This window comes from Hahella sp. CCB-MM4, assembly GCF_002260525.1.
Taxonomy (GTDB): Bacteria; Pseudomonadota; Gammaproteobacteria; order Pseudomonadales; family Oleiphilaceae; genus Hahella.
On record NZ_MRYI01000007.1, the window covers coordinates 173,015 to 230,685 of the forward strand.

The window sequence follows — 57,671 nt, forward strand, 5'->3', positions numbered from 1 at the left end:
GTTTACCGTCTATCGCCATCTGCATCCCTCGTTTCCATGGTACAAAAACGTATTCAACCTTGATGCCTTCATTTCTAAAGGCTTCAGTGATGATGCGGGAGGCAATGCCATAATGCTCGAGGTTCTTTGAATGATATGGAGGCCATTCGCCATTGGCGAGATGTACGACATCGGCAGCATCGACAAACTGGCTGACAAGCATGGAAAGAAATAGTGCGATCAGATATCTATGTTTGGGCACATAAAATAGTGATGTAAAGGCTGTTGCTCTCAGTATAGATCAAAGGTCGGAGTTTATTTCTTTCGGATGCTTTACTCATGGTTAACCGTAGTGCTTTATCATCCGAATACGGTAGCGACTGTCATCAATGTTGTGCGGCCTAGCCCTAATGGCTGTATGGAACGAAAAATAGTTCTGATAAGATTTTTCCTTTTAAATCAACAAGGAACGGAAAAATGTTCAAGGAAATAGTCTGCACCCTGGGCGTAAGCCTATTGGCCTCACCCTTTCTAACCAACGCAGAGCCATTTCAAATCAGCAGTTCAAGAGCTGAGCCTACCTTTGCAGCAGGAGTGCTTTCCGAAGAAGGTAAATATGCGGTTGCCTGGCAGGGTGACGGTGCTGAGGGATGGATCGTCGATAATGTTGGCAAGCAGTATAAGAAGATTCAAACCAATACCTTGTCCGAAAAATTAAAGCCGAGTCAGATTTTACCGTTGGCAGATGAGCAGTTTCTCGTCGTCTATAACCGTATCGGCTATGACGGATATGGTGGTTACGGACAGATTTATGATGGCAATGGGATCATGCTCGGCGAGACCGTAAAGCTGACGGAGGATATTGAGGAACGGGTAGAATCAACTGAAGATATCTGGAGTGCCGTTTTGGCCAACGGTAACGTGGTTATCACCTGGGCGGAGCATCACAATAATATATATGGTGATATTCAGGGTGCCACTGTTTACGCTCAGATTTTTAGCCCGAATCTACAAAAAATAGGCCCCCCAATTAAGGTAAGTACGGATTATTCTGGTTCAGCAATATCTTACAGGAGCGATACACGGGTAACCGCTTTTGAGAATGGAGACTTCGTCGTCACCTTTGAAGCGAATAAATTCTACGGTAGGCGCTATACTCAATCGGGCTACCCAAAGAAAAACAGGGAATTCATCATTGGTGAAAAAGCAGACGTCGACCATGAGCCTCAGTTGCTAACGCTTTCGGACAGCCGCTATGTCGTGGCATGGACTGTATGGACAAATCGCGTCTTTGGCGAGCGGAAAACTTATATTCAGGTTTTGAGTGAAAACGATGTTCGTTTGGGAGAGCCGTACATATTGACCCATAACGGCAATTACAGAATCGAAATGGAAGGACTGACGAAGCGCTCTACCAGAAATTTTTGGGTTTCCTATATGTTTTACCAGAAAGGAAATTATCACCTGGCAACCGTTCCTTTCAGGCTGGAGAAAGATAACACCCTTGCTCCGGCAGGGGAGACATTATTGCTGGAGGATGATGCAAATTCGCATGATGACGAATGGTATAACTTTATCCCGGAACGGTCAGGCATCCTGCTAAATTATCGTGCGAATCGTTACTTAAATCTAAGTCTGGACTCTGATGGACGCCTCAGCGGAGAACAGCTCTGGACAAAGGATTGCGAAGGCGGAACCGGGGAGTGGACGCAGCTATGTTCTTCTCCGGCACCCCAAAACGATGATGATCTGTAAATGATATTTCCCTACTAAAGCAAGAGTAAAGCAAGAGCTTCAGTCGACACCTTTTTAGTGATGTCGACTGAAGTGACCGCTGATGTCAGGCAGTTATTTTTATCTACACGATTGACTCTGCGTTAGTCGGCTTCATCACTATGCGTCCATAGGCAATCAGCGCGCATACAATGAAGACGATAAGCCAATAAATCATCTGCCCGTAGTTTGGATTGTCTGAAAATATCAACACACCGGAAAAGAACAGCATTTCCATCCCGACACCTACCGCACCGACAGGTGCCAACATGGCCAGTTGTTTCTTGAACGCGGGAAGAATCAGGCAAAGACTGCAAAGGAACTCAAAGATAATTAGCGACAGCCAGACATTATGGGGGATGGCCTGCAAGGATGCTAAGGTGTCCTCGGAGTTAGTGAACTTCCATGCAGCTCCCATAATCGTATGTGCTGCTAACAGGATCTGGATAATCCACAAAAAAATATTCATAAATGGCTCCCTTGTTCAGAATCAATGATTTCAATATCGATGCCGCCAAGCCTTTTTTGATCCATTACAATCTCGATGGCGGTAATTTTTCCTCCCTCTATGGAAAAGCAGAACGCGACAACCGGTTTTCCTCCTGGGGCCCAGGTAGCGCCAAAAGCTCCATTTACGAGTGCAAGCTGAGCTGCCGCCGCTTTTCCTTTGAAGGTGTTGGCCACATTTTGAGCGCCTTTGATTTCAGGCTTAAAGGGAGGAGCTCCCCGGGATTTGTTGATTTCAGCAACTTTCACTGCAGTATCGTCTGCTTGAAGAGATACATCAGGATGAAGGAGTTTGATCAGCGCCTCAAAATTCCCTTCTCTTGAAGCTGCCAAAAAAGCAGAAATAATTTCTCTGGGACGTTCTACTTCACGCTCTGAATTGTCAAAGCCGATGACCCTCCGGCGTGCTCGGCTTGCAAGCTTTCTGGTTGCAGCTTCTGAGCGATCAATAACAGGCGCGATCTCATCAAAGGAAAGGTCAAACAGATCATGCAAAACGTATGCGATTCGTTCTGCCGGGGACAATATATCCAGGACGACAAGTAGCGCTGCCCCTACAGAGTCCGCCAGAAGTATATCTTTCTCTGGATTTGCTACCTCTTCATCAGAAAGCTCATAACCGCTTTCGTCAAGTTGCTCCTCACGCCACCTGTCTCGGGAGCGAAGTTTGTCCAGGCAAACTCTGGCCACGACCGTTGTCAGCCATCCGCCCAGATTTTCTATTTTTTCTGATTCCGATCGCGTGAGCCTTATCCAGGCTTCCTGAACCGCATCTTCAGCTTCGCCGGAAGATCCCAGCATTCTAAAGGCGATGGACTCCAGGTGATGGCGGGCTTCTTCAAAACTCTCCGTAAGCCAATCCTTCTTATTCATTTAACCATTATTCCTCTTTGATTTTTTACTTTTTGTTCCGCAGATTTTTAATGCTTTATAGGGATGACGATTGGTCTCTCTAAATTGTGACCAGAATACTGATTTATTTGCCTGCAAGCAGTCTTTCGCCATGAGAGGGTGTTGGCTGGAGGAAGTCTCCATGAAGCCACCTTTTTTGGCTTAGTGGTCTAAATTGAATAATAGTCACTCAGCTATGCTGTAACGGTAGGGCGCTTAATTGAGACTTTGAAATTAACGCACAACTTTAAATAGTCTCTATAACAATATGTAATAAAAGAGAAATATTAAAATTAAAGTAAATTCTTAAGTATTCGTAACTCGATTGGAGGATTCTGGCATGACAATCAAGATAGTCACTATTTGCGGAAGTGTTCGGCCGGGGAATTTCACTGCAAAGGCATTGAAAATTGCAGAAGACGAACTCAGGAAAAGTTCCGGACTGGAAGTAACTTCAATTGATTTAGTCCCTTTGGCATTGCCTCTACCTGGTATGCCGGCAAAAGATCCTGATGCTGTGGCAAATTTTCAGCAAACAGTTGCAGATGCTACAGGTGTTTTAATGGCATCTCCAGAATACCATGGTGGTATCAGCAGCCCAATGAAATTGGCGATCGACAATCTCGGTTTCCCCAGCAAACTATCGGGCAAGCCGGTCTCTATACTCGGAGTCGCTTCGGGCGTTATCGGGGCGATTAAATCTACCGAACAATTGCGGGCAATCTGTGCTCATGTTGGAGCTGTTCCACTGCCTCTTGCTGTATCGATCCCCAAAGTACAGCTGGCCTTCGATGCCGATGGGAATTGTGTGGATCAACATGTGGAGGACCTGATTCGCAGATCTGCCAGGAGTCTCATCGATTATATTCAAAATGCGGTTTGTCCCAAGATCAGCCTCGAAGCGATCTTGCGGGAGATGGAGGACGCATAACGCGGGAGGCTTCCATGAACCGGGAGGCATTGTAGGTAGGCGGAAGCCCCTTGCAGGTAAAGGTTCTGAGGAAAAAATGGTCAATCTCAAATATAGCCATATTGTTTTCTTGAATCACCGCTCCTTTGTTGCCAAAACTCTGAATTGAGCCAACGTCGCTCCAAGCCGTAAACATGGGCTCGGTTCTGACAATATATATCGTATTGCTGTAAGACTTTTTCGCTGAAGGGGGAGGTGTACGAGCGATCTTTCGCGAAAAAGGCGGCTACTTTATCGGCCGCCATCAGGCCATGGCTCAAGGCTTTGTATATTCCCTGCGCGGCAATGGGATCAAAACTTAATGCTGCATCCCCGATCGCGATCCAGTTGTCCTCCTCAGCCTTGGGTAGAAGACCCGAGTAAATGGGGCAGGTGAGATAACTGTGTGATTCAAGTTGGAGTTTGGAAATACTGGGTCCCACAAAGGTGGTTGCTGCCAGCGCATTTTCAAATGCCAGGTAATGATCCTCCCTAAGTGCATAAAGGGAGTCTTTCCCGGTGACGATCATGCTGACGACTTTGCTGTCGGGAAGCAGAGCCTGGTAATACCAACCCTCGGGTGTGGCTTCCAGTTGAATTTGTTTGACTCCTTTCCCTTGTTTGACCTGAGCAAACCGCACGATAGCAAACAGCTGGTCGTCTACCTGTTTCTGGATGTTTCGGGTGTGGGCAAATCGCGCCTTAAAACCGGTAGCGTCAACCACAAAGCGGGCTTTGACCTGAATTTGGTTTTTGTGGGATGTGTGGGCAAGATAAAGGGTGTGGGGGTAGTCCTCTTCGTTCTGAGTTTGTGCATCAATAAACTGAGTTGTCCAGCTTATTCGCGCTCCGCATTTTTCTGCGTTATCCGCCAGCATTTTATCGAATAACTGTCGGTTCAGGCGCCATGAGGGGCCCATTGGGTTGACGATGAAATCGTTATAGCCGACATCGGCACGCCCCCATACGGAAGCATAGCCCGGACAGGTTTCGTGTCCCGACTGATAGAAGTCTTTGGCGATGCCCAGTTGTTTCAGCAGTAGCATGGTTTCCGGAGGGCAGTTTTCTCCCACCCGTTCTTCACCTGGTGCCTGGCGCTCCACCACTAACACTGAAGCCTGGGTTCGGTTGCGAATGGCGATGGCCGCCGCCAGTCCGGCGGGGCCACCTCCAAGTATCACCACATCGTAAGTTGTATCAATCATTATTGAGTGGACTTTATTTGTGTGGGCAACCTCTTTTTTTCTTGGATGGATTGGCATTGAACGGCCAGCCCGGTACGGGGTCCGTGGCATCTCCAGGATTGGTCAGTTGACTTTGTACCTCAAGATACAGTTCTGGAGAGTAGGTTTGGGAATCGCTGTCGACATTCGTTCCCTGAACGATGATGCCAATTTTGTCCCAGTCCGTCACTGACTGCAGCGGGTCCTGGAAGGTTGCGGCGGAGGCTGGATTAACGGCATAGGTGCCTGGACCGCGAATCGACCATTTTTGCATCGGCAACACGTTGTTGTACACCTCTTCTGCCACATAGACTGCGTCTGGCCGTTGTGAGGGCCAGGACCAGTATAGAGTCGTTACTGAGCCGTTGCTCTCATTGACTCCATCGGTATTGATGGCCGTGGCATGAATGGAGCAAGAGTTGTAGTCCGTCTGCCATGGGATGGCCATGAACTTGGAAACATCTCCCGGTTGCAGCCCATCCGTCATGTCATGCAAGGGAATCCATCCGCTGCTCAAATACGGGGTGTCTTTCTGCAGTCCTTGATAGGTCAGAGGATAATGTTTGATCCGGAAAGGACCGGCGCCGCTGGTCTTCCAATCCTGTATATAAATGTCCTTTTCCATGATCGTGTAGCTGACTTCAATGCCGGGTACATAGCGCCCTCCAAGACAGTTGGACATGGATGCCATGTCGAGGATTTCGCCAGGTCCCAGTTTTCCAGGGTCTCCTTTGTCGAATTTTCCTTTGCTCCACTGTTCGAGTAGAAAATACTGGGTTTTGGTCACCGTCAGGAAGGAAGTCCCGGCAGCGCCCAGGGATAAAGGCATCAGCGGCGTTCCGATATTGGTCTCGTCAGCATTCGGATTTCGAATGAAGTTGAGGGCCGCCATGATGGTTTTATTGGGGTCGTCATCCTCATTGATCGATTCCACCGCAGAGTGAGCCTGTAGCGCCAACGGCGGCAGATTGGCTGTCCATCTCTGTAGATTGCAGGCAATAAAGACCGGCTGTATATCCTGGGTAAAGTTCGGGGTGTAGTGAGGGTTATATTTCTTTTCCACCTCACCGTCCGGTTTGCCGTAAAGGTCCGGTTGTAAATCCAGATCGCGGACAAACATGTTGTAGACGTCATCCCATACCGAAACGACATTGCGAATTTGGGGAGCATAAGCCGGGTCACCACAGACAACCCAAGCGCCAAACGCTTCTTCAGTGCTGTCATCCTCGAAGATGAGGGTCACTTTCACCGGGCCGTCTGAGGCAGAGTCGAACCAGCCCACATTGTTCAGGTCTCCGGTCATCTGGATCGGTACGCCGTATTCATCATATTGTCCGACCGCGTTTCCGGAGGCTGCCAGGACCAGTAGTCTTCCTTTGTCATCCGTCAGGATTTGGCCCAGAGTGTCCAATGGCCCACTTGGCTCAAACAGTTCGTCATTGGTGTCATCGGGGAATCGGATCGGGTAATCGGGCAGGGGTTCTATTTTTCCGTTATCCCCTATGCAGGAAGCCTGGGAACATTGGTTAAAGTTCGCCAGTTCCCGGGATTTAGCCCTGATGGCTCTGGGGCCGGCATCGATCATCAGGCGGTTTAACCGGTAGTCGGAATCGATTGTGCCATGCACTTCAGGGTTTCGTAATTGAGGAACCTGGCCGTCAGCATACGCCTCGATTCCTTTGTTGTTTACAACGTTGTAGGCGGCGGCTTTTTTATTCGCCAGATGGCAGGACCAGACAAGATCTTTCACGACTCTGCCGTCTGGCAGCCTGGTTCCCAGAGTGACTTCAATACCGTCGCCCCCTGGATAAGCCGTGGTCCCGTCGGTTTCGTAGGCAAATATGCGAAATCTTGCTGCCTGCTTCTTCAAATTACCCTCATCATCACGAAGGTCTTTGCTGGATACGGGGGTGTTCTCGGTGCCTTTTTTAATGGGTAAGCCACCTGTGACATCTGTTCCTTTTTGCGGAAGCCCGGCACTGGTCTCAGGAGAAAGAATGTACTCTTCGCTAGTGCCAAAGCGGGCAAAATTCACTGTAGGGTGTACCCTGAAAACGGTTTTCTTGTTCATGATTGATCATCCCTTCAATTAGTTGGCGTAGCTGTATTTGGGGGTAACTCCATGCTCCCAGCAATTGCGAATTGCTCCTCCGACACTGGCCATTATCGGGAAGAAATTGTCGGGATTTTCCCCGCTGAACAGCCCTTCAAGAAGAGAGGTAAGTTGAGTGAATTGATCGATCAGAATTTTTTCCAGCTGCTTGTCTTCGTTCGTGTATTCGCTGCACGGTTTGGTAGGGAAAGTTTCGGGCAAGAGAGCCCCATTGTCTCCACCTTCGGTTTTGATCTGATTGAACTTGGTGAAGTGATCCTGGGCGGGCTCAATATCATCGGCCGTATTCTGGAAGACACTGGGAATCGTTTCATCGACTTTGCATTGGCCCTCGCCCTGATCGGTAATGAGGTCTATCAAGAGTCCCACCTGATCAAAGCCTTTCGCACCTGATTGGGTCACGATCATGTCGGGCATGTTGCGATAAAAGCTTGAGAAGTAGTCTACCTGTCTCACGCCTCCCTTGATCTTTCCTCTTAGCAGGTAAGCGCCAAAACGCAGTGCTTCGTAAAACGCGCCGATGCTGCCATATTCTTCGATTCTTGATTGAAGAATGATTTCTTTTTTGGTGGTATCAAACTCCGGAATCTCCACCAGGCACATGGCATTGATGTGCAGTTCATCGAGAGGCCCAATTTCGGCCGTATAAGGCTTATAGGGCTTGGTGGATTCAGGTGGGTCAAGGCTGAAGTTCAGATGGGGGATATAGGTTCCCTCATATACCGGAGTGTTGATTTTGGGCGACAAACCATAGGCGTTGGCCATATTGGCGGCACATTGTAGGTGCAGCATTTCCTGGTTCACGATGGTTCGTATTAACTGATAGGCGGTGGAATTGCGGTCCTTAATCGAATACATGGCGGACATGTAGAAGGGGATAGTCCACAATTCAAGATCCACAGCAGCTTGCAAATGGGTGTCCAGATGTTCCAGAGCCCATTCATGGTGTTCTATTTTCATTAGACTCGTCCTTGTAAATGAGTGAGTTTGATCCGCTATTCTTTGAGTAATTGCGCGAGTTCGACGCGCTGAAATCAGGTGGCTATTTCCGTTCGATAAAGCATGTGATTACCTTTCCCTGTGTACAAAGGAGGGATTTTGCTTTTAGTAGACTCGAATTCCTGCTGTTGCCTTTGTCTGCTTTTTGAGCAACATCATAGTTATAGTTGAGATATGCCAAAAATCCATCGAAAGAGGAGGGCAAAGGAAAAGTGAGCGGGGAAGGCTGGCGAAAGAAAGGTCGACGAAAGAAAGGTAGGGGGTTGGAACCTGTTCGGTAGTCTTGCGAAGGTTAACTATTTGAGTTTCTTCTTGCACGATCCTTTGGAATGATTGCCTGATACTACGGAAGGGCAGTAAACAAGGGTGATAATTCTTCTCACTCTCGACAGCAATCGCTATCTTAAGTTATTGCATTATTTGGAGTGAAATAGTGTTCGACAAGATCGATGAACTCAAGCAACTGATTAGCAGGAATACAACGAAAGAGGGAGCTACCGACACCGATGTTCCCCGACTCTCATTGATCAGGTTGAATGCTCCCAGTTGTAAGATGTTTGTAGTACAGGAACCGTCAATAGGTATCGCTGCTCAAGGACATAAATCGGTAGTACTCGGCGACAAAACCTTTGAATATAATCCTTCTCAATTTTTGGCGGTGTCGGTGGATGTCCCTGTTATCGGACAGGTGTTGAAGGCGACTCCCGAAGAACCCTACCTTTGTCTGCGTCTGGACATTAATACCAAATTACTCAGCAGTATTATTACCGAGCTCAATTCGGATTTTCCAAGAAATAATGAGGTTGGTCCGGGTATCAAAGTGGCCCCCATTACCGAAGAGCTGCTTGACGCGGCCATTCGTTACGTCCGTCTTGTGGAAGACCCTGAAGCCATCCCTGTTCTTGCTCCTTTGGTGGAAAAAGAGATTCTTTATCGCATGTTAAAGAGTGATCAGGCCTCGCTGTTATGGCATATCGCTCAGGGAGAAAGCCGAATGCGACAAGTGAATCGGGCCATTGACTGGCTGAAGAAGAATTTTGATAAGCCGTTCAGCATTATGGAGTTGGCAAGTGTCGCCGGCATGAGTTCTTCTTCGTTGCACCAGCACTTTAAAGCCATTACCAATATGAGCCCGTTGAACTATCAGAAGCAACTTCGGTTGCAGCACGCCAGGCAGCTTATCTTTACTGAGTCCATGGATGCGGCGACTGCCGGTCATGCGGTAGGTTATGAAAGCCCATCCCAATTCAGTCGCGAATACAAGCGGTTGTTTGGTGCCCCCCCAAAACAGGATATCGCCAATCTCCTGGCTCAACCGACTTTTGCAGACGCTTCAAGCTCGGTGTGATGCAAGTCATACGGCGAGATAGAAGTCATTCGGTGTGATACAAGTCATAAGAAGGAGGTCGCAGATATAGCGCCTCCTTTTTAGTGTTGATTCTAGAAAAGAGTTGTAACTATATAATATTACTAATTTAAAATTATATGAACTGAAGTCTACGCTGCCACTCTGATGTGCTTTTTATCCTTTGTTGATGCACCACTATGGCAGACGCTACAGAGCTGCCAGCGCTCCTTGATAACTTCGCTGATGAGGTTTCGCATCCAGATTGAACCGGGGTCTCTATCATCACGAGTATGCCAAGCCAGACAAATACTCGCAGGCTCCATTTTGAAAGGTAGGTCGGTTTGTCGGATCCCGTCCTCATACCCTAAGCCTCCGGTAGCGATTCTTGGTATGGTGGCGATCATATCGGAATTCCTAAGCAGCTCTGGAACAATGGCAAAGTGATTGACCGTTAGGCTGACACGTCTTGCATGTCCTTGCTCGCTCAATGTCTGATCAACCACGCCTGAAGAATTTCCTGAGAATGAAACCATTAAATGTCTGGCTTGTATGAAGTCCTCAAGCTGAATCGGCTTGTTAGCCAAAGGATGATCTTCTCTCATGAGCAATACATAGTCACTGTCAAACAACCAATGACTCCGAATGCTGTTGTCATGCCCTGAAAGCTTGCCCACTGCCAGATCTATAGTTGCCTCCCTGAGTTGATTGGAAGCATCTTCGAGCGTATAGGGAACAGCATAAAGATCCACACCTGGAGCGATCTCTGTCAATTGCTTGGAAAGCTCAAGCCATACCATATCTGCGACAGCATCCCGGATGGCTATTTTGAATTTTCGTTTTGATGTTGCTGGGTGAAACTCTCTGACATCAAGCGCGTTATTGAGATCAGACAAGGGCAACTTAACCTGTTCCCAAAGGCTTTTTGCAAAGGCGGTTGGCTCGATGGTGCGGCCTTTTTTGATAAACATTGGATCGTTCCACAAAAGCCGCATTCTGGAGACGATATTGGAAACCGCGGGCTGTGTCATTCCCAAACGGTCACTGGCGCGGGTAATTGACCTCTCTGTCATGATTGCGTTGAAAACGAATATTAGGTTCATGTCCTGACTTCGCATAATCACCTCAACGTTGAAATCTGTTTATTCCATGGTTTCTATTGTTCAACGAATCAGTGAAGAGTGGGTATGTGGATACTCCTCAAATCTTGCACGATACTCCAGGAAGGAATTTGCGAAGCACTTTAAATTTTGGCTAACTTGCATTCGTTTGAACGATTCGCTTCCGGTACGCAGAAGGGGTGCAATTGAATTTTTTCTTAAAGCTATAGGAAAAGTGGGCGCTGCTGTTATATCCAACCGTCAGAGCGATTTCTGTCACTGTGCCTCCATCTTCCTCCAGTAACCTCTTTGCCCACGCAAGCCGTGACTGTGTAATCAGTTCACTGGGAGAGGTGTTAAAGTGTTGTTGGGTCTTGCGAAAAAGAGTGCTTCGCTCCAGTGCTAATTTTTGGGCCATTCTATCAACGTTGAAATCGGGCTCCTGGATTCCATCCATAAGTACTGCTTCTATGCGGGAAATAAATTGTTTATCCCTGTTAACCAAAGGCGCTGAATTGGGGGTGGTGTTGAGTGAATGATGGTTTATGCCGTTACCCGCCTGTTTTTCTTTCGCGATGTTCTGAGCCATTTCATTTAACAGCACCACCTTTTCCCGATACCGGTTGTAGAAGATTGAAAATATCACCGCAATTGTTGTGGTGACAAAAAAGAAGGCTGTCGCCAACGGCCACACTCTGGCAATGGGTAACACGATTCCATAAAAAGCCAGTGTGTAGGTAGTCCAGGCCATATGCGTAGCCAATCCCAGCCAGCATAGACAGGCGGTTATGAACGAATAGCGATCACGTGACGCATAACAGACGATTAAAAACACGAGATAAAAATTCAGTGCGCATAGAGCAGCAGGAACAGGGATCGAGATTAGCGGGCCAAGCGATTGGTAATCAAAGCTTTCCTGGAAGGTCGGCGGAGGTTCCTGTAATCCGTTGGCGTCCAGCAGCATTCGCCGGATATGGAAGGTCAATGCTATGTAGGTAGCCGTAAAAATAAGAGCTAATTTTGCGTGATCGCAAAGCCGGACGGTGGGTACTTTGATGGCCACAAACATTCCCTTATTTGCATCAAATACGAGTCTGGTAATTTCAAACGTCGAGTAGTTTTTAATATAGTTCAGAAGGGAGACTGTGTCGCTCTTAGTAGGGAAAACTAGCCGGGCTACATAAGTGAGAAATCAAAGCTCCACAGTGAAAAATCAAAGCTCCACAGTCTCTTGGAGGTGGGGTTAGTTTCTTGAAATTTGGATGAATGTTTCCAGTATGAATGATCTCTTCGGGATTGGTTTTTTAGTGTGGATAACCAGAAAATGGCCTGGGTAGGCTATATTTTTGTCCAAACACCCACGTAAGTGTACTTATCCTGATGTACCTCATGATTCTCGCTAATCTGGAGGATACCAGAACCCCACTTTTCCGCATCGTTGTATAAGGTGGTTACTGAGCTGGCAATACTGGGCGGCTCGACATCGCCGGTTTCAAAAGTAAATACATATAATTCGTTGCCATTTGAAAAACCTTTGATTTGGCCGAGAACCCGGCCTTTGTTGATAGTCTTACCATCAGATGAGCCGTATATCTCGCCGTCATTTGGAACGAATTCCCCTTTCGATGTTACGTAACCTGATGCCAGGTTGTGGCTTCGCTGATCCGGAAATGAAAACTTTAATCCGGATTTGATGCCACCCAGCAGAATGGTATTGAGGCATTTATTCGTTGACCACGCACCATCAACTTCCGGATTCAGATCGACCTCATCTTTGAGAATATGCATTAGTCCCAGTACTCGGCCGGTACAGCTCTCAATGAATGCATATTGAAATATATCCGATTTGTTTTTACTCATTTTTTCTCCTCCATGTTTTGCTGAATACACATTGAAAAATTGAGTGGTTAGTTCATTTTGATAATGGTTATTTGAGAAAAAATTCGATTGACGGATTCTCCGTCTGACACAGTGAGAAAAACATTTTTATTGTCGACGTTCCCAGCTTGATGGATCAGCTGGATATGGATCATGTCTTCAACGTTCAATATCGTGTCAATAAATGAGGGTGCCGTGCTTGTGTGGGATACGGTACCAACGGCTATGGCTTTTTCTGCATCAGAAGGTGCCTCGATAATGGTTCCTTTTTCGAAGATAGCGCAGTAGCCTCCATTTGACTTCTCACATATAGAAACTGTAAGTGATTTCGTTATCCCGTCCTCCATGTCTAATTCATCCACGTAGGAGACAATTGACATGGCAGTTATATGGAAACACCCTCTGGTGAGCGAGATGGTCGTGCCGTCTTCACTAAGGCTGATATCATTACCTCTATTTATTTTAGTCTTGTTGAAAACCCTTAAGTTGCTGCCTGACTCCATTTTCTTTGACGAAGTAGTGTTGGCAGTCTCACAATAAATCGCGAAGCTCTCTGCTGAATTCATAATATTTATCCCTATAAGTATCCTTGAATGAATAGCTTGTTGCCGGCAGATCAGTACGCCATTAGCCGATTAACTCCTCTTGCTACCGGTTATAAGATGTTAGAGAGAAGCGGGTGGAAAGGGGTATCGATTATGTTGCGAGGTTTATCGGTGAGGTTGTTGAATGTAGGATTATGCCGCCCATCAATGGCGGCATAATAGATCAGGCAGGTAGCGATTCATTCAAACACAAACGCTTTCTTTTCTCCTTGCGTACGTATGGAAGACATCATGGCGTCGTTGACGGTGTTGGCTTCGGGTTCGCTCTGCTTACTCTCTTCCTTCGCAACGTAGGCGGCACGAGCTTCAGTCAATGCTTTGATTTCATTCTGTAGCTGCTGACGCTCAGTTTTCTTTTCCTCGATGAAGTCTTTCTTTTGTTCCGGGCTCATTTGGGCCATTGGTGCCGGCAGGGTTTCCTGATCCAGATCTTCCAGTTCAACTTCTCCTGATTCAAGGGCATCAACCAGATCCCACTTGGCATTGTTGTAAAGTGAGGAAACTTTGCTTTTAACCCGCTTGGCCAACAGTCCCAGCGATATGTCATTACTTTTCTGGTCTTGCTCATACTGGCGACTGGCAGCCTCTTCACCTTCGCTGCCGTAGGGGACATAAGTCTGATTGAGCTTGCTATTGAGTTCTGCGATTTTCTGGTCTTGAGGCGCCACAATGTGGGCGACCTGCTGGTTTTGATCGATGCTCATATAATTTCCGCCAGCCAGAAGCGCACCCTGGCGCCAACCGTTTTCTCCCCCCTGGTTATAATCCCCAGCGAAGATCGTGTTAACCGTGATGTCTTTTTCCTTGGCAATTTTAATGGCCTGAGTGTAAGCGATTGGGCCTTGTGTGAAAGGCTCGTTACCCGCTATGAAAATGGCTCGCATATCCGAGGAAGACTGACTCCATTGCAATCCATTCACCGCGGATTTAATTGCATATCCGCAGTACTCGCTTCCACCGTTGGTCGTCAGTGAGAATAGGGCTTCAGACACCCGGTCCAGCTCCTGGGTGAGCCCGGTTACCTGGCGAATAAAGCCGTTTTGCGAGGCCAACCCGTCATTTCCATATTCGAATACTGCGACTTCCAAAATTGGGGTAATGCCGTTTTGCTTGGCTTTGGAAAACTCATCCACCATCTCCCAAAGCTGGTTGCGGGTCTGATCGATCAGGCCGTCCATGCTATTGCTGGTATCAAGCAATATGGCGACCTGAATTTTGGGTGGGTTGGCTAAAGTTTGTTGCGCCTGTGTGGTTTGCGGGCTTCTGCTGTCGGCCCAAAGGTAACCTGAGCAGCCCAGAGAGGTAACTAACGCCGCCACCAGAAGAGACTTATGAAAAGAAAGCTTTGGCGAAGGCTTGGATGTTTGATTGCTGGAAGAAGGTTTGGATGTTTGATTGCTGGAAACAGTGGAAATCATCATGTCGGGCTCCTGATTATTTGCTTCTCTGTTGATGAAATCAGGATAAGGAGATGACTCACTGAATATCAGGCAGCGCAATGTAAAAGTTCAAGAGTAGGTTTTACCTAAAGTTTACATAACCGAAGCCTGGACTCTCTCGTGAGGGCGAAGGCAGGGTGTACATCTCATCAAATAGACCGGTTTTTCATGCTGCCGATAAACTGGCGACAGAAGTATGTGAGACATGCTATCCAAGGTGGATTGCACCCAAAACAAAATAGGCAGCAGCTGTAATCATTATCCAGGTGGCGGCGTATTTCTTTAAGGTGATTTCGCTGAGTAGAGTTGCCAAAGCAGGGGAAAGTGCTCCCCCTATCATCGCGCCAAAGGATGCAAAGAATAGCAAATCCAAATCAATAAGAGGTCCCTGCTGAATATAGTATACCGATCCTACCAGGGCATTTGCGGCGCTGAATATCACCGCAACGGCTATGGCATGTCTAGCGTTTACCCCCTGAAAGATCAGGTAGAAGGCAACTATTTCGCCGATACCTATCGACAGCCAGGAGGTGATGAAACCTCCAAGTATGCACAGAATAACGCCACTCACAGCGGAGGGGGCTGTATACTTCAGGTCGGTGCTTCTGGTTTTTCGAGGCCTGCTTATTGTCCAGAATAACAATCCGGAAATGGTTAGTGAAAAGCCTGAAAAAACCAAATGGAGTATGTGCGGCGAAGGGGGGATAATGTATTGCCCCAATGCGGTAGATGTGCAGGAAATCATGATGCCCCATGAGATCCAGGAGCGGTACTTTCGCAGTGGGTTATCTAATCCGTGTGTAGCCTCGAGTCGCGCGATCCAATTGACCGCTCCTGAACTCATGCCAAAGGACTGAATCGCAAAGCTTGTACCTAAAGCAATGATCGGGTCTACCTGAAATAAGGTAAACGCCGGGACAAACACGATGCCTCCGCCAACCCCGGTAGTATTGGCGATGGTCGCGGCGATGACGCCCAGGAAGAAAACCAACGATTTTATCTCGAAGACCTTTTGTAATTCTGTGCCTGTATATCCTTGCAGCAAAGGAATGCAGCTGAGCACTAAAAGTGCTACAGCATAGAAAGCAAATCTATACGACACCAATTGCATACGCCGTCCCTGGCCGGCAATAGATCTTATGTTCATGCGGAGGAGTGCGTAGTGACCATTCAAGCCGACTTAGGCAGCTTAATGTCACATGACATACCCACTAAACGCTCGTGCCTGCTGCCAGACCGCCAAGCTGCTTCATAGGTGGCTTTTGCAGTTTCGGACGCGCCACCCCAAGGCATGACAGTGTTGTAGTCGACTTTCTGATAAGACACAAAGCCTGCGCGCTGAAATTCCTTTATTGCAGGCTCTGTTGCCGCTTGGGCGATGAGTTCAACCATGTCGATGTCATGGCGCTGCTCAAGCAATTTTTCCACCTCGAACATCAAACGTCGGATAAGTGCCTGGGATCGGTGACGCCCTCCGTGCTCTCTGGCTACACACAGTCGACTGATAATCATGTACTTGCGGACGTCCGAAGCTTTAGAAGGCAGGCCAACACTATTGGCAACGCTGTGTACGCACTGACTAAACATATCTTCAAAACACTCAGCACTGTCTTCCTTTAAAAAAGTCCCGACTATACTCCCGACTACATTTACCTGGCCTTTGTGTTTATAGGTAAGAAGGCAGGTCAGTTCAGCCTCGTCGAAGTCCTTCATAATGCCTTTTAGAGAAAAGGTGCTCTTCAGATTGCTTAAGACCCGGGCGATGATGGGCGATCGGGGAAAAAATTCTTCCTCGATCAATTTTTTCAGGTCCTTTCTATATTTTATCGGTAGAGTACCGGTATGTACTTCAATGCCATAGCCATCGTCGCGTTCAATAACGTTTCTACTGAATCCTATTAAATAACGATGGAGTTGGGATGCCAGAAACAAAGGGAATAGATAGATTACATCCGGTGGCAATCTGGACCAGGTCATCCGTTTAAGAATATTCAGGCTCTTTTTCGTTTCTGCTCCTGGCCCTCTCAATCTATAGTGCACAACAGACAGTGGCCCCATGAGTACTTTCCATAATGCTTTTGGATGCAGCATTAACTTGCCCCAGGGAGGGGTGCAGCCAATCTCCCGTGCTATTCGTTCCAGGAAAAAGAAAAAATCAGTCAAGCCGGGATATCGGCATGAATCGATGGGGAATTGTTTCATATCCCGATCTTGTTGAAGGATAATTTCCTCACGCATTTTTGCCGGCGTTGGCAATCTGCGTTTGCCGGATAAAACTAAAGCAAGATATCGAGCCTGCATTTCAGACATCGGAGGAATGCCGCCTGCCTCTGGTCTCAGCATTCCCACAAAGGCAATGTCTGCTCCGTAACCAGGATGGAACATCCTGAAATATAACTCGTTAGACTGAATTGAACGCAACTCTTGGGGAAAGATATCGGGATTTTTATCGAAGCCGAGGCAACTTACGATGATGTCGATGTTTGCGCTGGTTTGATCTTGGAATTTAATTGTATTTCCATTGACCGCAGAAACGGGTGGTTTGATTTCAGCGTCGTGATTCAGGACCGCCAGAGCCATAGCGTCAGTCTTGGTGGCATAACGACTAAAAGCCGTTAACTCCCCGCTATGTTTTTTGTTCCATTCAGCCAGCAAATTATGAACGGGAATAGAGTCACTGTTTGCCTTTTTTTCCCGGCGACGAGTCGCCCTGAAGCGCCATTGAACAGGGCCTGCACTGTCCCATTTTCGGTTAATGCTATGAAAGGCCCGTGACAACGATGTGTCCAACGGAGCCCCAGATAGAAACCGTGGAACGATACGTCCCATACCTCTGACTGAAACATATGTCTTGCGCGATCTTTCTGCTGAGAAAAGTGCCAGGTCGGAAGCCATCTCACCGCCGCCTATTATCAAAACATTCCTGTTATCGAAGATTGCTAGATCTGTAATTTCTTTGGCGTGAACATGTACTCCGGAATAGGGCTCACCCTCTGCATTTAGTCGTGCTTTCTTGGCGACACTGTGAAGTCCTGTGCACATGACAAGGGTATTGCAAGTCATGTCACTTGGCTGGCCATTTTTCTCCATGATTGATAGCGACCAGCCGGAATTCTCGCGTTTGATCCCCTTAACCGAGACATTAAAAGTAATATGACGATCAATACTGTTTCTATTAGAGAAGTTACGGAGATAGGCGAGATATTCTTCGGTTGAGAGGAAACGGGAGACCTCGGGGTCGGGAATATCGGTACTGAAGTAGGTGATATTGTTGCTTGATACGAGTCGGGCTCCGGTATACAGACCGGTATAAACGCCACCTATATGCCCTGATTGTTCCAGAATAACAAAGTCATGAAGGTCATTTCTTTTCAATTCATGAGCGACGATCAAGCCTGATGCACCGGCTCCGACAATAATGATAGGAATGTGATTTTTTGCCTGACGGGTCATACCATTGTCCCTCCAATTTCATGATCAGAAAAATCAAAATGCCCGCGGTATATGAAGCGAGGCCCTCTCACATCAGAGGCATTGCCTTCCGCGCGATGCAAAAGCTGAAGGTTGTCCCACACCAGAATTTCACCTATTGAGTAGCTGTGGGCATACGTCCTTGAAGGGTCTTTGCTTAAGGCTTTGCGCACATCCTCAGGCTTTATGAATGAAGGATCTCCGCTGTTAATCAATTCCTGTTCGTCCCGTCCGCGATCGCTTGGAACCAGGAGATTAATCTCGCCGGATATAGGGTGAGGCTGCCATACGTTTTTGGTTATTTCTGCAACGACTTTTCCGGACATTATTCTTGCCAAATTGACCTTGGTGTTGGCTAACCCGGCATAGCGATCGATATCTTCTGTTTTCAGCAGCAGAGTATCCAAAAACAATGTTCGGGTAGGGTTCACAATCCTTGGTACCATGGCGTTGCAAAATGCCCGCTTTTGTAAAGGGAAATATTGCCCGTCGGCATGCCAAAATCCGGAATGCCGGTAGGAGGTTTCACTGGGATTTCCTTCCATATCGACGTTTGCAACGACATTCACGTATTTGTTCATGTCAACCGTGCGGTAGTGCTCGGGCACTTCAACCGGTGTCCCTATTGCAGACATGGCTGCGAGGGTGGTGTTCTCATTTGGTTCAGCTGGGGTAATAAAGGAAACAACGCCATGCTTAAGAATACATTTTCGAAGGTTCGCCAATTCAGTGGATTTAAGCCTCTCAATCGGCTCTCCTAATATCACCCTTATTCCCAACTGACGAGGTGCGCTTAGCGCCTCGTTTGGGCTAATAGACATGGTTGTGTACCTCCGACATCTGTACGAAGATATTGAGTGCAACGATCCAGGCTGCGGGTATGGTTCATTGGATAACCAGGGAGGGCGTTGAGGAAAGGCAAGAGGGAAGGAAGCCTGTATTGTTGACGCACGAATACAGCCATAATGCGATAGCGGGGGAGATACTGAGCGATCCCTTGCATTCCATTGCTCCTTGAGCTGTCCAATGATGAAGTCACCAATGGTCCGATAAACCTCATCATATCTATCTACAAGCGACGAAGTTCTCTGGGTGACACAAACTACGACCTCTCAATTAAAAGACTAGACAAGAAATCTCAGGGAGTTAGAAATTATTCATATTTGTTTGGTCGTAAGGTGGCCAAATCTGATATATGCCCGCATACCACTGAGGATGCTTCGAGGAAATAGAAGGCCTTAATTTGACCGACACTTCAAACAGGATAGAGGCCCGGGAAGATCCGGGCCTCGAAATCCGCCATCGAAGTAAAAATCAAACCTATCAAAACTTCACTGGCTATACGCGGATTGCGCCCATTTTTTCATGAAGGAGATAAGGAAAATGAAAAATGACGGTCTAAGCTTGGCCTTGAACCACGACTTTACCGTCTTCGATAGCTTCCTGATCATGCGCATCGTACTGTGCCAGATTCAGTGAACCATTCTGCTTGGCTGTGAGTACGCCAGACAACATGGAACCGGATATATTGAGCGCTGTCCGAGCCATGTCGATCAAGGCTTCAATCGAAATCAGTATGGCGGCCACCCGGATATCCAGTCCCATAATGGTGAGTACGGCCACTGCGGCAAAGGTGGCTCCACCGCCAACGCCGGCGATACCAAAAGAAGCAATCGCAATGACGGCCACTAATTGAACGAAAAAGCTCAGGTCAACTGGAATTCCCATTACCTGCGCCGCCATGATGGCCAGCATGGCCGGGTAGATGCCTGCACAGCCGTTCTGTCCGATACTGGTACCGAAAGTCGCAGACATGCTGGCGGTTTCCTCGTCGACCCCTAGGCGTTGAGTCTGGGTTTCAACATTCAGAGGGATCGCCGCCATGCTGGAACGGGAGCCGAAACCGAATACCAAAACCGGCCAGGATTTTCTGGCGAATATCTTTGGTGAGAGGCCGAACATGGCAACAAAAACCAGATGCACAATAAACATAGCGCCAATTGCGACGTAGCTGGCCAACAGGAATCGGCCCATTTCTGCCAGTGCGAATAAGTCATTAGCCATCATGAAATTAGTCATGAGCGCAAATACGCCGTAGGGCGTCAGCTTCAGAATTTCTCTTACCATGGAAAGCACGACTTCTTTAGCGGCGTTTATGAAATCCACGAAACTTTTTACTTTTTCAGGCTGGCGCTTTTTAACCTGAAGAATGCTGTAGCCCAGAAATATGCTAAACAGCACGGTTGATAAGGTTGAAGTCCTCTCTGCACCGGTCAGCATGCTGAAAATATTCGAAGGGATGATAGATAGGGCAAGATTGGTTAATCCGTTGTTTGCCATAAACTGCTGGGTGGATAACAACTTGTCGCTGCGGGTTTCAATATCACTGTTGGTTCCAACGACATTAACCAGACTGTTTGCGTCTATATGGAACAGGTAGATGCTCGCAACACCAATCACGGCCGAAATGGCAACGGTAATCATCAGCATGGCAATGATCTTTGGGGCGATTCGGGATAGTGCGCCGTTGCCTTCGACATTCATAATCGAGGCTGTCATGGCAACGAATACCAGGGGAATGACGATCATTTGAAGCAATTTGATATAGCCGTCGCCAAATAATGAAATAAACTCACCAAAGCTGGTTGCGGCTTCGCTGTTGGTTCCTAAAACCAGTTGGATGGCTCCGCCAAACAGCAGTCCCGCCACTAACGCGCTCAGTACGCGGAAGTTAAAACTCTTCTTTTGTGTCTTTAAGCGGGCCAGAACGAAATAGAATGACAGGAAGAGGGCGCATAAAGCGATCAATGCCAGACTCATGAGAAACTCCTTTTCTATAGATGCAAATGGGTGTTACGTGGATTCGTCGATTATTTTGTTTACATGGAAACTATCAATCTTAAGGGGCCTGCCTCTAATTGCCAGTAATCTTTTACCGGATTTTATTTGGCCTGGAAGTCACTTCAGGGAGTGAGCTTTAGATAGCAGTGTATGCCGGTTCAGAAGTCACTGTCAGGCTGCAGGTTTAATGGGGAATTGCAAACGTAGTAGGTGACGGAAAGTAGGTAGCGGAAAGTAGGTGCTGGATATTTGGTGAGGGTAAATAACGCAAAGCAAAGTTACTCTGATGCAGTTGTTAAAGTAATTTCTCCTATAGATATTATAACCTATTGAATATACGAGGAAAAATGATGTGATTTTCCTTGTTCTTGGATCTGGCTAATCGGATTCATACAGATGGTATTTATGTCTTAGCTTTGAATAGAAGCCGGTTTGCTTAAGATTCAAAAACGATTGTGCAAAATTCTCTGCCAAGGTCTCCCGATGCCTTGCTTTTGAGAAGCCGATATAGACGTCGGTGTCGGCTATATAGGGTTTTACGACCTCAAAGCTGTCAATATTTATTGGAGTCTGAAGCTTAAGATAATCAAGTTGGCCGAAATTGATACTTAATGCGGCAACGGCATTTCGGTCATTGGCAATTTCCCGAAGGACATTGTCGATTCCGCTGATCTCAACCCTGTTGGTGAATGGGTAAGTATCAAAGTGATTGCCGAACTTAAACCCTAAAGGCACGACAACCCGTTGATTTTTGACAGAATCCAGATTCCCATTAAATGGAAATCGGGCGTCGGCGAGCCGATTTCTGATAAATGCCAGGTGAGAAACAGATAAGATATTCTGCGGATGAAAAATCGTGTAATGGCTGCGGGCTTCTGTCTTGGACATGAACGTGACAGCATCAACATTGCCTTTCTCAAGCTGTCGAAGTGCACGTTTCCAGGGGAGATTGACAAATTCTACACGGTGGCCGAGATCAGCAAGCACCCGGCTGACGAGCTCTATATGAAAGCCGGTAAGCTGGCCGTTTTCAACGTATTCCATTGGCGGGTAGTTTTCATCTCCCCGGGCCACCTTGATTGGCTCCTCTAGAGCGTCAACACAACGGCTGGTAATAGATAAGACAAGCACGAAGAACAGTTTGTACTTCATATCCAAGTGCACTTAATACTGAGTCATATAGAAAAGATAGTCGCCAATCGGGTTCTGCTCAATAGGTATGATGAGAATATGTTGGCTTTCGCGGAATCGTACCAATCACTAGACTGATACGATTTGGCGGAAGGTTGAAAATGTTCGAATCGTGCTCAGAATTGAGTGTTTTGGCTAAGCCAGCAGCGCCTGCTCAATCTGCTGCAGATAATTATCTGGCATTGCCGGGTAGTTCCAGATAAAGAGGCCGCCAATACCTTTGCTGGTCACCTGATTGAGGAAGTAATCGAGGTTTTCCTGATTCAATCCCGCAGGTGTCAGAGCCAGTATGACCTGTTTTGCCGGCACTCCGTTGGCTATTGTGCGATCAATGGCTGGCCCGACATTCGCTTCAATGTCGCTCATGCTCCACATACTCGCGGCGTAGCACATGAGACAAAACCTGTTGACAGTTCCTGACTGCGCGATGGTTTTGACGGCCTGGTTAATGCTATTACCCAGGCTGGACGCGCCGGGATTGTTGTAGTCCCATCCAGCGAGAAATGTGTAACTGCATTCCTTGTTAATCGATTTCAATTTACTCATTGTTTCCACCAGCATGCCAACATTCATGCTGCACTCGTCGTCGAAATCCACTCCAGCCCAGTTCCCTTTGTCTGTAGCCTGCACGATTTCGGCCACGCTTGCCGGGCTCTGGGGCATATGGTCGGGTGTACATCCACCACCACCGTAGGTCCACATCACTTTACCGGAGGCGGAGGGCGCCTTGGTGGTGTTGGGGCTCCAGCCAGGCGACTGCGGGGTCCCCGTGGTCAGGCCCGATAAATTGGTGACCATGCCATACATCGTATAAGAAAAGGAATCAGGAGAAGTGTCTGAAGGGCGTTGGGTCCAGCCGCCGATAATATATCCGCTCATAGCAATTTCCTTATTTGTCAGAGAGGAAAGGTCCTCATCAGAAAGCTTAGTTCAAAACACGAGGACTGGCAGTTGGTGAGGAATACCTTTAATGGCTATTCTGTTTCATCCGGCACATACTCGAGCACGTCCCCAGGCTGGCAATCCAATACCTGGCAAATACGCTCAAGTGTTGAAAATCGCACCCCCTTAACCTTGCCAGTGCGCAATAACGATAAGTTTTGCTCGGTAACACCCACAGCGTTAGCCAGCTCTTTTCCGCGAATTTTTCTTTTGGCCAGCATTACGTCCAGATTAACGACAATAGGCATACAGGCACCTTAAACGAATTGCTTGTTTTCACTCTCAAGGTTGCTTCCCTTGACAAGAAGGTCGCTCATCACCCACAAAATCATAGCCAAGGCGATGACTTTTACCTCGTCACTGCCAAAGGATACAGAAAGCATTCTTTCGCCAGCGGGGTGATTCATAGACAGCAGAACGCTGGATAATCCCATGTGTAGCGGTTTGGCGAGAGCCTGGATGAATAAGAAGATCGAGAACAGTCTCAGGTCATGACTATTGTCTTGGTTAAAAAGCTCTCCTCTGGCAAAGTTCGCGAATGCACGACGAAGGAAAAACAAGCCTCCAAGGCCAATAGCGACATATATCATCGTCAGCGCCCAAAAGCCGTACCATTGTGATGATTCGACACTTTGCCATTGTATGGGCAAATCCAGTGTGTACTTAGCCAGGGACGCAAAAGCATCTATGTTGACAAGGAAATATAGGGCGATGAGAGGAGTCAGAACAAATAGCGTCAGACAACCCCAGGCGATCAGCGAAGAAAAATGCTTGGTCATACTAAATCCCTGTAATTATTGATTGAGGGTAATAAATTATTGTTTTACTTTAATTTCGTCAAGACAATATTTTAGAGGTCAGGGAGTTATAGTGCGCGGAAAAATGGGAAGGTCTTCCATGGCTAGCTTTGCCGGTGCAATGTGGTGATAGGCTGTAGCGATCAAAAGTTGGCGAACTGAAGCTTTAATATCAACGACATACGTAACATGATAAACTGTATGGCCTTAAAAAATGCCCCGGGAAAGGGCGCTAATGTTGATTTGTATTAAAGAGGACTTTATGCGGAAACTTCTTCTAGCAATGGGCTTTGTCTGTTCACCACTTAATGCTAACGCCGCTCTAATAACCAATACCTACGAGACTACTTTGGATTGGGTTGATTTTGAATCCTATTCATTTGATGCTGGTTCTACCCCTGACTTTCATAGCCTGGATGGCTTGAAGTTTGTCTGGAGTGTAACCTATGAGAGCACAGCCACTTCAGCTCATCAGTACTTGGTTGGGGAGAATGGGCTTGACGAGCTGGGCAAGGGTGATGATGCGATCGTATCGGAGATAGGGCTGGATTTTTATGGAAACCTGTCCTACATGTCTGATGCTGTATTTGATCTGAGCTCATTTCGTACAATTTTGAATGATTTTACGGCTGAGAATAATCTAACCACCGAATATACCGACTACCCGATAAATGGTTTTGAATCTTTTGGCTTTACATCTTTTTTTGCCGGAAATGAGAATGGCGATCTCTTTGCACTAAGAAACACTGACTGGTTTCGTTTTCAAGTAGATAATACCGGACCTACTGTTTGGGCGGGCGCCACCTATGAAGAAGGCTATCTTGATATCCGGGCCTCTAATGCCTTGATTTCCTCGGTCGCCTCGGAAATCGCAGTGCCGGGCCCATCGGCATTAGGGCTGCTGGGAGTAGGGTTGGCTGGGCTGTTTTATACCCGCAGGAAAGCGAGTAAAGCTTGAGTTCGCTACCTGGTTTACTTGCCGCTTATCATGAATAGATAAGCAAAGCATAGGACTTAACACGTTTGTAGAGAGTGTGCCTGTCCCATGTCACTCTCAATGCGCAGGCCTGGGGAGGTGCGGGTCTGCATATTTGACGAATTTCGCCTGAGCGCTGTATCAGTGCGCCTCAGATTCGTTTGTGCGGTGCAGTCGTCAGTTTTTCTAAACTAAAATGCCAATCGGATAAAGGCCTCCTTTGCCTGGAAACTTCCTGAACCATTACAATGCTGGCATCCCGGTCTAGCGTTTAGTGATGCCATATGTTGCGTATATTCTGCACAATACTCAGCTGGAAAGTTCCAAGGCTGATCGACAGCAATGGGAATTAACGATCGATTTATCAGCTATTTAATTGATTATGAAATTTTGATGACTTCCTTTCCCGAAATCGAATTCAAAGAGACGGCCATACCAGAGGTTGGTTTTGAGGTTATTGATCTCAATAGCCTGTACCAAATGGCAGATCAGGGGGCACTCCCCATGTTAGGGAAGGTTCACAGAATCAATTTTTATAATCTGATAATTTTTTCGAATGGGAAAGGGCGTCATTTAGTTGATTTCAGCCGATTGCCTGTCGAAAGAGGAAGTGTCATTTTTATCAATAAAGGGCAAATTCACCGATTTGATACATCGAGTCGCCCTGGTGGCAAGTTAGTGGTATTTACAGATGACTACATAAGAAAAGTCATGGCTGCGACTGACTTGCACTTGTTTTCTTCCTCGCACTTTTTGTCTTCCTATCTGCCGAGTTTTAAATTGAATCACACCGCAGTCCAGTCTCTCCTGAATCTCATTGATCTCGTAACCGAGGAGTATCACAACAACCAACCTAATATCCCCTACCTTCAGACACTATTTCAGGCCATGTTGATCAAAGTAGGCGAGGCCAGTCCAAGTCATAGAGGAAAGGTTGTGAGCCAATACCACAGCCATTGTTTTGAACGCTTCATGAAATTGTTGCAAGAGCAGTTCACAGTCAATCGCGATGCTCATCAATATGCGAGCATGATTGGTACAACCTACAAAACGCTGAACATCATTTGCAAAACAATGACAGGCAGGACAGTAAAACAGCTCATCGATGCCCAGACCATTCTTGAGGCTAAGCGACAGTTGGTTCTAAGCGGTACTCAAGTCCAACAGATTGCCCAGGGGCTGGGGTTTGAGGAGAGCAGCAATTTTGTTAAGTATTTTAAGAAGCATGCTCATATGACGCCGGCCCAGTTTCGAAAACATCACGAAGGCGGGCAAGGGTGATACATAAGGCGTTGATGGTGGGGCAGCTCACTGAGTTTGATTTTTACCATTTATAGTCCGGCTTTCACCTGCTCGTACCAGATGCCTCTATCTATCATGGTTCCACTTAGATAGAGGACCACTTAATGAAGAAACAAATACTGAACACCCTGCTGGTATCAGCATTGTCTATGGCTGTCTGTTCACATTCTTGGGCGGATTCCAGCGCAACAGATCAACTCTCTAATAAAGATAAAGCCATCGCATTGCTGAATTCGATTGAAACTGGAGATCGCGAGGCTGTTGGTTATGTGAACCCAATAAAATACATTCAGCATAATCTGTCTGTTGCTGATGGCCTGGCGGGGTTTGGTGAGCTTATGAAAGCATTGCCTAAAGGTAGTGCAAAGGTTGAAGTCATCAGGGCGCTTGAGGATGGCAATTTTGTTGTTACCCAAACGGATTACAATTTTTCTGGTCCCAAGGTTGGGTTTGATGTTTTCAGATTCGAAAACGGTTTGATCGTAGAGCACTGGGATAACCTGACCATTAAGTCTGACACACCTAACCCGAGTGGTCATACTCAGCTGGATGGAGCCAGGGAGATCATGGATCAGGATAAGACCTGCGCCAACAAAGCAATCGTGGAAAGGTTTATTGATACTGTTCTGGTTAAAGGGAAGTTCGAGCAGATAGGCGAGTTCTTTGATGGTGACAACTACTTGCAGCATAACACTCAAGTGGCAGACGGCCTGTCAGGTCTAAACAATGCCATTGAGTTTATGAAGAGCCAGGGAATAAAGATGGAGTACTTGGTCAATCACCGTGTGATGGGGGAAGGGAATTTCGTACTGGCGATAAGCGAAGGTAAATTGGCCGGAGAATCTACCTCATTTTATGACCTTTTCCGGATTGAGAACGGCAAAATTGCTGAGCATTGGGATGTCGTGGAATCTATTTTGCCAAAGGGGCTATGGAAGAACGAAAATGGCAAGTTTGGCAACTTGCAAAACTTTGGCAATGGTTGCTAAAGATCAAATGGTTGCTAAAGATCAATAGTACAAGCTAGCGATCATCCTGAGTCCAGGATGATTGACGGGATACCTGCAACAAGTCGAATTTTACCTGTCTTACCCATAATAACTTACAGTCAGGTATCCCTTTGCCCTTCATTCTTACGGCGCTACAGCTTTATCATCCAAACGAACAAAAGCAGCCTTGGACGGTTTGCCCTGTGTGTCCACATAAAACATCATGTAGAAAGCCGGAGGAATATTGGCTTTTACGAATTCCGGAGTTTGGAAACTGATGACACAGCTTGATTTGGCGCAGGTTTTCTTATCAAAAGGAATGCTGATGAATTTATGGCCCTGATCCCAATCGTGAGTAAAGGAAGGCAGTTTAATTAACACCAATTCATCATTCTGTTTGTGTTCCTTCGGCAGATCGTTGACCTCAACTTCGTAGGATTGGCGGCTTTGCAGAAGATAGTAATTTTGCTTTCCAATGGTTTGTTGAAACGTTGTTCCAGGTTTGGCTTTGGATGTTTGCTTTATTGTCTCTATTTGAGGCCGGTAATCACCACCGATAAAGAGATATGGGGGATTGAATATTTCTGCAGTCCAATTCTCTGTGGGTGTGTCGAGCATTCCCTTTTGGACTTCTGCCATCTGGCCGTCCTGGAAGAAGTACATTTTTATATTGACTAAATCCAGGTTGGGCTTGCGCTGGCCTTTAGGGGCTTCTTTCTTACTTGAGGTAGGTTGAACGCCTTCCTTTGTGTTAACTGAGGCTCTGGCGCTATTGCCTCCTGAAGTCCAGACCCGTCCATCCGGTAGAAGCACCGCAGAGTTGTGGTACAGGCGAGGCTCTACGGCATCGGTCAGACGACGGCTGTGGTATTGGACAAACTCTCCTTTGTCATTGAATTCGGGGGTCATCAACACGGGGTAGTGAATGGGCCCGTAAAAGTCATAGTTACCGCCATTGATCAGCAACACCTGGCGGGTGGGCAATACAATTGCGGCGCCCATGGTGCGATTGTCCTGGGCATGGTCGCCGAGGAAATTAGGTTCAATCTTCCATTGACCGCTCTTGTTATCACCATCGGGGTGAAAGGTCTCAAATTTTGTGCTCCCCAGACCACCGTGGAAGCGAGTGGCAATGATTTTTTCAGGAGTTGAAGAGTCCGATGAGTCATTGCTGAAGTCATAATCAGGATTTTCATCATCATGAAGGACAGTGATAAAAGAAGTGCTTGTGCCCGGAGACACGGGCTGGCCGCCCAGTATGCCCACCCCGTTGAAGTTGGGATCGAAGTAAGAGGTACCGTAAGAGGTAATAATATCGGGGCGGTCCGGACCGTGCTCAAAAGTCACTTTGGGGTGTTCAGCGTCGCCTTCAATATTTACCCAATAGGTGTTTTTTGTACGACGCATATAGGCGGTATCACTGGTGCGGAGGCTAACCCAGTCGCCTTCACGGCTTAGATAAATTCGATTGTTTGCCAATTGATAGTTGTTGGGGTAGAGCTTGAAGGCGTCGTATAAGTTGTCTTTCTGGCAGCGCTCATCACAAGTGCAGGGAGGTTTTAGTGTTGGGTCTGCATCGGGGTTGGTCGATATCCCCAGCGCATCAAAGTGCTCCATATCCTCGCAGACTGAAGGAGTGAAGGTTTTGTAGATACGAGTACTGAAAGGGCTGTTGGGCGTTTCCTTCACATCCACATTCTTCCAAGCGTTCTCGGGGTGGTCCGGATTGAAACGATAGGGGTCGAAGAAATCGACGGTGCTGTTAATTTCAAATCGATAAGCGGTGACTTTTGGAGTTAAAAAGTAGTTGGTAAATCCGCTGAATATGCTGATGCGACCATCATTGAGGGGCACCAGGGACGGATACCAGCGCCCTACATCCATTTTTCCGGCAAATGTCCAGAGATAATGGGCGTCGTTTTTTTCAGGGACAACACTCCAGTCCACGGATTTCCAGTCCACCGTCAGCTCTTTGCGCCAGTCAAAAATGTAATTCGATTGAGCACCGGTACGATAGGGATAGTAGTATTCAGTACCGCCGACGAAGAGCACGTTCCCGTCGGGCAAATGAACATGTCCCGAGCAGAATAGATCATTGGCCAGAAAGGTATCTTTACCTTTCTCTGGCAAAGGTGAGGGAATTCGATAGAAGCTGTTTGCAACGGGGTCGTATATGGCGGTGTTATTTACTAAGCGATAATAATTGTCGTATTTGCTGTTTGCGAAGGGGTCTTCCCGGACATCAAAAAGCCCGGTGCCAGGGACTGGGTTCAGGGAATCCGGGAATCGGTCGACATCAAACTTGTTTCGCCAGCTGCTACCACTGGCCAGGAGAAGTTTACCTGACGGGAGTAGGGCGGAATGCACGGTTTGCATCCCCAGGATATTGTCGACTGCCGCCCCATCGGCTCTGGGATATACCGCCTCCCATCTGCCACAAACGCTGGCTTTATCCCGATTACTGAGTTGTGCCTCTTCTTTGCGGAGATTAATACCGCTGCCTTCGACAGGCGGATTAATGACCAAAGGAATGTTATTAACAAAATTGCTTTTGCAGAAGTCAGCAGGATATTCAATATCAACAGCTGCATAGGAGTTTTCAATGGCTGATCCCAAAGGCAGGGTCAGTATTGCAATAGATAAGAATCCCTTGTTGAATGCTCTCATTGTCTTTGACTCTCCCTGTGAATGAAGACAAATAGCGAATTCAAACTGCGTCTTAATCCTAAAGCCTGCTTGAACCTCAACAGACCCCAGAGTCACTCCCAGCTTTCTATGTGGCTGAAGGGATGGTGATTGCTGATGGCAAAGTGAAAGAGGCCTTAACAGTATTAATGAATGTAGGACCAGCCTCGGATATTTACAAGAAAACGCAGCAAACACTTGCGTAGTTAAATGAAGAATGTCTCCCATATGAGCTTATTGCTATTCTGGAAAATAGCTATTACAAAGGCCGCTAAGTGAAGGCCGGCAAAAACTTTCAGTGGCAGCACAAATATACAAGCGCGGTTTTTCATGATGGGGCATGATGGGGCATGATGGGAAAAAATGAGAACCTACACAGGGCGAACAGTCTTTTATGAAAATATCTTTATGCAGTGACAACATCGCAGGCGCATCAGAAGCGGTTATTGAAGCTATGGTACAGGCCGCCCGCATGGAGGCAATGCCCTATGGGAATGATGATCAGACTCGGCAGGTCGAGAGAATGATGTCGGAATTTTTTGAGTGCGAGGTAGACGTATTTCTGGTGTCTACCGGTACGGTGGCCAATTGCTTGAGTCTGAGCGTGATGACGCCGCCATGGGGAAGTATATTCTGCCATCCGGAAAGTCACATCAATGTTGACGAAAATACCGCCCCGGAATTTTTTACCCATGGAGCGAAGCTGATCAGTGTTGAGGGTGAAAGTGGAAAGATGGACCCGAACAAATTAAGTCAGTTGATCAAGCAAAAAGTCAGTGATGTGCATGTTTCGCCGTCGTCGGCCGTGAGCCTGTCTCAGGTGACCGAGATCGGCAGCCTGTATAGCCTGGATGAAATACGCACGATCACTGATATCGCCAAGTCAGCTGGATTAAAGGTACATATGGACGGTGCGAGATTTGCCAACGCGTTGGTGTCTCTGGACTGTACAGCCGCTGAAATGACCTGGAAATCCGGCATCGACATCCTCTCGTTTGGCGCCACAAAAAATGGCGTGATGGCGGCAGAAGCCATCGTTGTGTTTAACCGGGATCTGGCATATGAGCTCGGCTATCGACGCAAGCGAGCCGGCCAGCTGCACTCAAAAATGCGCTTGCTGTCAGCTCAGATGATTGCCTATCTGTCCAACAACCTATGGCAAAAAAATGCCCGACATGCCAACGCGATGACGGCGTTGTTGCAGGAAGGCTTAAGAAGCATTCCTGGTGTAGTCATCAATACCCCGGCCCAAGCCAATATTCTATTCTGCACCATGCCGGCCGCGATGATAGAACATCTGCAGAAAGCAGGTTTTTCCTTCTATGGCGGGCGTTGGGAAGAAGGCGTTATCCGGCTGGTGACCTCATTTCAAACGCCTGCAGAAGGTATTAATGCCTTTGTTCAATGTGCCCGGGATTTTGCCGCTTCAAGCTAAAATTTGGTATTGATAAGACGATCAGTGCTGAGCATTCGGTATTGGGAAGGCGTTACGCCATAGGCAACTTTAAATGCGCGATTAAAGTGACTCTGGTCATAAAAGCCCACTTCCGCCGCAATATCAGCGATTAGCGCATCCGGGGAGGAAAGGCTGGCACAGGCATGTTCCAGCCTTAGCCTCATTAACCAGGAGTGTGGGGCCAAGCCGGTTTGCTTCTGGAAACTTCGGATAAATTGGAAGCGTGACAAGTTACATAAACCGGCCAATGTGTTCAGAGTAATTTTGCAGTTCAGATTAGCCTCGCAATAATCTCTTACCTTATTACCCTGCTGCTGACTGAGTCGGTACTGTTCCGGCTGAATCACTTGGCGCTCGGCGCCCGCCAATAACTGATTAAGAGATAGTGTCCATAAGCTGTCTTTATAAAGTTGGCTGGCGCAAGTCTCGTGATGAAAGGATTTTCGTAAGCGCAAAAAGGCCTGATACAGAGACGGATTCTCCAACAAAGTCGGCGCCAGATTTGGCTGGGAAACCTTGTCCTGGCTGTCAAACAGAATTTCATTGATCAAAGCCGGTGGAACTCGAAAGGTCGTCAACTGATGTGAGCGATCGTCCGGACTGGCTCCATCATGGACTTGGCCGGGTGGCATCAGGCATAACATGCCTGGCCGTATATCCTGGGTATTACCGGAAATGCGCTGCCTTTGAATGCCGCTGGTTACAACGCCGATATGGTAATCAAGGTGAAAGTGCGGCTGAAAATGAAACTGCTGGAACAGGGCGTCGCTAATTACCAGGCCGGGTAGCTCGACAACATGCTGGTAACGAACAAACTCTTCTGTCGACACCGGTTCTTCTGAAGACACCGTCTCATCTGTAGACATCGGGTAACCGTACGGGGAAAAACAACGCTCCATACTAACCTCATTAAAAGATTTCTGCTTGTACTTTTGTGCAGTCTCCTTGCATCCAAATGTGATCTTTGCGTCGTCTCTATAAATGTGAATCGGTTTTGAATCACCAAATAACATACAAGGAGCAAGACATGCCAAATAGAGCCTATCCGCTGGACCGCGTTCAGCAACTGGTCAGTGACTATAACGGTCTGTGTACGTGGGATTTCAGCCAGGGGTACCCGCTTCACTTTATTCAGGGGCCTGTGGGCAATGGAATCTGTATGGGATTGTCCTGCCATTGGGTCCAATATCACGCTTTGGATGATTCCCTGGTCAATCACCTTGGTGCTGTCTGGAATCCCAATACAAGAATATACAAGCCATTTAACCATCATGAACTGCAGCGGATATCTGCCTGGCAGCGAAGCCTGACTCGCTTTCCTGATTGGGTAATGGGCTATCAGGCATGGTTGCGGAACAACGGCCTGGGAATTCACTCGAACAATCGAATACCTATGAACAGCAATGCTCTGAAAGCGGAGCTGGATCGGATAAAAGGTGGATATGCACTAATTATCCTGAGTGGACAAAACACCAGAGATTCACATGCCATTGCGGCCTATATTGGACAGGATGGCGAGGATGTGTGTTTCTTTGATCCAAACTACGGCGAATTCTGGTTCCAGGACAGGGATGATTTCTTTTTCTTTCTGCACCTGTTTTCCAACTTTGTCTACAACCGAAATCATCGTCACAATACTGGGTTTAACCGTTACGAGGTCGTTCGCATTTACAGGCAGTAACCGATAGTTTGATGGAAAATTTAGACGGGTAGTGCTCAGTACAAATTTCGTTGCCGCCTACATGCCAGGGAGTATTGGTTACACCGCTTCCCTGGCCACTTTCTCCTCTTTTGAGTCGTACGATAGTGACTTTAATTTCTTCATGTAAGGAATTTCTATTCTTCTTTGGTCAGGTGTAATGCCAAATAATCGATCCCGCCAAATCGGACCTGATATGCAGGCCTGCTGACGATGGATAATTCAGTCGTCTAGTGGAGGCTGTGTAAGCCAGGCCTCGCATCATTTGAAAGCAAAGTCGTGGCTAAAGTTTTAGTGTTTGTCTTTCTGACTTAAGTTGATCCGTGACCTACACTCAATATAGAAAAGTTTCAGAGAGTTTTTATGGCATTAGCGAAATCTATATCAAAAGCTCCTATAAAAACGATGATCAAGTTAGGGCTGATGACATTATATTTATGCCATGTGAGCTTTGCATACTCAGGCACCTCTAAAGCTAGCGAAATACGAATATGCACTCCTGAGTGGGAATATTACGCTCAACGGGATGGTAATGGCTTGTACCATGAATTGTGGAAGGAAGTATTTGATGCCTATGGAATTCAGGCGTCAGTTCTATTCGCTCCATACAAAAGATGCAAAGAACTGGCGCGATCCGGGCATGTTGATGCATTTCCAGGTGGCTACCGCAGGGATATAAACGTCGGTAACCTTATCTATCCACACTGGTACATTGGAGTTGATATTATTTCCGTGGCTTATCGAAAGGGAACTATCAGTTCGTGGACAGGAACCTCGAATTTATCGGGCAAGGTTGTTGGTTGGGAGCGAGGTCTCCAATTTGATGTTGCTGGCATCATTACGGAGGATATCCACTTGGAGGAGTTTACCCATTTGGATGCTGCCCTGATGAAGCTCAATGCGGGACGGCTGGATTTTATCCTGGATTATCGTCAGGCACTAGAATCCACTCTGGCCGAACTGGAGCTTGAAGAAAGCATCGTGATCCGAGCGAATGTTATAACAGGACAGGAATACTTTATGCTGTTTCATGACAATGAAAAAGGGAGGTTTCTTGCAGAGCACTGGGATAGAGTGATGAGAAAACTGTCGGATGAAGGACGTCTACATTATCTGTACTCAAAGTTTGGTGACGAATCATATTAAACTTTTGGTTTCTGTTGGTTTATCAGCAGGACTTGAGGCGAATTCACTTTTATCCGTAACTTGTTAAAGACACCCCGATGAATCTTCCTGAACAAGTCGTCCATGGCTGAGAAAAAGTCGGACAAGACTTTTTGCATATAATTATTCAACCTCATCAGCCTATTGTCTCAAGCGAGCAAATAGCCAATAAGATAAAAAAGCAATGAATAATCCAGCCAATGGCCTGAACAGCATTTCCGGATGGACCCCTGGGGCTAACATCGACTCCTTCGGATTATCAGGGTTCACGTAAACAATTACCTCACCCACAGGAAGCTTCTCCAACCAATCTTCGGCGGCCTCCCGAGTACTTTGACGAGCATAGCCTGGATACAGAACGTCGCCGGTTAGTTCACGAACACCAGTGTGGTAGCGGTAAAAAAAACTAGCTTGATATTGATAAGAGTTTACCGAATGATCGGCTCTTGATCGATTAACCTTGCTGGATAGAAGTACTCCTGGCACTTCTTGCCAGCCATACGAACTGACTCCCTTCAATAGTTCTCCTGCGCCAATGGCACACAACAATACGCCCCCCAACAACATGGCTGCACCTATCCAGAAGTCCATTTTTTTGATTAACATCTGAAGTGCATTCCCTATATTCGCTATTTACAGTTGGCTTATTTGACTTTTACGCGACCAAACGACGCAGTCGAGCGCAAAAAACGGCTCTGTGTTCGCGCTCGACCGTATTGTTTACATGATTTCCCTATTGCCTACATGGTTTTCCTGGTGACTTTCTCCTGCTTCAGAAGTGCAACGGCTACTTTAATATCTTCAGGTAAGGAATCGGCCTCTTCCTGTTTGGCCACGGGCAATACCAAATAATGAATGCCGCCATCAGAAGTCTTGACACTCGTGGCTATAATGACATCTGCCTCGGCAGCGGTGCCAAAATAGCGCGAAACAATATCAGAAGGTGTCTCCGTGAGACCGGAAAGCCTGTCAGCCTCAGTGTTATCAAACATCAAGATTTCACCAGACTGTGACAGGGCTCTAAGTCGACTTTCTGTCTCAAGATCGAATGGGTAGGTGCTGATATCAACATATCTGAGATGTTCGGATTCGATAAAGTCATAAAGTTCAGAGCTCAACTCAGTGGAGGCCAGGGAAATCCACGGATTAGTATCCTGTATTTCGGCCAATTCTTCTTTACGCGTCTCTGTCGGCGTTTCCTGGGTAAAAAGGGGCTGCAGATAGTCCTGGGGTTGTTCTTCGGTCGTGACTTTCTCGCTAACTGTCTGCCCGATAACTGTTGGATTTGAAGTGGCAACGTCAGGGAAGTATACAAAAGCCGCGGCCGCCAGAATGCAAAGAGGCATACACCAGAATGCCAATTTTCTGAAAGTCATGGTGTGTTCCTTTTATTTGAATGGGAAAGTATTGGGTGTACTGGCATCAGCCAGCACACCCCCCGGTTTTTGTTTGAGCACTGGTTTTTATTAAGCGCTTTATAATCAGGTGCTCATTTTGGATTGAGGGCTAATGATAGAGAGAATCACTCCAGGATATGCTCACGGTTCGGCTGGCTTTAGTCCAAGTGTGGTAATCGGTATACTGCGGGTTCCAATAGATATCGGCGTACCAGGAGCACCAGTCGCGCGCAAAGTGGTAATGAGTTTTCCGCCAATTTGCTTCAAGTGTCAGTTGGGTAGTATCTTTCCCGTCATTTAAATCAGACTTGCGATACAGAATTGCAGCTTCAGGTCTGAAATCTGACTTCATGACAACAGGAAGCTGGTCGTAGCCGATGAGATTGGATACGTCACACCAGAGCCAGCCCTTCATTAGCCAGTGTTTTGGCGGCGTATTGTGTCTGATCGTCTTGTTGGAGATATCCCAGGTGACGCCGCCGTTAGACTGGGTATAGTTTGCCACCGTCCTGAACTCGGGCTGGTTATATGTGACCCTTGTCCCCCAGGAAGCTTCGCCACCGAGGCTTGGGGTTTCGAGGGAAATTCCCAGACTAAACTCCATAGACTCGCTGACCTGAGCTGTCTCAATGGTGTTGGCAGGTTTATGATCAATATGAGTCACCTGAGCACCGCCCTGCTGTCCGACTTTAAGTTGAAAAGCGGTTGGAAGGCTGTATCGATAATAGCCAGTCATCCCCGATTCATTTAACGTGACAATTTTCGGAACATTGCTCATATCAAATCCAGACCCACCGTTGAGTATGAGCTTTGTTTCCTTGATCCCGTCAGGGATGTGGCTGCGATTCCATGCGCTCTGGACCGAATAGATGAGTCTGATTTTCTTATTCTGAGCATCGGTATCATTCAGCTCCATCAAGGAGCTGGTATAGGAACTTATATCTTCTGCCGCATGGGCGAAATTGGCTGCAACGCACAATAATGTTAGCGCTATAGGGATTTTTCGGGTGATATTCATTTTTGTTCTACCTCGCGTAAATGTTCCCAATGAGTTAAGCCGGTTCGATTTCTACTTTTCAAACTATCGGCAAGGGTATTATCCGAGAGTAGAGGTGAAGGCGGTGTCGCTTCTGAGTGAAGGCTATGTGAAATTCAGAATTTTTTTGGAGGAATTGATATACGCGCAACTTAATGACGTAGGAACGCCCAAAAAAACGCAAATGGGCTATTTATTGTCTTGGTCCATACTTCGAGTTTCCGCTTGGGGCTGTAGAATGTCTACAGCCCCTGGATAACGGGTTTTATGTCCCGTTGAAGGATATTTTCGGAAGAAAGCCGCCGGGGCTGAAGTCGAATGAATCTAATGAAATTTATTGTAGGGAAGCGAGGAAGATTCTCCGTTGCTTTCCAATAACACCAATACAGCAGGTAGAGTCACCAGTGTAAGTAGTGTGCCCAGCATAACGCCACCGCCTAGGGAGACTGCAATGGGTACCAGCCACAAGGCCTCCGGATCTGATTCCCAGAGCAGGGGCATAACACCGGCACAAGTTGTGACGGAAGTCAGAAATACTGGACGAAATCGTTGCATACAGGCACCCACAATGGCTTCTGTAACTGACATGTCCAGCGCTATGTTTTTTCGATAAGCGTCGACCAACAATAGCCCATTGTTAATGAGGACTCCTGTAAGTCCTACCAGGCCAAATATGGATATCAAACTCAAAGGAATACCAACCACCCAATGCCCAAGTATCACCCCAACCAGGCCCAGCGGCGCCAATGCCAGAATTACCAGCGGATACCGATACGACCGCATAGGAATCGCCATCAACGCAAAGATTATAAACAAGGCAAGAAGCGTTGTGGATAGTAGGCTTTCCACTGACTTCGAAGAATCCTTAACCTCACCCTCAATACTGTAACTCACCCCCGGAAACACTGTTGATAGATTGGCCAGAAGGTTTCTTTCGGCCTCTTCAACAACTTCCTCCGGCGTCAGCGGTGGAAGCGTGCCAGCCTGAACAATGAAAGAACGCCTCGCGTTGATTCTTAACAGGCTTGTGCTGCTTTGCGAATAGTCGATAGTGGCAATGGTCGATAGAGGAGCAAAAGACCCATTAGGGAGCGGAATCAACATCTCTCTCAGATTCGCCAGGGTTTGTTGGTAGTCATCAGGAAAACCGACCATTACTCGCCACTCCTGCTGGTCGTTTTGTATCCTCTGTGCTTCGACGCCATAGAAAGAAGCGCGTATCTGCTCACTCAACCAACGCTGGGTAACGCCGGCGGATTTTCCCTCTGGAGTAACTGCCAATACCACTTCACGAAACCGGGTACTTGTGCCGTCACGTATATCGATGACGCCATCGATACCAGCTAAATACTGCTTTACGCGGTGAATGGCTTCTTCAAGGTTGGCAGGGTCGTCACTTGATAATTGTATTGCCACCTGTTCGTCTCCACCGGAACCGCCGGAAATTGCCAAGGACGCTATCGATGGAAGTTTGGGCAGGCGCTCTCGCCAGAGTCGAGCGACCTCATGAGCATCAAAGGGAGCATTTTCAACGGCGGCGATTTCGATGTTGAAATTGATGGTCTGATTATTGATATCAATAAGGTAGCGCTGGATTGGTTCATAATTTAGTTGATATTGGTCTTTTATGTCGTCTCCGGTTAGAGACAGCGAATCTTCAAGTCGTCGGGCTATTTGTTCACGTTGGGGACGGGAAATATTGGCGTTCAACCGGAATGAACCTGAGACTTCGTAGTCGGCAATATCCGGAAGTATTGAGGTTCTGACAAATCCCATGGCGATGATAGCGATGGAAAGTGAAAATATCCCGGTCGCAGCCAGCAATATTTTCCATGGGTGATTTAGTGCCCAACGGAGTATAGGGAAATAGATTTCCTCGCATACTACCGATAACCCTCTGCCGGCTTTGCTCTGAACCCGGCCCCATAGTCCCTCAAGCCAGGTGATCATTGGATTTCGGGATGGGCGGGGAGAATGTCTCAGGTGACCCGGGAGTATCAATTTGGATTCCAGCAGAGATGCCAGCAAACAACAGATCACGACAATGCCCAGACTCCCCATGCGGCTGCCCATTTCTCCTTTGGTGAGTGTGAGCGGAAAAAACGCAGCGATAGTGGTTAAGGCTCCAAAAGTTGAGGGAAGGGCTACTTTATCAGCGCCTGCGACGACGTTAGCCACGTTGTGTCCGTAGTTTTTCGTCTCACTGTATATGCTTTCGCCTATGACCAACGCATCATCTACAATCAGTCCCAGTGCGATCAGGAAGCCGAACAGGGTAATGGCATTCAGACTGATATCCATACCGCTGAAATAGAGAATTGCCATGGCCCCCATGATCGATACCGGGATTCCTGCTGCTGTCCAGAACGCCACTCGCCAATGGATGAACACCCCCATAATCAAACAGATCAGTAGAAAACCGGTGAGGCCGTTTTTAATCAGCAGATTGCTGCGGGAGGTGAACTCTCGTGATTCATCCATCCAGGCCTCTACCTGTAAATGCCGACCCAACTTTTGCTGATATCCCACTAAAAATTCAGAGACTTCCTGACTGACAGAAGCCAGTCCTGCACCTGCATTTCGACGAATATCCAGGGTCAATGCAGGGGATCCATTGAATCGGGAGGGGGAGTAATCCATAGCAGGCTCTGTGCGCACATCGGCCAGATCCCGTATTGTCAGCTGCCGACCATCAGGTAATGATTTGACCGGAATCCTGAGAAAGTCCTCAGGTTTCACAGCCTGAGAGGTGGTCCGTAGATTCAGACGGCCACTTTGAGTTTCAATCACGCCGGTGGACAGATTCAAAGAGTGGCGACTGATGGCTGTGGCAATATCATTAAGTGTCAATCCGTATTCATTCAAGCTCATTGGCATAACGGCAATAGATACCTGCATTTCAGGAGGGTTCTGAATGCGGGCATAGCTGACCCCGGGCAATGCACTTAAAGCCTTTTCCAGGCGCTGGCCCTGTTCCAGCAGTGCCAATATGGGCAAGTCGCCATAAAGACTGACGATCATCATTGCTTCGGTGGGTTCCGGTGCAGAAAACACCGGGCGTTCTGCATAGGAGGGGAAAGTGTCGATAGCATCCACGCGGGATTTGATCATATTCAGCATTCCGTCTTGGCTGGCCTCTCTGGTTAGTTCCACCGTTATCTGTGCCTGATCCTGCTCGGCAGTAGCGAGAATACGTTTTATTCCTGAAAGACCTGCCAGAGCCTGTTCAACTTTGAGGATAACCAGTCTTTCCACATCCTGTGGAGAAGCGCCGCGCACATCAAAAGATATATCGATTTGCTTGGGAGCAAAAGGAGGAAAGACTTCCTGATTGAGCGACATGACACCCGTCAGTCCAGACAGCAATACAATCATTAGCAGAAGGCTGCCTGCAACCGGATGATAGATAAACCAACTGACAATACCGGATGGCCTACGCTTTAAGTCTGAGCTAAAAGCTTTATTCATGCTGATCTCCAGATACGTCTGCCAAAGAAGCGGAGTGACCCTGATAGGCCGGCGCGCCTTCCCAAAGCTGTTCTATATCCTGCGTAACCACCTGTAATGTGTCTCCGGTGAGGATGTTTTCGGGTGGTGGGATAAAAGCGTAACCGTGACTTCGATAATTGATTTGGGCTGATATCTCTTTGAGTTGGCCCTGCTCCAGAATAAAGAAGGTTCCCCTTTGGGTGAGGGAAGACTCGGGTATGGCATAGAGCGGCAGGAAATCTCCAAAGGTTATTTGAGCAGAGACGAAAGTTCCTGGACGCAAGGGAGGCTGGGCCTTAAACGGCTGATGGAATACGGTATATGCATTCACCTGCCGGCTTTCTTTATCGATGATCGGTGCCAGCGCCAGGCCTTTGCTGTTCCAAGCGCTTTCCCGGGAGTGGTCCCGGCCGGAACTTAGAGCGATATTTACTTGCTCTAACTTCGTGAACCCCAGTAGATCGGCGTGTTCCTGAGATAGTGTTAGTTTGATGCGCACCTGATCCGCGCTGACCAGATACCCCAGGGATGATCCCATACTTACCCAGTCACCCTCGCTGGTATTGCGGCGTATAATCCAGCCCGAAAACGGCGCTCGTATTTCTGCCGACTGTAAATCTGCTTTGGCTCTTATAACTTGGTCACGAGCACTTTCCAAGCGTGCCCGAGCTGCTTTAAGTTGAGGTTCTTGTATAGCCAGTGCAGGGGGAGGTGTTGAATTGTTAGAGAACCAGTCCTCACGTGCACTTTCACTGGCGGCTTGCTGTTGCAGCAGCTCAAGTTCTGCGACTGCCTGGGTACTTAGAGCATTGCTAAGCTGAGCCTGATAGTCAGTTTTGTCCAGTCTGAGCAGCAACGCTCCTTTTTTGACAAAGACGCCTGGTTCAAAAATAGCGGTAACTTCCGTGACGGTAGCCGCTATGCGACTGGCAATCGTGCTGGTTTGGAAGGCTTCAGCTTCTCCATAAGTCCGAAACTGTCGCTGATGGGGTTTCAATTCAACGGGAGTCGTCTGAACCTCAATTCCTGAATCTATTTTGCCGGGGACTGACAATGCGTCGGCTGCAGACGTTGCATCAGTGATCAGGGGTAGCAGAAAGAGTATTGCTAAGAGTGGTAGTTTTAAGTTACACATGAATTGACTATTTCCTAATGGACGGGTATCCCGATTTCAGGACGAACATTCTCCGGTAGACTGGGGCGCCCCAGAGCCAGCTGTAATGCGACCCAGTTGCGTAGACAGTCTGCCTGCATGTTGACTGCCTGCTGACTAAGCTCAATGACCCGCCGCTGTGAACTCAGATAGTCCCTAAGAGTCTTCAGCCCCCGCTGGTAGTCTCGTTTGTCGTTTTCAGCGACTTTTATAGCAATGCTTTGAGCACGTTCGATTGCTTGCCACTCCCGTTTCATCTGAAGGGTGTTATGAGCTGTCTGTTCAACTTCGAAAAATGCGTTAAGCAGGGTGTCGGTATATCTCCAAAAAGCTTGGTCTGCCTGGGAAGCAGCCAGATTCACACGGGCTTTAAGTGTGCGTCGATCTAGCAGCGGCTGGAGCAGGTTGGCGGAGGTTGTGAGAGTCGATTCCTGACTGCTGGTTCCTGAAAGGTCCCCCGTCAGGATTTTAGGGAGAATATTCAAACTGAGGCGGGGGAACAGATCCGCATATGCTGCAGAAGCCGCAGCGTCGGTTGCGGCTAAATGTGCTTGAGCCATTAGAATATCGGGCCTTTGCATCATAATACGGGCCGGTGAATCCATTCTGGCGATTTCCGGCACTTCAGGTAACTCTGTTGGAAGTCGCTTTCGGTCGAAAGTCGGATACTGCCCCAGAATAATTTTGATGTTTCTGGCGCTCTTTCCAAGTTGTCTGCGGGTTTGCTCAAGTGCCGATTCGGCCAGTGCCAGCTCGGTTAGGGTGTACTGCAAATCTCCGTTGCTTACCTGTCCCCGCGCGACATTTCTTCTGACAGAGTTCACGACAGCCTTCCAGTTATTGAGGGCGTTTTGCTGCAGCACCTCCAATAAAGACAGTTCGGCTATTGTTATCCAGGCCTGAGCGATTTGTGCAGTCAAAGAAAATACCTGATAGCGGAACTCATGCTCTACGCTGATTCGTTGCCATCTTGCCTGTTCTTCCAGAGCTTCCTGTTTGCCCCATAGATCAAACTCCCAGCTCATATCCAGATGAAGAATCCATCCTTCCGTATCGTCGTTTCTATTGCCGGACAGGCCGTGGGCCTTGTCGGCACTGAGTCGAGAATCTATTTGCAGGCCCCCGGAGGAATTAATCTGCTGCTGCCGGTAACCCGTTGCTTTTAGCTTCTCGCTGACTTCCAGCAGACTGGCATTGCTCTTCAGGGCTTGCCTGACCCATTGTTCAAGGTCAGACGAGCCTAGTTGGTGGATCCACCCGGTAGAGGGGGCCTGCCGGATTTCTGTGTCGGATATTTGCCATTGGGGGGCTATATTGAAGGGAAGTGTCTGGACGTCATGCTGCGGGGGAGCTCCTGTACAACCCGTGACCAGCATCAGGCCTAGCATGATAGTCGCCGTGAGTGATGCAGGCTTAGAACGCATATCCAATTCCTAGTATCAACGAGGTTTCCTGACCTTTATCGACCAGGGGACTGTCTTCGACAGCCCCGTTCAGAATGGTGTGTGAAACCTGACCCATGACGCTCCAGGAACGGGTGAATTGCCATATAGTGGTAACCCCCACTGAATACTCCACACCGGCACCAACATCATAGGCGGGGCGGAATGCGGTCCCGAATTCTTCATCGACACCATAGTAATATTGATTAAAGTCACTGCTGTGATAATGAGCTGATATGGATGGAGCGAGTATTACTGTGTCGGAAAGATTGAAATCACGGCCCAGTCTGAGTTCTGCACTGAGGCCGGAATGGCTGTTGCTGACATCCGTGAGCAGGGTGCTTGAAATGTCTACCCACGAGAGGTTGTAATCCAGCTGAAAACCCGCGTCTACTGCTAGTTTGCGATCCTCCAATCCATCATAAAGCCGACTATTGTTTTCGATACTTTCCTGATCGTACCCCTGTCCCGGGCTGATCTGTAAAAGTGGAGATACTTGCAGTAAATTTGATTGGTAGGCGTAGTATCCGAAAGTCAGTCCCTGCATCCAGAAATTGCCTATTTCAGCGGAAATTAGAGGTATGGGTTTTATTCCGGAGGACTGATCTTTGTATATGCCGCTGTCATATTTCACGCCAAACCCCACTATCCAGGGCTGTCCGATATCTTCCTGAACCGATGTGAGCTCACCAGACTGGGTCACAACAGCGTCGAAGGGCTGCCCCTCAGATTTGACTTCAACGTTATCGATTCGATCCTCGGTCACTGATAATTCGCGAGTTTTTGTTAGCACCGTATCAGGGGATATGGTTGTAATTTTCGTTCTTACCTGTTCGGGCGAAATAGCTGAAGCTTTGGCTGCTACCAATAGCTGGCCAAGCAATAAAGCAGGTAAGTAAAAATTCGAAGGGGAAAAATTTAAATCGACAGCAGTTTTCATGAAATACTCCAGAAGGACTTTGCTTGATACAAGCGTTTCGAATAAGTAACGGGAGCATTATCAGAAAGGGGCTGTGTAGCCTTTGTCACCTCGGCGTGAAGAGGGTGTGAAAATCAGTATTATTTTTGGATATACAAGGTGTCAAAAAGGAAGAGCTGAATATAAAAACGCATCTTCTGATGCTTGAAGTATCCAGCGAGATAAATGCACGGAAATAATTAAAGATGAAGAATGATACGGGTCCCCCCGTTTTTCCGGTGCTGAATATCGAGCTTCCAGTGACGTAATTGACAGATACGCCTGACAATGTTCAGGCCGAGTCCCATGCCTTCGGGACTTTCAGCTTCTCCGCCCATTGATGTCTGGGAGGGAAACCCCTTGCCGGTATCCTCGACTGTGATGGATTGACTATCCGCGCTGATTTCGACTGTACCTTCGGTAGTGTACTGAAATGCATTGCGTACGAGGTTGTTCATGACAATTGACAGCAGCTGCAACGGCTGTTCAACCTGCAGATTACCGGGAATGCCGTTAATAAGCTGTATTGGTTTGTCGCGGAGAAGATAGGCATTCTTATCAAGTGCGGACTGGGCGAGGCCCTGGAGTAACAATTGTTGTTTTGACTCGCTGTGACTTTCCTCTTTTCCTAATAGCATGAAACTCTCAATCAAATGGGTCATATCCTGATTGGCGCGACTGGCACGCAAAAGCAGGCTGTGCAGTTTTTCATTGTCCCCGACCAGGGGAATGGCAAGCTCCAAGGCCATTCTACTACTGGTGACCGGTGTTCGGAGTTCATGACTGGCATCTCTTGCGAAGGCCTTTTCGCGCTCAACAAAATCTTCAATTCTCCGCAACATTGCATTGATGCGATTGGCCAGAAAGCCCACTTCGTCTGGGTAGTAGTGGCCTTTCAATACAGGCTTGTGATCAACAGTGGCCGAATCAACATCCTGACTGAGGCGGGTAAGAGGAGCAACCACATGGCGGGCAATGCCATGCCCCACCAACACCGCAACAATTAGGGTAAATATGACACTGATACCCAGAAGTGAGACAGAGCCCAATAGTGCATAAGTCGTCTGGAGATCGAATCCACTGACATCCGTCAGATAATAGAAATATGCCTCAGTAGAGGATGGCTCCAGAGAAGAATTAATTCTAGATTGGGGTAGTGAGCTTCGGACGACATGGATCTTTTTTCCCTGAGACCTCAGTTCGAAAATCTGATATCCCTGTCTGGTCTCGCTGACATTCTCCGTCAGTACAAGCTCTTCAAGTGTTTTGGTATTCGGGGGGATCGGAATATCAGATCTCAAAAGTTTAAGCTCGAAGAGTAGGTACTTGATAAAACTCTCGTCATTACCGATAAATGTTCTTTCATTGGAACCGAACCCGCTTTGGGCTTGTCCATCGATATAGATTCCGACACCGTGGCTGGCTTCATTGGCAATGTGCCAATTAAATAATTCATCATCATTGATTTCTGCAACGAACAAAACCAAAAGGCTGAAGCAAACTGTCACTGCCAGGGCAAATAGAACAAAGCTGGTTAGAATTCGGAATCGGAGACTCTGCAGGAAGTTCACTTGTCGACCACTCGAAAGCCATGGCCCTGCACAGTATGGATGAGTGGCTTTTTAAAAGGGCGGTCAATGAGCTGTCGTAGCTTATAGATATGACTACGCAAGGAATCACTGTCAGGTAGGTCATCCCCCCAAACCTCATGAGTGAGTTGCTCCCGTGACACAAGCTTGGGAGAATGCTGCATCAAAGTTTGCAGAAGCTTGAAGGTAATTGGAGCAAGTTCAATTTCTCTGCCATCACGGAATACTTCATGAGTATCCAGGTTAATATGGAGATCACCGATATGTAGGGAGTTATTATTTCCGCCATAGTAACGTTTGGCGATAGCCCCCAGACGCGCATACAACTCCTGCAGTTCGAAAGGTTTGACCAAGTAGTCATCGGCACCACTGGCAAAACCTTCCAATTTATCATTCAACGTATCCCGAGCCGTCAGAAACAACACTGGTCGATAATCATTTTTTTCCTGGCGAAGCGTCCGACAAAGCTGTAATCCATCCATTCCTGGTATGGCAATGTCAAAAATATAGAGGTCATATTCATGATTGACAGCCTGATAAAGACCCGACAGACCATTATAAGCAAAATCACATTCACATCCCTGGGCTTCCAGGAACTCAGCGATACTCGCCGCAATATCTTCGTTATCTTCCACCAGCAATATTCGCATACAGTCTGCCCAATACTCTTTTCAGCTTAAAATTCAGATTACACCATTTTGCGTGAAATTGATGTGAAACGGCATTATGGGGTGTCTATTTCACTGTGAGTGATGACAGCAGAATTTCCACCAACGCCGGGCGTTCTGGATAATGGGGATGTATTGCGACGATGGGGCGTGTGAGCTCAGGGTTGGTCAAGGGAGTGGTTTCAAGGTGAGGGAATTGCTGAGCAATACCCGCCCATAATGGAATTACTGAGACGCCAGCCCCCTCGCTGACCATTTGAGCAATGGTGTGCAATGCGTCGAGGTCGGCTATGACATTCGGTTGCAGCCTTCTTTCTTTTAGCCACTGTGCAACCTTATGCCCACCCCAGGAATTCTGGTCATAGCGAATATAAGGGTTTTCCTTTAAGGCTTTCTCAATACTTTCTGAGTTTTCCTGGCAAATCAGCGCATATCTCTCTTCAAAAAGCAGTGTCTGGCTCAGTGCCTTAGGTAGAGGGAATGCTGGGGCTACGGTGATAGCGATATCCACCTTTTGCTGCTGTACCGCTTCATAAAGTGACGCGGAAGTGCCTGGAGTAATCTGACATCTGGCTTTGGGGGCAATCTGGTTGATCTGGGTCAGGGCTTTCGGGAACAGGCTGCTAAGTACGCTATCTATTGCGCCGATTCTGATGGGGCCGGTGAGCCCGTCCTGATCAATATCTCCGCGTAGCGCCTCGCTTTGCTGCACAATATGCTTTGCTCTTGGCAGCAGGCTGACGGCTTGAGGTGTCGGCAAGGCTTTAAGGCTGGAGCGATCCAGTAACTGGCAGTTCAGCTCCTGCTCAAGAGCCTGGATTCTCTGGCTGATGGCCGCTGGAGTCAGGTTTTGGGCTCTGGCTGCACCGGCAATCGAACCCTGTTCAACCACCAGAATCAAACTCTGCAGGAATCGACTATCCATAAGAAATTCTTTTGATGAGATATAGACAATTATAGTAACGCTTATCGATGTCTAAAGGTACACTTTGGACTCTCCATATAGGACAGTCCATACAAGACTGTCTAAATAGGACTGTCTAAATAAGAGAGAGCATAAGAGGAGATTGACGATGGCTTCTGTGTTTCACCTTGCCCTGAATGTAACGGACCTGGAGCAGGCAAGGGCCTTTTATATCGGATTACTGGGAGCTACGGAAGGGCGCAGCGCAGAAACCTGGGTGGATATCGATTTTTTCGGACACCAGGTTTCATTGCATCTGGGTGAACCATTTTCCACCAAGGCAACAGGCCGGGTAGGAGATCACCTTGTTCCTATGCCACACTTTGGTGTGATTCTTCCTTTGGAGCAATTCAAAGTACTGGCCAAGCGGTTGGTCGATGAGCGGCTGAAGTTTGAGATTGAACCCTTCGTGCGTTTCAAGGGAGAGCCGGGTGAACAGCATACCATGTTCTTCCGGGATCCCTGTGGTAATCCTATTGAGATTAAAGGCTTTGCAGAACAAAGCGGAATTTTTGCCGGATGATGAGTTCTTGCACCAGAATAATGACTGTTTCTTTCCGACGAGGTGGCGTCTAAGTAATGTTAATCCCCTTAATTCACCAGTTAGACTCCGATGAGGCCGAAAAATGGCTAAAGATACTTCGGGAGAAAATGCCTGGATATCAAATTCAGGAACTGAAAGATTGCAGCGACGAGGAGCGTCAGAAAGTTCGTGTTGCCATTGTAGCCAATCCCAATCCTGATGAGCTCAAGCTATTGCCGGCTCTGGAGTGGGTTCACTCTTTGTGGGCGGGGGTGGAATCCTTGCTTGTCGGACTGAAGGATCACCCGGTCGCTATTGTCCGTCTCAAAGATCCGACTTTGGCGCACGTGATGTCAGAAGCGGTGTTGGCTTGGGTGCTTTATCTGCATCGGGATATGCCTGTTTACAGGCTTCAGCAGCGCCAGAAGCTATGGCGCCAGATCAGCTATCGAGCAGCCAGCCAATGCCGGGTTCTGGTCCTGGGATTAGGTGAATTAGGGTTGGCCAGCGTGCTGCGGCTACAGCAAAACGGCTTCTCGGTGTCAGGCTGGAGCCGGCAACCAAAGAAGGTGCCGGGGGTGAAATGCTATTCCGGACGTGAGGGTCTACAAGATGCCGTCAAATACGCGGATATTCTGGTTAACCTTTTACCTCAGACAACGCAGACAATCGGGCTTATCGACAGGCAGCTTCTTGCAGGTCTGCCAGAGGGTGCGTCCCTAATTAATTTTGGTCGGGGCGCAACGGTCAACACCGATGACTTAATCGACAGGTTGAATTCCGGTGAGCTAAATCATGCGGTTTTGGATGTGTTTGAAGTTGAACCATTGCCGCAGGATTCTCCGCTATGGCATCACGCGAGAGTGACGGTCCTGCCTCACATTTCAGCGCCGACAGATTATGTTACGGCTAGTAATATCGTTGCCAGGAACATAGCCGGCTTTTTCAAGAAAGGAATAATGCCGGCGTGTGTCGATAAGCAGCGGGGCTATTAGTGCGAAACTCCCCGTTTGTGTCCCTGAACTGACGACATCTGTTATCCCCGGCTCAGCATTTCAAAATACTCACTGGCACATACTTGTGATACGGCGTTTTACTCAGCGGGTCGCAGTGATCTCCGGCAGTTAGCATATTGAGTGCCGGTCCATTGGGTTCACCGTTACGGTAGCGCATACCATAGCCATGGGGTAGGGTGACCATACCCCGGCGGACAGAATCATCAATCTGCACAGTGACGGTAATATCGCCGCGCTTTGCTCGAACCATCACGCTGTCGCCGTCCTTGACGTCCAGATCAGTGGCATCATTCGGATGCATTCTGAGGGCACCTTCCTTGTCAACTTTGCGCCACGCCGGATCGCGATAAATCTGATTGGCATTGTAAGCGCGGCGTTCACCTGCCATCAGGATAAAGGGCGTGTCTGTATGTTCTGGAGTTTTAACTCCCAGGGCGCGAAGGTCCTCGAGCATTTCATCAATCTCAAGATGTATACGGCGATCTTTATTTCTGATCATGCCCCAGATATCTGAAAACTCGTGTTGGCTGATAATGGCTCCGGAGCGTTGATCGAGTATTCTGCGGAAGAGATTGGCTCCAAGAGTGAACCGGTTGCCCTGGATTCCGGCTCGCCTGACGGCGGCAGCATTCTTATCGGCAAACTGTATTGCCAAGGGGAGAAGAATCGCAGCCGCCGCAGCACCATCCGGGAGTGTTTTTCCCAAGGTTCGATAGAGAATTGAGGGAGCGTAGTGTACCCAGTGCTTATTCTTTTTAAGCGTGGCGATCAACGACGCAAGGAAAACCTGGTAACCGGCGGCTTTAGGTTCAAGGCGTGCGATTCGTTCCAATAGTGGAAAACGCTTGGGAATCAGATTCATTTTTTCCAGGAGTCGGGTGTAGATCTCCGGTTCGGGCAATGTGTCCCCTTGAGGTGCCTTGACCGGTTGACGCAAATGGAAAAAGTTCGTCGGGAATTCAAGGTTGAAACCGGTGGCTTCCCATTTTTCAAACTGATTGGCGGCAGGAAGAATATAGTGCGCCAGACGGGCCGTTTCTGTGAGTGCCACATCCACCACGACCAAGAGATCAAGCTTTTGAAATGCCCGTTCATAAGCTTGAGTATCGGCATAGGTCATCAGCGGATTGGCGCTGTCAACCCAAACCGCGCGTAACCGGTCATCGCCCTCATGTTCGATTTCATCCGGGAGAATATTTGGTGGATAGAGGCCTCCAATGGGAAACATTTTATGATGGGCGGTAAGTTTGATGGTTTTACCCTGTTCCGCCAGGCGCTCATCGGAATTGGACAACAATGGAATCAGGAAAGCATGTAGGTTATTCCCTCCTTTGATGCCGAAATTACCGGTAATCAGGTATAACAGCTTTTCAAGATAGGCATTCAAGGTGGTATTAATCGTGTGCTGGATGCCCAGATCAATGCGAACACAGGCGGTGCGGGCACTGGCAAAACCGCGTGCAACCCGTTCAATATCCTCAATAGGGATATCAGTGCGCTTAGCATATTCCTCTATAGGGATCGCCAGCAGTTCCTTTTCCAACGTTTCGAAACCGGTGCACCTCGTCGTGAGAAACTCCAGATCGTGCAGGCCTTCTTTAACGATGATGGCCAGCATGGCTGACATCAGATAGGCGTCAGTTCCTGGCTTTACCTGCAGATGAATGTCGGCCATTTTGGCGGTTTCAGATCGGCGTGGATCGATGACCACCATGGTTCGATCAGGATTCTTGCTGAACTCTTTCAGCGTATCGCGGGCATTGGGAATGCCATGGGATTGATAAGGATTGCAGCCAATGAATAATACATAGTCAGCGTGCTCCACATCCTCCGTGGTATGACAGCGCTGGTCACCGAAGAGGCGTCCGTTTACCCAGAAATCCTGAGTTTTCTCCTGCGCCAGGGCTGAATAGATATAGCGACTGTCCATTGCCCGCCGCAATTGTTGCCCATATCCGCCCGCCAAATGATTGCCCTGACCACCGCCGCCGACAAAGGCAAAAGCATCTCCGCCGAATTGATGACGTATCTGAGTTAACTTCTCCGCGATTTCTGTCAGGGCCTGATCCCAGCTGACAGGGGAAAAGCTCCCGTCGGGATTGCGTTTCAGCGGTTGTTCCAGGCGGTCGGCGTTATCCTGATAGTATTGCAGACGAGCGGCCTTTTGGCAGATATAGCCTGCACTCATCGGATGCGCTTTATCCCCTTTGATTTTGCTGAATTTCCCGTCCACTGTCGTAATGGTAATGCCGCAATTGCGGGAGCAAAGAATACAGGCGGTGGGATGTTGTTGCTCAGTGACGGACGGGGTTTCTCTCATGATGCTTTTCTCTTCGGGCAGTTGTTCCAGGGTGGCGAGGTTATTTTTAGGCGCTGAAAGTATGCTTGAAAGCCAGATTAAGCATAAGTTAGGCTAACCAGTAATGGCGATCAATTCAGTAATAATGAATATAAGGTAAGCTGAACTTATCTATTGCCGACACATCACCTAATAAAGGTCTTTGTTTTGCAGAGCAAACCGCCCCCCATCCAATGGCTTCCTGTATTCGAGTCAGCTGCCCGCCTGATGAGCTTTAAAAAAGCTGCCGAGGAACTTTGTGTGACACCTCCCGCCGTTAGCCAGCAAATAAAGGTGTTGGAAGAGTATGTGGGGCGGGCATTGTTTGATCGAAGTGGAAGGAATCTGAAGCTGACTCAGGCAGGGGAGTATTACTACGAAATTGTCAGGGGGATTATAAAAAGCCATCAGAAAGGATACTGGGATTTTGAACGTACCTATAAAAGTCCCACACTACAGATAAGTACGCCGCTATTTGTCGCCCAGGAACTCCTGATCCCGAATTACATGAGTTTTCGCGAGAGGGCCCCTGGAATTGAGCTGCGAATAATGACAGGTAGCGAATTCGTGGACTTCGAGAATGAATCTGTCGATGCGGCTATTCGTTTTGGTGAAGGCCGCTGGCCAGACCTGGATTGTCGTCTATTGTGTAAAATTGATATCGGCGTCGTATGCAGCAAGAGTTATCTGGCCAAGCGAGGGCTCGACCGGAATGACTTCTTTGGCGCAGCCGAACTGCAGCAGCAGGTTCTGCTATCGGCCTTTGCCGACATGAACGATTGGGAGCGAATGATTCCAGATCTGCAGCCTGCCGACAAGATTATCTGCGACTCCTATTTCTCAACGATTAAATCAGCCGAAGAAGGGCTGGGGGTTGCGATAGGGCTGTTTCCGATTATTAATCGTCTGCTGCATAACGAGCATCTGATAGCCCTCAATACGGATCCTTTCGACACTCAGATGGCATACTGGCTCGTGGCTCCTGAGCATTCCGTTAATCAGGATAGAATTGACTTGTTTTATGAATGGGCCAGGGATTTATTCGGTATGCTTTTCTAGCATCCTTCAAGATAAAGATCAGACGTCGAAGGATCTGAATCGATGGCTTCTGAAGAGCTCGGAATGGATCTATTGAGCTTACCAGTTTCAAAATGCGGTCTGACGATCAATCTTCCCAAAGTAATCCTTCAGGTAATCAATCAAGAGTCTGAGCTTCTTTGATCTGGCACTGCCAGGGGGAAACACGCCATAGATATCGATATCTTTCAACTGATAGTCCTCTAACACCAGTTCCAATGTTCCCGCCTGGATCTTTGGCCAGGCATCGTAGACGGGAATGCGTCCCAGCCCATGACCGCCCTCGATAAAGGCCGTACGAGCGGCGGCATTATTGGTGGTGATGCTGCCTTTCACCGCAATGCTGTAGGATCGACTGCCTTTGCTGATTTCGATGGTGCCGGAAGTGAGTTTGTAGATCACCCAATCATGTCGCTCCAGCTCAGCGGGAGTGCTAGGGCGTCCACGTTTCTTAAGGTAGTCGGGAGAACCGCACAGGCAGGTAGCCAGGGTAGAAAGCTTCCTGGCCTGAAGTCCCGAATCAGGAAGTGGTGCTCCTCGAATAGCGAGATCAATGCCTTCCTGCATGATGTTGACCACTTCGTCTGTCAGCATGACATCCAATTCAATTTTGGGGTAAAGGCGACGGAAATCGTTCAGCGCCGGTACCACCATCTGTAACCCCACATTCACCGGGCAGGTGACCTTCAATAAACCCACGGGTTCATTTTTTAGGTTTTCTATCTGTTGATTTGCAGTGGCCGCCTGCTCCGCAATGATTCGGCAGGACTGGTAATACTCGCTGCCCGCTTCAGTCAATCGAATGGAGCGGGTAGAGCGATTAAGCAGCTTCACTCCCAACTGGGATTCCAGCTTTTTGATGTGGTAACTGACGACCGCGCGCGACAGGCCGATGTGCTTGGCGGCGGAGGTCAGGCTGCCTTGCTCAACCACTTGGGCAAAGACCACCATGCTTTTGAGTTGTTCGAAAGATAAAGTCATCGCCGGATTGTATCAAAAATTCTACCAATGAAGTCTATTTTCTTCATATTGTTAGAAAGTTGTGCAGCTCTTACACTGGTTTCAATTGTTGATTGAGGAGAAAGAAGAATGTCTGATTCAAATATTAAATCTGAACCGAATGCTAAAAAGGTCCTGATGGTTCTGACATCCCATTCTGAGCTGGGGAATACCGGCGAGAAGACTGGTTTCTGGGTGGAAGAGTTTGCTGCTCCATACTATGCCCTGGTTGATGCGGGAGTCGAGGTGACGCTTGCGTCACCGGCTGGAGGCCAGCCCCCGATCGATCCGAAGAGTGAATTGCCTGATTTTCAAACGGCTTCAACTCAACGCTTTGACGACGATTCCGAAACTCAGGCATTGTTGGCAAACACGGCGAAACTGGCTGATGTTCATTCTGATGACTATGACGCAGTCTTTTACCCCGGTGGACATGGCCCATTGTGGGATTTAACTGAAAGTCTTGATTCCATCGCTCTGATTGAGAGCTTTTTGGCTTCCAACAAACCTGTCGCTGCTGTATGTCATGCACCTGCGGTGCTCTTGAATGTGAAAGATGCTCAAGGCGACTATGTGGTGAAAGGGAAGGCAGTAACCGGCTTTTCCAACAGCGAGGAAGAAGCCGTGCAATTGACCGAAGTCGTTCCTTTCCTGCTGGAGGATGAGCTAAACAGTCGTGGTGGTGAGTACCAGAGAGTCGCTGACTGGAATGCGTTTGCCGTACAGGACGGTTTGCTGATTACCGGCCAGAATCCTGCCAGCTCCGAACTTGTGGCTGATAAATTACTGGCCGCGCTTGATTCATAGATAAGGAAACCTGTGATGCTGAATTTTAGTTTTCAAAATACAACCCAAATCCATTTCGGTGAAGGCCAGATCAAAACGCTGGGAAAGGTAATCCCCCCTTCTGCGAGAATACTGGTGACCTATGGTAGCGGCTCAATCAAAACAAACGGGGTTTATGATCAGGTCGCTGAGGCACTGAGTGAGCACACCTGGTTTGAGTTCTCCGGTATTGAGCCGAACCCGAGCTATGACACGGTGATGAAAGCACTTGATGTCATACGCCGGGAGAAGGTTGATTTTTTATTGGCCGTTGGGGGGGGATCTGTCATTGACGGCACCAAGTTCATCGCAGCTGCGGCTTTTTATCGGGGTGATGATCCCTGGGATTTAGTGGCCAAGCGACAGCGTATAGAACAGGCGCTGCCAATCGGGTGTGTACTGACTCTGCCGGCCACCGGATCCGAAACCAACGCCGGTGCGGTAGTGACACGTAACGGCGATAAGCTGTCATTCCATAGCCCCCTCGTACGTCCGTTATTTGCAGTGCTCGATCCGTCGGTGACATTGTCGCTGTCTGATCGCCAAATCAGTAACGGTGTCGTTGATGCGTTTGTTCACACCATGGAGCAATACCTGACCTATAGCGTCAACGGGAAAGTGCAGGATCGTTTTTCAGAAGGCCTGCTGCTCACTCTGATCGAAGAAGGTCCAAAGGCACTGGCCCCCGAGACTAAGGAAGATCTGGAGGTTCGCGGCAACATTATGTGGGCCGCCACCATGGCGCTTAATGGTTTGATCGGGGCGGGCGTCCCCCAGGATTGGTCGACTCACATGATCGGTCATGAAATTACCGGCGCTTATGGCGTTGATCACGCACGAACTTTGTCCGTGGTGTTGCCGGCTGTGATGAAAGTCTGCCGCGATTCGAAGCGTGAAAAACTGCTGCAATATGCCGAACGCATATGGAATCTCACAGATGGCGATGATGACTCTCGAATCAACAGGGCCATCGAGTTGACGGAGCAGTTTTTCGAGACCATGCAAGTGCCTGTGCGCTTATCGCAGATCGACATTGGTGAAACAGACATCGATGGTCTGATCAATAAGCTGACTCAGCACGGAATGATCAAGCTGGGTGAGCATGGTGCGATCACCCCTGAGGTTAGCCGTGACATCTTAGCTGCTGCTTTGTAGCCAGACAGGCCCAAAAAGCAGATAGAGAAATACAGAAGAGCAGCACACACGAATAGCAAGAGAAAGATAGCAAATGACAAAGTTCAATTCTCAAAATGGAACCGTTAACCGCCAGTGGGTATTAGCTTCTCGACCTGTTGGGGCGCCGACATCAGGCAATTTCAATTTTCTCGAAAGTGAAAAGCCCACACCTAAGCAGGGTGAGGTACTGTTGCGCACGGTGTACTTGTCGTTGGACCCCTACATGCGCGGACGTATGAACGATGCCAAGTCATACGCTGAGCCTGTCGGGATCAATGAAGTCATGGTGGGCGGCACTGTGTGTCGCGTGGAAGAATCGAATCACCCGGACTATGAGACCGGTGAATGGGTCCTCGCGTTTTCCGGCTGGCAAGACTATTCAATATCCGATGGCAGTGGTCTGCTGAAGCTGGGTAAAGCGCCCGCCAAACCCTCTTATGCGCTGGGTGTTATGGGAATGCCAGGCTTAACTGCCTACATGGGGTTGCTGGATATTGGCCAACCTAAAGCAGGCGAGACGGTTGTTGTCGCTGCGGCGACCGGAGCTGTGGGAAGCCTGGTTGGGCAAATCGCCAAGTTGAAAGGCTGTAAAGTGGTCGGCATTGCGGGTGGCGAAGAAAAATGCCGCTCAGCAGTGGAAGAACTGGGCTTTGATGCCTGTATCGATCATAAAGCCCCTGACATGGCTGAGCAGTTAGCCAAAGTATGTGACGCCGGCATAGATGTGTATTTCGAAAATGTCGGAGGCAAAGTCTTTGATGCTGTATTGCCGCTATTGAATCCTCGTGCACGAGTGCCCCTATGTGGACTGATTTCACAATACAACAGGACAGAATTACCTGAAGGTCCGGATCGCATGTCTATGCTGATGGGCACCTTGCTGGTGAAGAGAATCAAGATGCAGGGCTTTATTGTATTTAACGATTATGGACACCGTTATGACGAATTCAGCCAGGACATGATGCAGTGGTTGAATCAAGGCAAGATCACCTATCGCGAGGATCTTGTTGAAGGACTGGAAAATACCGTTGAGTCGTTTATCGGTCTGTTGGAAGGCAAAAATTTCGGAAAGCTTGTTATTCAGGTTGGCCCACACGAGCTGTAAGAACCCCTGTTGTTTATCACCACTATGTATAGGAACCCTAAAGGGTTCCTTAGCAAGGAATTATCTATGCTGACAGTACACCACCTGAATCAATCCCGTTCAAAGCGAGTGTTATGGTTATTGGAAGAGCTTTCCATGCCTTATGAGCGTGTTGACCACCAGCGGGATCAGATCACCCGGCTTGCTCCGGCAAGTTTAAAAGCGGTTCATCCCTTGGGTAAGGCTCCCGTCGTGGTCGATGGATATGTCGTTTTGTGCGAATCCAGTGCCGTCATGGAATACATTATCGATCAGGATGAGCAGCACCGTTTCAGGCCGACTCCGGGAACACCTGAGTATTATCAATATCTGGAATGGTCCCATTTTGCTGAAGGCTCACTGGGACTGCCGGTGATCACCAAATTGTTTATGCAAATGGAGGATCGCAACGGTAGCCAGCCGATGGACAATTACATTGCCAAGGAAATTGAGGTGGACTTTGCCTACATCGAATCCACACTGAGCCAACGTGCCTATTTTGCCGGCGGCGAATTTACTGCGGCAGACATCATGATGACCGTTATTCTGGAAATCGCGGACAGATGTGGGCTTCTTCAAGACAGAAACAGTACCCAGGCGTATCTGGCTAAAGTTACCCAACGTCCGGCTTATCAGAAAGCGGCAAGTTTCGGGTAACCCTTCCGGGTAAGCCTTCAACTCTCTGCATTGTCCTATGAGTCAATTATCGTAAAGCGATGCTGGCCTGTCTGCTCCGGCTGCGCTTATAGCGCAGTCAGAATAGAGCCTAATGTCGGTCGATTGGTGTTTTGGACGGAGCAACACAAACTCGATTCCTACCGGATTCCTTGGCTTGATAAAGAGCCTCGTCTGCCTGCTGTAATAGTTCTGCACCGGATTCGGTTGAGTCTGGGTGCAAAGTGGCAACTCCGAGGCTTATCGTGATCTTAGGTTCTGTACTGAGAGGACCTTCGGTGGGCTGAGGTGCTTTGGTATTTTCTACCAAACCACGAATCCTCTCTGCCACAATTAACCCCCCTTCCAGCGGTGTAGACGGCAACAGTACGACAAACTCTTCACCTCCATAGCGGGCAATGATGTCTCCGGGCCGGTGCTTGCCTTGTTCCAGAATTGAAGCGACATGACACAGGCAAAGGTCACCAAATAAGTGTCCATAGGTGTCATTGAGTTTTTTGAAGTAGTCTATGTCAACCATGATCACTGACAATGAGGTGCAGTTGCGTCTTGTCCGCTTCACTTCCATTTCATACCGCTGATTGAAGTAGCGGCGGTTGAACAAACTGGTCAATTCGTCGACATAACTTTGTTTTTCCAAGCGCTGATTTGCACTTTCCAGCTGCTTCAAAGCATTCTGTAGTTCACTGGTTCTCTCGTTAACCTGAACCTCCAGCCGCGCACTATATTTTTTCTCTGCTTCCAAAGCTTCTTCTTTCGCCTTCCGTGCAAGGATTTCCATTCGGGTGGTTTCCATTTGGGCCAAAGCTCGGGCACGGCGTTGCTGGGCGATGTATTCACCCAACGCAAACGAAATCAGCACCACCTCAATGGCAGTGCCGATCTGCAGTGAATTTTCGGTGAAAGCAT

At 48.1% G+C, this 57,671-nt stretch carries 50 protein-coding genes (2 of these 50 running past the window's edge); 16 read left to right on the top strand and 34 right to left on the bottom strand.

What is annotated here, in order from left to right; translation table 11 throughout:
• A protein-coding gene (locus BTA51_RS14570; protein ID WP_246841043.1) for an ABC transporter substrate-binding protein crosses the window boundary here: on the bottom strand, positions 1–241 show its 5' end (the start). The gene continues 533 nt to the left of window position 1, outside the view; 241 of the gene's 774 nt are visible here — the first part of the coding sequence; it begins with the start codon at positions 239–241; the stop codon falls past the left edge of the window.
• Between the two features lie 215 nt (positions 242–456).
• Here BTA51_RS14570 and BTA51_RS14575 point away from each other — a divergent pair, with 215 nt between their 5' ends.
• Complete coding sequence (locus BTA51_RS14575; protein WP_094708417.1) at positions 457–1,734, top strand: hypothetical protein; 1,278 nt, start codon at positions 457–459, stop codon at positions 1,732–1,734.
• A gap of 103 nt (positions 1,735–1,837) precedes the next feature.
• Here BTA51_RS14575 and BTA51_RS14580 read toward each other — a convergent pair whose 3' ends face one another.
• A complete protein-coding gene (locus BTA51_RS14580; protein ID WP_094708419.1) occupies positions 1,838–2,221 on the bottom strand; it encodes a hypothetical protein in 384 nt (127 codons plus the stop codon).
• Positions 2,218–3,132, bottom strand: coding sequence for a sigma-70 family RNA polymerase sigma factor (locus BTA51_RS14585; protein ID WP_094708421.1), 915 nt, complete (start codon positions 3,130–3,132; stop codon positions 2,218–2,220). The genes BTA51_RS14580 and BTA51_RS14585 overlap by 4 nt, the downstream gene beginning before the upstream one ends.
• A gap of 358 nt (positions 3,133–3,490) precedes the next feature.
• Here BTA51_RS14585 and BTA51_RS14590 point away from each other — a divergent pair, with 358 nt between their 5' ends.
• Positions 3,491–4,081, top strand: a complete 591-nt coding sequence (locus tag BTA51_RS14590; RefSeq protein WP_094708423.1) for an NADPH-dependent FMN reductase — start codon at positions 3,491–3,493, stop codon at positions 4,079–4,081.
• Between the two features lie 86 nt (positions 4,082–4,167).
• Here BTA51_RS14590 and BTA51_RS14595 read toward each other — a convergent pair whose 3' ends face one another.
• From BTA51_RS14595 to BTA51_RS14605, 3 genes are read right to left on the bottom strand one after another with little or no spacing between them, the layout of a single operon-like run.
• Entirely contained in the window at positions 4,168–5,304 is a 1,137-nt protein-coding gene (locus BTA51_RS14595; protein WP_094708425.1) for an NAD(P)/FAD-dependent oxidoreductase, read from the bottom strand.
• A 13-nt stretch (positions 5,305–5,317) separates the two neighbouring features.
• Positions 5,318–7,393 carry a LodA/GoxA family CTQ-dependent oxidase gene (locus BTA51_RS14600; RefSeq protein WP_168188180.1) on the bottom strand — a complete coding sequence of 692 codons (2,076 nt, stop codon included), beginning with the start codon at positions 7,391–7,393 and terminating at the stop codon, positions 5,318–5,320.
• 18 nt (positions 7,394–7,411) lie between these two features.
• Positions 7,412–8,395, bottom strand: coding sequence for a ferritin-like domain-containing protein (locus BTA51_RS14605; RefSeq protein WP_094708429.1), 984 nt, complete (start codon positions 8,393–8,395; stop codon positions 7,412–7,414).
• 472 nt (positions 8,396–8,867) lie between these two features.
• On the opposite strand from BTA51_RS14605, the gene BTA51_RS14610 reads away from it, so the two are divergent.
• Positions 8,868–9,782: an AraC family transcriptional regulator gene (locus tag BTA51_RS14610; RefSeq protein ID WP_094708431.1), complete on the top strand. Its 915-nt coding sequence runs from the start codon at positions 8,868–8,870 to the stop codon at positions 9,780–9,782.
• Positions 9,783–9,931: 149 nt separating this feature from the next.
• Here BTA51_RS14610 and BTA51_RS14615 read toward each other — a convergent pair whose 3' ends face one another.
• The 13 genes from BTA51_RS14615 to BTA51_RS14675 all read right to left on the bottom strand — a co-directional run bounded on the left by BTA51_RS14615 (position 9,932) and on the right by BTA51_RS14675 (position 24,025).
• Positions 9,932–10,882: a LysR family transcriptional regulator gene (locus BTA51_RS14615; RefSeq protein WP_246841044.1), complete on the bottom strand. Its 951-nt coding sequence runs from the start codon at positions 10,880–10,882 to the stop codon at positions 9,932–9,934.
• 151 nt (positions 10,883–11,033) lie between these two features.
• Entirely contained in the window at positions 11,034–11,942 is a 909-nt protein-coding gene (locus BTA51_RS14620; protein ID WP_168188181.1) for a helix-turn-helix transcriptional regulator, read from the bottom strand.
• A 275-nt stretch (positions 11,943–12,217) separates the two neighbouring features.
• A complete protein-coding gene (locus tag BTA51_RS14625; RefSeq protein WP_094708437.1) occupies positions 12,218–12,739 on the bottom strand; it encodes a hypothetical protein in 522 nt (173 codons plus the stop codon).
• 47 nt (positions 12,740–12,786) lie between these two features.
• Positions 12,787–13,323 carry a hypothetical protein gene (locus BTA51_RS14630; protein ID WP_094708439.1) on the bottom strand — a complete coding sequence of 179 codons (537 nt, stop codon included), beginning with the start codon at positions 13,321–13,323 and terminating at the stop codon, positions 12,787–12,789.
• Between the two features lie 218 nt (positions 13,324–13,541).
• A complete protein-coding gene (locus tag BTA51_RS14635; RefSeq protein WP_246841045.1) occupies positions 13,542–14,783 on the bottom strand; it encodes a vWA domain-containing protein in 1,242 nt (413 codons plus the stop codon).
• A gap of 226 nt (positions 14,784–15,009) precedes the next feature.
• Positions 15,010–15,912 (bottom strand): sulfite exporter TauE/SafE family protein, encoded by a 903-nt coding sequence (locus BTA51_RS14640; RefSeq protein WP_168188182.1) that lies wholly within the window; start codon positions 15,910–15,912, stop codon positions 15,010–15,012.
• Between the two features lie 59 nt (positions 15,913–15,971).
• Positions 15,972–18,254, bottom strand: coding sequence for an NAD(P)-binding domain-containing protein (locus BTA51_RS14645; protein ID WP_094708443.1), 2,283 nt, complete (start codon positions 18,252–18,254; stop codon positions 15,972–15,974).
• Entirely contained in the window at positions 18,251–19,093 is an 843-nt protein-coding gene (locus BTA51_RS14650) for a TauD/TfdA family dioxygenase (RefSeq protein WP_141215604.1), read from the bottom strand. The genes BTA51_RS14645 and BTA51_RS14650 overlap by 4 nt, the downstream gene beginning before the upstream one ends.
• A gap of 577 nt (positions 19,094–19,670) precedes the next feature.
• Entirely contained in the window at positions 19,671–21,092 is a 1,422-nt protein-coding gene (locus BTA51_RS14655; RefSeq protein ID WP_094708447.1) for a cation:dicarboxylate symporter family transporter, read from the bottom strand.
• A gap of 399 nt (positions 21,093–21,491) precedes the next feature.
• Positions 21,492–22,265 carry an ABC transporter substrate-binding protein gene (locus BTA51_RS14660; protein WP_094708449.1) on the bottom strand — a complete coding sequence of 258 codons (774 nt, stop codon included), beginning with the start codon at positions 22,263–22,265 and terminating at the stop codon, positions 21,492–21,494.
• Between the two features lie 174 nt (positions 22,266–22,439).
• Positions 22,440–23,183 (bottom strand): hypothetical protein, encoded by a 744-nt coding sequence (locus BTA51_RS14665; RefSeq protein WP_094708451.1) that lies wholly within the window; start codon positions 23,181–23,183, stop codon positions 22,440–22,442.
• A gap of 95 nt (positions 23,184–23,278) precedes the next feature.
• Positions 23,279–23,494 carry a helix-turn-helix transcriptional regulator gene (locus BTA51_RS14670; RefSeq protein ID WP_094708453.1) on the bottom strand — a complete coding sequence of 72 codons (216 nt, stop codon included), beginning with the start codon at positions 23,492–23,494 and terminating at the stop codon, positions 23,279–23,281.
• A gap of 9 nt (positions 23,495–23,503) precedes the next feature.
• A complete protein-coding gene (locus BTA51_RS14675) occupies positions 23,504–24,025 on the bottom strand; it encodes a DUF2975 domain-containing protein (RefSeq protein WP_094708455.1) in 522 nt (173 codons plus the stop codon).
• A 280-nt stretch (positions 24,026–24,305) separates the two neighbouring features.
• Between BTA51_RS14675 and BTA51_RS14680 the strand changes: the two genes are divergently transcribed.
• The 3 genes from BTA51_RS14680 (at position 24,306) to BTA51_RS14690 (ending at position 27,310) form a co-directional block, all read left to right on the top strand.
• A complete protein-coding gene (locus BTA51_RS14680; protein ID WP_141215605.1) occupies positions 24,306–25,001 on the top strand; it encodes a hypothetical protein in 696 nt (231 codons plus the stop codon).
• 360 nt (positions 25,002–25,361) lie between these two features.
• The gene (locus BTA51_RS14685; RefSeq protein WP_094708459.1) at positions 25,362–26,300 is read left to right on the top strand and encodes a helix-turn-helix transcriptional regulator; all 939 of its coding nucleotides are present in this window, start codon (positions 25,362–25,364) and stop codon (positions 26,298–26,300) included.
• A 125-nt stretch (positions 26,301–26,425) separates the two neighbouring features.
• Positions 26,426–27,310: a nuclear transport factor 2 family protein gene (locus BTA51_RS14690; protein ID WP_094708461.1), complete on the top strand. Its 885-nt coding sequence runs from the start codon at positions 26,426–26,428 to the stop codon at positions 27,308–27,310.
• A 144-nt stretch (positions 27,311–27,454) separates the two neighbouring features.
• Here BTA51_RS14690 and BTA51_RS14695 read toward each other — a convergent pair whose 3' ends face one another.
• Positions 27,455–29,977 carry a galactose oxidase-like domain-containing protein gene (locus BTA51_RS14695; RefSeq protein ID WP_094708463.1) on the bottom strand — a complete coding sequence of 841 codons (2,523 nt, stop codon included), beginning with the start codon at positions 29,975–29,977 and terminating at the stop codon, positions 27,455–27,457.
• A 412-nt stretch (positions 29,978–30,389) separates the two neighbouring features.
• Here BTA51_RS14695 and BTA51_RS14700 point away from each other — a divergent pair, with 412 nt between their 5' ends.
• Positions 30,390–31,430 (top strand): low specificity L-threonine aldolase, encoded by a 1,041-nt coding sequence (locus BTA51_RS14700; RefSeq protein WP_094708465.1) that lies wholly within the window; start codon positions 30,390–30,392, stop codon positions 31,428–31,430.
• Here the strand turns inward: BTA51_RS14700 and BTA51_RS14705 are convergent.
• A complete protein-coding gene (locus BTA51_RS14705) occupies positions 31,427–32,317 on the bottom strand; it encodes an AraC family transcriptional regulator (RefSeq protein WP_168188183.1) in 891 nt (296 codons plus the stop codon). The genes BTA51_RS14700 and BTA51_RS14705 overlap by 4 nt on opposite strands.
• A 161-nt stretch (positions 32,318–32,478) precedes the next feature.
• Between BTA51_RS14705 and BTA51_RS14710 the strand changes: the two genes are divergently transcribed.
• Positions 32,479–33,132, top strand: a complete 654-nt coding sequence (locus tag BTA51_RS14710) for a YopT-type cysteine protease domain-containing protein (RefSeq protein WP_094708468.1) — start codon at positions 32,479–32,481, stop codon at positions 33,130–33,132.
• 381 nt (positions 33,133–33,513) lie between these two features.
• The gene (locus BTA51_RS14715) at positions 33,514–34,296 is read left to right on the top strand and encodes an ABC transporter substrate-binding protein (RefSeq protein ID WP_094708470.1); all 783 of its coding nucleotides are present in this window, start codon (positions 33,514–33,516) and stop codon (positions 34,294–34,296) included.
• Between the two features lie 159 nt (positions 34,297–34,455).
• On the opposite strand, the gene BTA51_RS14720 is transcribed toward BTA51_RS14715, so the two are convergent.
• From BTA51_RS14720 to BTA51_RS14765, 10 genes are all read right to left on the bottom strand, one after another.
• Positions 34,456–34,920: a DUF3592 domain-containing protein gene (locus BTA51_RS14720; RefSeq protein ID WP_094708472.1), complete on the bottom strand. Its 465-nt coding sequence runs from the start codon at positions 34,918–34,920 to the stop codon at positions 34,456–34,458.
• A gap of 134 nt (positions 34,921–35,054) precedes the next feature.
• Entirely contained in the window at positions 35,055–35,690 is a 636-nt protein-coding gene (locus BTA51_RS14725; RefSeq protein WP_094708474.1) for a hypothetical protein, read from the bottom strand.
• Between the two features lie 130 nt (positions 35,691–35,820).
• Complete coding sequence (locus BTA51_RS14730) at positions 35,821–36,729, bottom strand: leukocidin family pore-forming toxin (RefSeq protein ID WP_094708476.1); 909 nt, start codon at positions 36,727–36,729, stop codon at positions 35,821–35,823.
• Positions 36,730–37,071: 342 nt separating this feature from the next.
• A complete protein-coding gene (locus BTA51_RS14735) occupies positions 37,072–40,215 on the bottom strand; it encodes an efflux RND transporter permease subunit (RefSeq protein WP_094708478.1) in 3,144 nt (1,047 codons plus the stop codon).
• The gene (locus tag BTA51_RS14740) at positions 40,208–41,371 is read right to left on the bottom strand and encodes an efflux RND transporter periplasmic adaptor subunit (protein WP_094708480.1); all 1,164 of its coding nucleotides are present in this window, start codon (positions 41,369–41,371) and stop codon (positions 40,208–40,210) included. The genes BTA51_RS14735 and BTA51_RS14740 overlap by 8 nt, the downstream gene beginning before the upstream one ends.
• A gap of 14 nt (positions 41,372–41,385) precedes the next feature.
• Complete coding sequence (locus tag BTA51_RS14745) at positions 41,386–42,813, bottom strand: TolC family protein (RefSeq protein WP_094708482.1); 1,428 nt, start codon at positions 42,811–42,813, stop codon at positions 41,386–41,388.
• On the bottom strand, positions 42,803–43,771 hold the full coding sequence (locus tag BTA51_RS14750) for a MipA/OmpV family protein (RefSeq protein WP_094708484.1): 969 nt from the start codon (positions 43,769–43,771) through the stop codon (positions 42,803–42,805). The genes BTA51_RS14745 and BTA51_RS14750 overlap by 11 nt, the downstream gene beginning before the upstream one ends.
• 218 nt (positions 43,772–43,989) lie before the next feature.
• Entirely contained in the window at positions 43,990–45,360 is a 1,371-nt protein-coding gene (locus BTA51_RS14755; protein WP_094708486.1) for a HAMP domain-containing sensor histidine kinase, read from the bottom strand.
• On the bottom strand, positions 45,357–46,028 hold the full coding sequence (locus BTA51_RS14760; RefSeq protein ID WP_094708488.1) for a response regulator transcription factor: 672 nt from the start codon (positions 46,026–46,028) through the stop codon (positions 45,357–45,359). The genes BTA51_RS14755 and BTA51_RS14760 overlap by 4 nt, the downstream gene beginning before the upstream one ends.
• An 85-nt stretch (positions 46,029–46,113) precedes the next feature.
• Entirely contained in the window at positions 46,114–46,971 is an 858-nt protein-coding gene (locus tag BTA51_RS14765; protein ID WP_094708490.1) for a LysR substrate-binding domain-containing protein, read from the bottom strand.
• Positions 46,972–47,119: 148 nt separating this feature from the next.
• Here BTA51_RS14765 and BTA51_RS14770 point away from each other — a divergent pair, with 148 nt between their 5' ends.
• Together BTA51_RS14770 and BTA51_RS14775 are read left to right on the top strand one after the other, a co-directional pair.
• Positions 47,120–47,533 (top strand): VOC family protein, encoded by a 414-nt coding sequence (locus BTA51_RS14770; RefSeq protein WP_094708492.1) that lies wholly within the window; start codon positions 47,120–47,122, stop codon positions 47,531–47,533.
• Between the two features lie 56 nt (positions 47,534–47,589).
• Positions 47,590–48,528, top strand: coding sequence for a glyoxylate/hydroxypyruvate reductase A (locus BTA51_RS14775; RefSeq protein WP_094708494.1), 939 nt, complete (start codon positions 47,590–47,592; stop codon positions 48,526–48,528).
• 52 nt (positions 48,529–48,580) lie between these two features.
• Here BTA51_RS14775 and BTA51_RS14780 read toward each other — a convergent pair whose 3' ends face one another.
• On the bottom strand, positions 48,581–50,869 hold the full coding sequence (locus BTA51_RS14780) for a molybdopterin-dependent oxidoreductase (RefSeq protein WP_094708496.1): 2,289 nt from the start codon (positions 50,867–50,869) through the stop codon (positions 48,581–48,583).
• A gap of 186 nt (positions 50,870–51,055) precedes the next feature.
• Here BTA51_RS14780 and BTA51_RS14785 point away from each other — a divergent pair, with 186 nt between their 5' ends.
• Complete coding sequence (locus tag BTA51_RS14785; RefSeq protein ID WP_094708498.1) at positions 51,056–51,946, top strand: LysR substrate-binding domain-containing protein; 891 nt, start codon at positions 51,056–51,058, stop codon at positions 51,944–51,946.
• 87 nt (positions 51,947–52,033) lie between these two features.
• On the opposite strand, the gene BTA51_RS14790 is transcribed toward BTA51_RS14785, so the two are convergent.
• Complete coding sequence (locus tag BTA51_RS14790; RefSeq protein WP_094708500.1) at positions 52,034–52,945, bottom strand: LysR family transcriptional regulator; 912 nt, start codon at positions 52,943–52,945, stop codon at positions 52,034–52,036.
• A 108-nt stretch (positions 52,946–53,053) separates the two neighbouring features.
• On the opposite strand from BTA51_RS14790, the gene BTA51_RS14795 reads away from it, so the two are divergent.
• The 4 genes from BTA51_RS14795 to BTA51_RS14810 all read left to right on the top strand — a co-directional run bounded on the left by BTA51_RS14795 (position 53,054) and on the right by BTA51_RS14810 (position 56,744).
• The gene (locus tag BTA51_RS14795; protein ID WP_094708502.1) at positions 53,054–53,770 is read left to right on the top strand and encodes a type 1 glutamine amidotransferase domain-containing protein; all 717 of its coding nucleotides are present in this window, start codon (positions 53,054–53,056) and stop codon (positions 53,768–53,770) included.
• 15 nt (positions 53,771–53,785) lie between these two features.
• The gene (locus BTA51_RS14800) at positions 53,786–54,943 is read left to right on the top strand and encodes an iron-containing alcohol dehydrogenase (protein ID WP_094708504.1); all 1,158 of its coding nucleotides are present in this window, start codon (positions 53,786–53,788) and stop codon (positions 54,941–54,943) included.
• 73 nt (positions 54,944–55,016) lie between these two features.
• Positions 55,017–56,069, top strand: a complete 1,053-nt coding sequence (locus tag BTA51_RS14805; protein ID WP_094708506.1) for an NADP-dependent oxidoreductase — start codon at positions 55,017–55,019, stop codon at positions 56,067–56,069.
• Positions 56,070–56,135: 66 nt separating this feature from the next.
• Positions 56,136–56,744 carry a glutathione S-transferase family protein gene (locus BTA51_RS14810; RefSeq protein ID WP_094708508.1) on the top strand — a complete coding sequence of 203 codons (609 nt, stop codon included), beginning with the start codon at positions 56,136–56,138 and terminating at the stop codon, positions 56,742–56,744.
• Between the two features lie 109 nt (positions 56,745–56,853).
• Here the strand turns inward: BTA51_RS14810 and BTA51_RS14815 are convergent, their stop codons facing one another.
• Positions 56,854–57,671 carry the 3' end of a diguanylate cyclase gene (locus tag BTA51_RS14815; protein ID WP_094708510.1) on the bottom strand. 1,189 nt of this gene lie beyond the right edge of the window, so only the last 818 of its 2,007 coding nucleotides appear in the window; its start codon lies off the right edge, out of view; its stop codon occupies positions 56,854–56,856.

What these genes read in the sequence shown, in the direction of transcription:
- BTA51_RS14750 (WP_094708484.1), bottom strand. Translation starts at nt 43,771, where the DNA reads ATGAAAACTGCTGTCGATTTAAATTTTTCCCCTTCGAATTTTTACTTA.
- BTA51_RS14705 (WP_168188183.1), bottom strand. Translation starts at nt 32,317, where the DNA reads ATGTCTACAGATGAGACGGTGTCTTCAGAAGAACCGGTGTCGACAGAA.
- BTA51_RS14575 (WP_094708417.1), top strand. Translation starts at nt 457, where the DNA reads ATGTTCAAGGAAATAGTCTGCACCCTGGGCGTAAGCCTATTGGCCTCA.
- BTA51_RS14675 (WP_094708455.1), bottom strand. Translation starts at nt 24,025, where the DNA reads ATGACCAAGCATTTTTCTTCGCTGATCGCCTGGGGTTGTCTGACGCTA.
- BTA51_RS14685 (WP_094708459.1), top strand. Translation starts at nt 25,362, where the DNA reads ATGGGAATTAACGATCGATTTATCAGCTATTTAATTGATTATGAAATT.
- BTA51_RS14795 (WP_094708502.1), top strand. Translation starts at nt 53,054, where the DNA reads ATGTCTGATTCAAATATTAAATCTGAACCGAATGCTAAAAAGGTCCTG.
- BTA51_RS14595 (WP_094708425.1), bottom strand. Translation starts at nt 5,304, where the DNA reads ATGATTGATACAACTTACGATGTGGTGATACTTGGAGGTGGCCCCGCC.
- BTA51_RS14800 (WP_094708504.1), top strand. Translation starts at nt 53,786, where the DNA reads ATGCTGAATTTTAGTTTTCAAAATACAACCCAAATCCATTTCGGTGAA.
- BTA51_RS14730 (WP_094708476.1), bottom strand. Translation starts at nt 36,729, where the DNA reads ATGAATATCACCCGAAAAATCCCTATAGCGCTAACATTATTGTGCGTT.
- BTA51_RS14710 (WP_094708468.1), top strand. Translation starts at nt 32,479, where the DNA reads ATGCCAAATAGAGCCTATCCGCTGGACCGCGTTCAGCAACTGGTCAGT.
- BTA51_RS14715 (WP_094708470.1), top strand. Translation starts at nt 33,514, where the DNA reads ATGGCATTAGCGAAATCTATATCAAAAGCTCCTATAAAAACGATGATC.
- BTA51_RS14805 (WP_094708506.1), top strand. Translation starts at nt 55,017, where the DNA reads ATGACAAAGTTCAATTCTCAAAATGGAACCGTTAACCGCCAGTGGGTA.
- BTA51_RS14700 (WP_094708465.1), top strand. Translation starts at nt 30,390, where the DNA reads ATGAAAATATCTTTATGCAGTGACAACATCGCAGGCGCATCAGAAGCG.
- BTA51_RS14745 (WP_094708482.1), bottom strand. Translation starts at nt 42,813, where the DNA reads ATGCGTTCTAAGCCTGCATCACTCACGGCGACTATCATGCTAGGCCTG.
- BTA51_RS14615 (WP_246841044.1), bottom strand. Translation starts at nt 10,882, where the DNA reads ATGAACCTAATATTCGTTTTCAACGCAATCATGACAGAGAGGTCAATT.
- BTA51_RS14670 (WP_094708453.1), bottom strand. Translation starts at nt 23,494, where the DNA reads ATGCCTATTGTCGTTAATCTGGACGTAATGCTGGCCAAAAGAAAAATT.
- BTA51_RS14630 (WP_094708439.1), bottom strand. Translation starts at nt 13,323, where the DNA reads ATGAATTCAGCAGAGAGCTTCGCGATTTATTGTGAGACTGCCAACACT.
- BTA51_RS14690 (WP_094708461.1), top strand. Translation starts at nt 26,426, where the DNA reads ATGAAGAAACAAATACTGAACACCCTGCTGGTATCAGCATTGTCTATG.
- BTA51_RS14590 (WP_094708423.1), top strand. Translation starts at nt 3,491, where the DNA reads ATGACAATCAAGATAGTCACTATTTGCGGAAGTGTTCGGCCGGGGAAT.
- BTA51_RS14635 (WP_246841045.1), bottom strand. Translation starts at nt 14,783, where the DNA reads ATGATGATTTCCACTGTTTCCAGCAATCAAACATCCAAACCTTCTTCC.
- BTA51_RS14660 (WP_094708449.1), bottom strand. Translation starts at nt 22,265, where the DNA reads ATGAAGTACAAACTGTTCTTCGTGCTTGTCTTATCTATTACCAGCCGT.
- BTA51_RS14780 (WP_094708496.1), bottom strand. Translation starts at nt 50,869, where the DNA reads ATGAGAGAAACCCCGTCCGTCACTGAGCAACAACATCCCACCGCCTGT.
- BTA51_RS14665 (WP_094708451.1), bottom strand. Translation starts at nt 23,183, where the DNA reads ATGAGCGGATATATTATCGGCGGCTGGACCCAACGCCCTTCAGACACT.
- BTA51_RS14790 (WP_094708500.1), bottom strand. Translation starts at nt 52,945, where the DNA reads ATGACTTTATCTTTCGAACAACTCAAAAGCATGGTGGTCTTTGCCCAA.
- BTA51_RS14725 (WP_094708474.1), bottom strand. Translation starts at nt 35,690, where the DNA reads ATGACTTTCAGAAAATTGGCATTCTGGTGTATGCCTCTTTGCATTCTG.
- BTA51_RS14680 (WP_141215605.1), top strand. Translation starts at nt 24,306, where the DNA reads ATGCGGAAACTTCTTCTAGCAATGGGCTTTGTCTGTTCACCACTTAAT.
- BTA51_RS14720 (WP_094708472.1), bottom strand. Translation starts at nt 34,920, where the DNA reads ATGTTAATCAAAAAAATGGACTTCTGGATAGGTGCAGCCATGTTGTTG.
- BTA51_RS14740 (WP_094708480.1), bottom strand. Translation starts at nt 41,371, where the DNA reads ATGTGTAACTTAAAACTACCACTCTTAGCAATACTCTTTCTGCTACCC.
- BTA51_RS14765 (WP_094708490.1), bottom strand. Translation starts at nt 46,971, where the DNA reads ATGGATAGTCGATTCCTGCAGAGTTTGATTCTGGTGGTTGAACAGGGT.
- BTA51_RS14600 (WP_168188180.1), bottom strand. Translation starts at nt 7,393, where the DNA reads ATGAACAAGAAAACCGTTTTCAGGGTACACCCTACAGTGAATTTTGCC.
- BTA51_RS14650 (WP_141215604.1), bottom strand. Translation starts at nt 19,093, where the DNA reads ATGTCTATTAGCCCAAACGAGGCGCTAAGCGCACCTCGTCAGTTGGGA.
- BTA51_RS14810 (WP_094708508.1), top strand. Translation starts at nt 56,136, where the DNA reads ATGCTGACAGTACACCACCTGAATCAATCCCGTTCAAAGCGAGTGTTA.
- BTA51_RS14580 (WP_094708419.1), bottom strand. Translation starts at nt 2,221, where the DNA reads ATGAATATTTTTTTGTGGATTATCCAGATCCTGTTAGCAGCACATACG.
- BTA51_RS14775 (WP_094708494.1), top strand. Translation starts at nt 47,590, where the DNA reads ATGTTAATCCCCTTAATTCACCAGTTAGACTCCGATGAGGCCGAAAAA.
- BTA51_RS14760 (WP_094708488.1), bottom strand. Translation starts at nt 46,028, where the DNA reads ATGCGAATATTGCTGGTGGAAGATAACGAAGATATTGCGGCGAGTATC.
- BTA51_RS14585 (WP_094708421.1), bottom strand. Translation starts at nt 3,132, where the DNA reads ATGAATAAGAAGGATTGGCTTACGGAGAGTTTTGAAGAAGCCCGCCAT.
- BTA51_RS14770 (WP_094708492.1), top strand. Translation starts at nt 47,120, where the DNA reads ATGGCTTCTGTGTTTCACCTTGCCCTGAATGTAACGGACCTGGAGCAG.
- BTA51_RS14735 (WP_094708478.1), bottom strand. Translation starts at nt 40,215, where the DNA reads ATGAATAAAGCTTTTAGCTCAGACTTAAAGCGTAGGCCATCCGGTATT.
- BTA51_RS14645 (WP_094708443.1), bottom strand. Translation starts at nt 18,254, where the DNA reads ATGACCCGTCAGGCAAAAAATCACATTCCTATCATTATTGTCGGAGCC.
- BTA51_RS14605 (WP_094708429.1), bottom strand. Translation starts at nt 8,395, where the DNA reads ATGAAAATAGAACACCATGAATGGGCTCTGGAACATCTGGACACCCAT.
- BTA51_RS14625 (WP_094708437.1), bottom strand. Translation starts at nt 12,739, where the DNA reads ATGAGTAAAAACAAATCGGATATATTTCAATATGCATTCATTGAGAGC.
- BTA51_RS14695 (WP_094708463.1), bottom strand. Translation starts at nt 29,977, where the DNA reads ATGAGAGCATTCAACAAGGGATTCTTATCTATTGCAATACTGACCCTG.
- BTA51_RS14655 (WP_094708447.1), bottom strand. Translation starts at nt 21,092, where the DNA reads ATGAGTCTGGCATTGATCGCTTTATGCGCCCTCTTCCTGTCATTCTAT.
- BTA51_RS14640 (WP_168188182.1), bottom strand. Translation starts at nt 15,912, where the DNA reads ATGCAATTGGTGTCGTATAGATTTGCTTTCTATGCTGTAGCACTTTTA.